The following is a 56,007-nucleotide window of genomic DNA, read 5'->3' on the forward strand; positions in this document are numbered from 1 at the left end:
GGCTGGAAACCCGCCGCAGCCCCGCCCAGGGGCCGCTGCAGCGCCTGCTGTGCTGGCTGCACGACGCCCTGCGCGCCCATGCGCCCGAGCGCCATGCCCGCGAGCTGCTGCCCGCCCACGAGCTGCTGGCCCAGCCGGGCGAGGGCGCGCCCCGCTTCCTGGCCACCGGCGACGACCCGCACTTCCGCCTGGCCGCACCGCTGGCCGCCGGCTGGTACATGCTGGAGCTGGGCCTGGAACTGCCCGTGGCCCGCGCGCAGGCCCGCATCTACCTCGACACCGGGGCCGGCGAGCGCGAGGCCGACAGCCACGGCCTGCCGCTGCGCAGCGGCCAGACGGCCAAGCGCCTGCTGTGGGTGCCAGCCCGCGCACGGCTGCGGCTGGACCCGATGACCCTGCCCGGCGCCTTCGCCCTGACGCGCTTCCACCTCAAGCGCGTCAAGCCCGATTTCGCCCGCGACCGCATGCGCCGCAAGTTGCAGGCGGCGACGGGCCGCGGCGGCCTGGCGCCCGCGCCGCTCGATCCGGCCCTGGACGATGCCGCGCTCTGGGCCGCCTACGACCGCCTCTTCGAACCCGTGGCCGAGGATGCGCTGCACTATGCCGACTGGATCGCCCGGGTCGAGCAGCCGGCCCTGCCGAGCGCCGAAGCCCAGGCCGCCGAGCGTGCCGGCTGGGCCTGGCAGCCGCGCTTTTCCATCGTCACGCCGACCTACAACACGCCCCCCGAGCTGCTGCAGGCCTGCATCGACAGCGTGCGTGCCCAGCACTACCCGCACTGGGAGCTGTGCCTGGCCGACGACGCCTCGCCCGACCCGCGCGTGCGGGCGCTGCTGCAGGCCGCGGCCGCGGCCGAGCCGCGCATCCGGCTGGTCCTGCGCGAGCGCAACGGCCACATCGTCGAGGCCAGCAACAGCGCGCTGGCCCGGGCCGGCGGCGACTTCGTCGTCCTGCTCGACCACGACGACACCCTGGCCCCGCAGGCCCTGCAGTCGGTGGCCCGCGCGCTGCAGGCCCGGCCGCAGGCGCAGATCGTCTATTCCGACGAGGACAAGCTCGACCTCCAGGGCCAGCGCTGCGAGCCGCACTTCAAGCCCGACTTCAACCCCGACCTGCTCTACGCGCAGAACTACGTCTCGCACCTGGGCGTCTACCGGCGCAGCCTGGTCGAGGCCGTCGGCGGTTTCCGCCCCGGCTTCGAGGGCAGCCAGGACCATGACCTGCTGCTGCGCTGCGTCGCTCGGCTGCAGGACCCGCGCGACGTGTTGCACGTGCCCGAGGTGCTCTACCACTGGCGCCAGGTGCCCGGCTCCACCGCCCTGCGCCACGACGCCAAGGACTACGCCTGCGAAGCCGGCCGCCGCGCCGTGCAGGCCCACCACGACGCGCTGCATCCCGGCGTGCAGGTCAGCATCGTCGGCCCCGGCCTCTACCGCAGCCTGTGGCCGCTGCCGGCCGAGTTGCCCCGCGTCAGCCTGATCGTGCCCACCCGCGACGGCCTCGACGTGCTGCGCACCTGCATCGAATCCCTCGTCGAGCGCACCGCCTACCCCAACTACGAGATCCTGGTCGTCGACAACGGCTCCGTCGAGCCCGACACCCTGGCCTACCTGGCCGCCCTCCCGCAGCGCCTGGGCGAACGCGTGCGGGTGCTGCACGACCCGCAGCCCTTCAACTACGCGGCGCTCAACAACGCCGCCGTCGCCCAGGCCCGCGGCAGCCTGATCGGCCTGATCAACAACGACGTCGAGGTCATCGGCCCCGACTGGCTGGACGAGATGGTCCGCCATGCCCTGCGGCCCGAGATCGGCTGCGTCGGGGCCAAGCTCTACTACCCCGACGACACCGTGCAGCATGCCGGCGTCATCCTCGGCATCGGCGGCGTCGCCGATCACGCGCACAAGAACTTCCCGCGGGCGGCCTCGGGCTACTTCGGCCGGCTGCGCGTCGCCCACAACGTCAGCGCGGTCACGGCGGCCGTGCTGCTGGTGCGCCGCGCGGTCTACGAGCAGGTCGGCGGCCTCGATGCCGAGCACCTGGCCGTGGCCTTCAACGACGTCGACTTCTGCCTCAAGGTCATGCAGGCCGGCTACCGCAATCTGTGGACGCCGCAGGCCGAGCTCTACCACCACGAATCCAAGACCCGCGGCGCCGACACCGCGCCGCACAAGCGCGCGCGGCTCGAACGCGAAGCCCGCTGCATGCAGGACCGCTGGGGCCCGCTGCTGCGCCGCGACCCCTTCTACAACCCCAACCTCAGCCTCAGCCGGCGCGATTTCTCGCTGGCCCTGACGGCGCATCAGGCGGCCTCCCCGCCCGTCCCTGCCCCATGAAGCTCTTCGCCTCCTCCGCGCCCAAGCCGGCGCCCGACGCTGCGCGGCCCGATGTGCAGCAGCAGCAGTTCACCGTGGCCGGCCCCTCGGGCGGCAAGCTCTGGGTGGACCGCGCCTACCGCCTCGGCGAACTGCTGATGGTGGTCGGCTGGACCACCGCCGAGCTGGAACTGGAACTGCGCAGTGAAAGCGGCCCGCTGGCCGCGCGGCGCGTCGCCGTCGCCCGGCAGGACGTGGCTAGCCACTTCGGCCGCAGCGAGGGCGAGGGCCTGGGCTTCGTGCTGGTCGCCCAGGCCGATGCCGCCCAGGCCGCGGCCGTGGCGCTGGGCTGGGAACTGCGCCGCGGCGGATCGGCCGGCCGGTCCAGGCCGCTGCGCTTCGGCACCGAGCTGCCGACCACCGAGGGCGAGCTGGCCGCACTCGGCCCGGCCCTGGGCCTGCTGGCCCTGACGCAGGAGGCGCACAGCCCCGCCTGGGTCGACCTGATCGCGCGTGCGCCCCTGTCGGCGCAGGCCTGCCGTTCGGCCCGCGGCTTCCTCGAAGGCGCAGCCGCCTGCGACACCACCCAGGACGGCATCGTCGTCGGCTGGGTCGTGCACACCCCCGGAACCGTCGTCTGGCTGGAGGACGAGACCGGCCGCAGCCACCCCCTGACCCACGCCTTCCGCCGCTTCCGTCAGGACGTGCACGACGCCGTCGGCCAGGAATTCGGTCATGCTAGCCGCGACGCCGGCTTCATCGTGCGAGCGCGCGGCCTCAAGGGCGGCAGCAAGGTCCGGCTGAAGGCTGTGGACGAGACCGGCATCCACGTGCTCAGCGAGACCAGCTGCAGCACCCTGCCGCTGGACCCGGTGGGCGCCGCGCGCTGGCTGTTCGCCGTCGGCACGCCGCTGGCCGACATGCACCGCCGCGTGCCCCAGGTCGATGAGCCGGTGCTCGGCCCGCTGATCGCCCACCGCCAGTCGGTCTGGGACGAACTGCCGCTCGAAGGCCGTGTGCTGGGCCAGCTGCCGGCCGAGCCCGCGGTCAGCGTCATCGTGCCGCTCTACGGCCGCATCGACTTCGTCGAGCACCAGCTCATCGAGTTCAGCCGCGACCCCTGGTTCCAGCAGCAGGCCGAGCTGATCTACGTGATCGACGACCCCAAGCTGCTCGACAGCTTCCCGGCCCTGGCCGAGTCCCTGCACCGGCTCTACCGCCTGCCCATGCGCTGGGTCTGGGGCAGCGTGAACCGCGGCTTCTCCGGCGCCAACAACCTGGGCGTGCGGGTGGCCCGCGCGCCGCGGCTGCTCTTCCTCAACAGCGATGCCTTCCCGCAGCAGCCCGGCTGGATCCCGCCCCTGCTGGACGTGCTGGACACCCATCCCCGCATCGGCGCCGTCGGCCCGCGCCTGACCTTTGCCGACGGCTCCATCCAGCATGCCGGCATGGAATTCATGCGGCGCGAGGAGCTGGGCGTCTGGGTCAACCACCACCCCTTCATGGGCCTGGATCCCGTGCTCGACCCGCATGCCGGCTTGACCCGCCTGCCCGCCATCACCGGCGCCTGCCTGGCCCTGCGGCGGGTCGACTTCGAGCGCATCGGTGGCTGGGACACCGGCTACCTGATCGGCGACTTCGAGGACTCCGACCTCTGCCTGAAGCTGCGCGCCCTGGGCCTGGACATCGCCTACCTGCCCGCCGTGCAGCTCACCCACCTGGAGCGGCAGAGCTTCAAGCTGCTCGGCCAGGACGAGTTCCGCACCCGCGTCGTCCTCTACAACGCCGTGCGCCACCAGACCCGCTGGGCCGGCCTGATCGACCAGCCCGTGGCCCCTGCGCCGCTCGATGCCTGACCCCACGGACCCGGAAGCCCCCATGACCGCATCCTCCGCCCAACGCATCCTGGTGATGGCCCACGCCCACCCGGACTTCAGCCTCGGCGGCGGCGAGATCGCCGCCTACACCCTCTACCAGGCCTACCGCCGCCAGCCCGGTGTCGAGGAAGCCTGGTTCCTGGCCCGCGCCGACCGCGGCCGCGGCACCAGCGGCCACATCAGCCTGCGCCGCCCCAACGAATACCTGTGGGAGCAGGCCATCCACGACTGGCACCTGATGAAGGCCGCCCACCAGGAATCGCTGAGCACCTGGTTCGCCGACCTGATCCGCGCGCTCAAGCCCACCGTCGTCCACACCCACCACTACGCCCACCTCGGGCTGGAATACCTGCGGGTCATCAAGCAGGTCGATCCGTCCATCCGCATCGTCATGACCCTGCACGAGTACATGGCCATCTGCCGCAACAACGGCCAGATGATCAAGACCGGCAGCTTCAAGCTGTGCAGCCGCGAAAGCCATGACGAATGCCGGCAGTGCTTCCCCGAGAAGACCGCCGAGGACTTCTGGCTGCGCAAGCACTACTTCACCCGGCACTTCGAGCTGGTCGACCAGTTCGTCTCGCCCTCCGAATTCCTGCGCCAGCGCTACATCGACTGGGGCCTGCCGCCCGAGAAGATCGTCGTCATCGAGAACGGCCAGTCCGACGCCGCGGCCCTGCCGCCGCGCCCGCTGGCCGAGGGCGAAGGCCGCCGGCGCTTCGGCTTCTTCGGCCAGATCAACCCCTACAAGGGCCTGGACGTGCTGTTGCAGGCCCTGAGCGAGCTGCCCAAGGCCGAGCGCAAGAAGATCGTGCTGGAAGTGCACGGCGCCAACCTCGAATGGCAGCCGGCCGAGTACCGCGAGAAGATCGAAACCCTGCGCGCGCCGCTGATCCAGCAGGGCGTGGTGCAGTGGGTGGGGCCCTACCAGCCGCACGAACTGCGCAGCCGCATGGCCGGCGTGGACTGGGTGGTCGTGCCCTCGATCTGGTGGGAGAACTCCCCCATGGTCATCCAGGAAGCCTTCACCTGCGGCCGCCCGCTGCTGGTGTCGGACATCGGTGGCATGCGCGAGAAGGTGCGCGACGGCGTGGACGGCTTCCATGTGCCGGCGGGGAATGTGCTGGCCTGGGCCGACCGCTTCCGCCGCCTGGCGGCGCAGCCGGAGGCCGACTGGAACCGGCTTGTTCAAGGCATCAAGGTGCCGATGAACCACCAAGAATCGGCAGCCATGCACCTGGACCGCGTGATCGCGACTGCGGAGACCCCATGAAACGCGTCGGCCTGATCGACAACCTGCAGGACCTGCCTGACTTCCTGGCGAATCGCTACGAGACCGCCTCCGCCGCCGACTGCATGGCGGCCACCGGGGGCAACACCGGCAACGTGGCCTTTGTGCATGCGGCCCGCAAGGTGCTGGGGCATCCGCTGCGGCGGGTGGTCTGGGGCGAGCGGCCGGCGACGGTGCGCGCCGAGGTCGATCACTTGGTGATCTGCTGCGCCAACCAGCTCGGCCCGCATGCGGACCTGGGCGAGTGGGCCGACCACCTGGAAGCCCTGGGCTTGCCGGTCACGCTGCTGGGCCTGGGCGCTCAGTCCGACGCCCTGGATCGTTTCCCCGCCTTGCCAGCCGGCACCCTGCGCTTTCTTGACGTGGTGCGCCATCACCGCGGGGACGCGGACAGCAACCTTGCCGTGCGCGGCGACTACACCCGCGATCTGCTGGCCACGCTGGGCCATGCAGCGCGCCCGATCGGCTGTCCCTCCCTACAGATCGCGCCCGGCCGCGACCTGGGTGCAGCCATCCTGCGCGGGCAGGCGCAGCGGGGCGAGATCGAGCGCGTGGCCGTCGCAGCCGGCAACCCCTGGCACGGGCCCTCGGCCTGGCTGGAAGCCCTGCTGGTCGACGTCGTCGAGCAGTACGCGGGCGACTACGTGGTCCAGCATCCCCAGGAGATGCTGGCCTTTGCCTTTGGTGAGGTCGAGGCCCTGTCCCCGGAGGCCGTCGCACGCTTCCTCGCGGTCTACGGCCCGCGCTTCGACCTTGACGGCTTGCTGGCGTGGTACCGCCGCCATGCCGTCGTGCATGTCGATGCGGCGAGCTGGCTGCGCGCCCTGCGCCGCTGCGACCTGGCCCTGGGTCCGCGCTACCACGGCGTGGCCCTGGCGGTGCAGGCCGGCCGTCCGGGCTGTGTGCTGACCATCGACGGCCGCACCGAGGAGCTTTGCCGGGGCACCGGCCTCAAGCAGCTCTCGGCCCAAGCGCTGAAGGGGCAGGGTCTCACCGCCCCGGACCTGGTGGCGCTGGCCCGCTGGACGCCCGAGGATGCCGAACGCTTCGATGCCGTCCGCCATCGCAAGGCCCGGGACCTGGCGGACTTCCTGCGTGCCAACGGCCTGCGGCCCGCCGACCACCTGTTGCGCAATGCCGGCGAGCTCTGACGCGCCGGTCCGGACCGCCGGATCCCAGCCCCTCGGCATGGCGCCGAAAGCCTCGCGCCTGCCGGACCTGGGCAGGCTGTGCGCGGCCTGGTCGCGGCTGCTGCCGTCTTGGGGAAGGCGGCGCCGGCTGCCGCCGTCCCCATGCTCCCGGTCCGTCCCGGCCGATCCCGGCGGCGCAGCCAGCCTGGTACTGAGCGAGGCGGGCGATTCCGCCAGCGCCGCCTACTTCCTGCACGATCCAGCGCTCGATGCGCGAGCGGTCGACTGGGCCACCCTGGCCGCGGGCCGGACCGACGGCGCACGGCCCTGCCGCCTCTTGATCGTGCTGCGTTACTTGCCACCCGGCCGGCAGGCGCTGCTGCGCAGCCTGCGCGAGCGCGGCGTCCGTGTCGCCTATTTCATGGACGACGACCTCATGGACCCCGAGGCCGTCGCCGAGCTGCCCGAGCCCTACCGCAGCCGGGTGCGGCGCGAGGCGCTGGGCCAGCGCCAGCGCATCGAGGCGCTGTGCGATGAGTTCTGGGTCTCGACGCCCCATCTGGCGCAGAAGTACGCCGCCTGGCAGCCCAAGCTGATCGAGCCGCGGCCGGCGCGGGCCAGTCTGCTGGCGGGGCCGCCGGTCTGGGTCTGCTACCACGGCACGGCCTCGCATCAGGCGGAGCTGGACTGGCTGCTGCCGCTGATGCAGCAGGTGCAAGCGCAGGCGCAGGGCACGCGCTTCGAGGTGTTTGGCGACCATGCGGTCTACAAGCGCTTCCGCGAGCTGCCGCGGGTGAATGTGCTGCACCCGATGAGCTGGCCGAACTACCTGGACTACACGTCCGGCGTGCGGCGCGAGATCGCGCTGGCGCCGCTGCAGCCCTCGCGCTTCAATGCCGGCCGCGGGCACACGAAATTCTTCGACTTCGCACGCATGGGCGCGGTCGGCCTGTACTCGGACCGGCCGCCCTACCGCGGCTTCGTGCGCGACGGGGTGGACGGCCTGCTGCTGCCCGACGATCCGGCCGCCTGGGTGCAGGCCATCGTCGCGCTGGCCGCCGATGCGCCGCGGCGCGAGCGCATGGCCGCCGCCGCCCGCGAGCGGGCCCTGGCCCTGGCCTGGGGCGAGGCGCTGCCGCCGCCCGCGCCCAGCGCCAAGCCCCCCGCCCTGCTGCGCGGCGTGCAGGTGCAAAGGGCGCCGCAGCCGCCGGAGTCGGTCTGGCGCTGGGCCCTGGATGCGCCGGCGCATGACCGGGTGGCGGATCTGGCGACCGGCTCGCTGACGGTGCAGGGCTGGCTGCTGCTGAAGACGGCCGGCGCGCAGCCGCCGGTGCTGCTGAGCTGGTGGGACGATGCCGTCGAGCCGAGTCGCCATGCCTTCAACGGCGACCGGCGCGACGTGATCGAGCGGGCGCTGCGCGAGCCGGTGGCCGGCCACCCGCAACTGCGCTGCGGCTTTCGCCTGAACCTGCCGCTGCCGCTAACGACGCCGGGCCAGTTGCGCCTGCGCCTCGGCTTCGAGCTGCCGGAAGGCGAGGTCTTCGAGGCGGCGGAGCTGCGTTTCCCGCCCACCTCGCAGGTGATCGAGGGCCGCGAGGGCTGGCTCTACTTGGACAACGACAGCAACCGCAGCGTCGACCAGTTCACCGGCCGCCTGCTGCTGACGGCCGACCAGCAGCAGCAGTGGCGGCAGTACCTGGCCGATGCCGCCGCGCTGGCCGCCCGGCACGCATGCCGGCATGCGCTGCTGATCGCGCCTTCGAAGGAGGAGGTGCTGCCGCAGCACCATCCGCACCGCCGTGCCCTGACCACGGTGCTGGACCAGGTGCGCGAGCTGGCCGGCCCGGACGCCCCGGTGCTGGATGCCGCGCCGCTGCTGCGCGCCCAGCCCGATCCGGCCGCCTGCTTCAAGCGCACCGACACGCACTGGACGGACCGCGGCGCGACCGTGGCCTTGCTCGCCGTGCTGGAGCGCATGGGCTACGACGGCGCGCGCCTGCGCGCCGCGCTGGCCGGGGACCGCTACAAGACCCTGGCCTATCCCGGCGACCTCGGCATCAAGCTGCTGCCACCGCAGAGCGCGCCGACCGAGTTCCTGGACGCGCCCCCGGCCGAGGACGGCGCGGTCTTCGACAATCGCTTGCCGAATATCGGCCGGGTGATCGTCTTCCGCGCCGAGGCGCCTGTGTTCGACGAGGCCCTGCTGGTCTTTGGCGCCTCCTCGGCCTATCCCATGTTGAAGTCGCTCAAGCGCCTGTTCGCGCGGACGGTCTTCGTGCACAGCGCGGCGCAGATCGATGCGGCCGTGCTCGCGCACGAGCGGCCGGCGGCCCTGCTGCTGCAATCCAACGGCCGCTTCCTCATCCAGCCGCCGACGGCGGGCTTCGACCTGCGCGCCGCCGTGGCCCACAAGCTGGGCGAGGCCGATGCCGCGCTGCGGGCGCAGATCGACGCCCTGCGCGCCGAGGCGGACGGACCCGAGCCCTACTACCGCGCCATGCTGGAGCCACGATGAGCGATGCCGACGCCCGCCCGCCGGCCGCCGACCCGGCCGGGCGGCGGCCCTCGCTGGTGCTGCCCACCCGGGGCCTGGCCCGCGTGCCGACCCTGGCGGCGCTGCTCGACGATCACGCCCTGGTGTCGCGCCCGCAGGCCGACAGCGCCGCGGTGCTGGCCTGGGGCCGCAAGCCGAGTGCGGACCGGGCCGAGGCCGTGGCCGCCCGGGCCGGCCTGCCGCTGTGGCGGGTGGAGGATGCTTTCCTGCGCTCGCTCGCTCCGGGCGCGGCGGGTGGCCCGCTGGGCCTGCTGGTCGACGACCTGGGCGTGTACTACGACGCGAGCGCGCCTTCGCGGCTGGAAACCTGCATCCTGGCCGAGGCGCCCGAAGGCGCGCCGGCCCGCGCCGCGGCCCTGCAAGCGGCCTGGTGCGCCGGCCGGGTCAGCAAGTACAACCAGGCCCGCGAGCTGCCGCCGCCGGTGGCCGGCGGCCATGTGCTGCTGGTCGACCAGACGGCCGGCGATGCCTCGATCCGCTGCGGCCTGGCCGGGCCGGCCAGCTTCGCGCGCATGCTGGAGGCGGCGCTGGACGAGCATCCCGGCCGGCCGCTGCTGCTGAAGCTGCATCCCGAAGTGGTCAGCGGCCGCAAGCGCGGCCACTTCGAGGCCGGGCTCACGCCGGGCCAGGCCGCCCGCGTGCATCTGGTGACGGCCGATGTGCATGCGCCGGCCCTGCTGGAGGCGGCCGAGGCGGTCTACACCGTCACCTCGCAAATGGGCTTCGAGGGCCTGCTCTGGGGCAAGCCGGTGCGCACCTTCGGCATGCCCTTCTATGCCGGCTGGGGCCTGACGCAGGACGAGCTGGCCGCGCCCGCGCGCCGCGCACCGCGCCCGCTGCACCGCCTGCTGCATGCCGCGCTGGTGGAGCTGGCGCGCTATGTCGATCCCGAAACCGGCATGCGCTGCCCGCCCGAGCGCCTGCTGGACTGGCTGGCCCTGCAGCGGCGCATGCGCGAGCGCTTTGCGCCCGAGCTGCATGCCATCGGCTTCTCGCGCTGGAAGAAGCCCATCGTGCGCGCCTTCCTGGGCGGCAGCACGGTGCGTTTTGCCGGGCCGCGCGCGCCCCTGCCGGCCGGCGGCACGGTGGCCGTCTGGGGCCGCAGGCCGCTGCCGGCGCGCGGCGGCCCGCCGGGCCGGGTGCTGCGGCTGGAGGATGGCTTCCTGCGCTCGGTCGGCCTGGGCGCGGACCTGGTGCGGCCGCTCTCCTGGGTGGTCGACGAGCTGGGCCTGTATTACGACGCGACCCAGCCCTCGGCGCTGGAGAAGCTGCTGGCCGGGCAGGTCTTCGACGAGGCGCTGCGCGAGCGCGCACGCCGCCTGCGCGAGCGCATCGTCGGCATGGGCCTGACCAAGTACAACGTCGGCGCCGGGGCCTGGCAACGGCCGCCCGGCGCGCGGCAGGTGGTGCTGGTGCCGGGGCAGGTCGAGTCCGATGCCTCGCTGGCCTGGGGCGCGCCCGGCCTGCGCAGCAACCTGGCCTTGCTGCGCGCCGCGCGCGAGGCCGCGCCCGAGGCCCACCTGGTCTACAAGCCGCATCCCGACGTGGTGGCGCGGCTGCGCCGCCCGGGCGCGGACGAGCATCTGGCAGCCAGCTTCTGCGACGAGGTCGTCGTCGACTGCCCGATGCACCGCCTGCTGGACGCCGTCGACGAGGTGCATGTGCTCACCTCGCTGGCCGGCTTCGAGGCCTTGCTGCGCGGCCGCAAGGTCGTCACCCACGGCCAGCCCTTCTACGCCGGCTGGGGCCTGACCGAGGACCGCCTGCCGCCCGCCCGCCGAGGCCGCCGGCTGAGCCTGGACGAGCTGGTGGCCGGCGCGCTGATCCTGTATCCAAGCTATGTGAGCTTGACGACGGGCTGTTTCACCACGCCCGAGCGCATCCTGGACGAGCTGCAAGCATGGCGCAGCCAGGGCGCCGCGCGCATGCCCTGGTGGCGGCGCGGCCTGCGCGCGCTGCTGCGGCTGCTGAAGCGCGCTTAAGCCCGCCCGGACGCGCGATTTTTGGCCGATCGGGCGGCACGGCGGCGGCGCTTAATCTGGGCGTGACTGCTGCCGAACCTCGACTCCGCCCCCTGTCCTCTGCCGAAGCCCCGGGCCGCGTCGCACCGCTGCGCGAAGCCGGCTTCCGCAGCGGCCCCGGACCCGACCGCAGCCCGGTGGTGCCGCGCTCGATGTTCAGCCTGATGCGCCACCGCCGCGTGCTGCTGCTGCAGGGGCCGATGGGGCGCTTCTTCGACAAGCTGGCATGCAGCCTGGGGGCCCATGGCATCGAGGTGCTGAAGGTGCACTTCAACGGCGGCGACCGGATGTTCTACCGCCAGCCCGGCGCCCTGGACTTCACCGGCACGGCCGAGGTCTGGCCGCTGTGGCTGGAGCGCCTGCTGCACACGCGCGGGATCGAGGCCATCGTCGTCTTCGGCCAGATGCGGCCCCTGCACCAGGCCGCGCGCCGGGTGGCCCAGACCCGGGGCTGCGCCTTCTACGTGTTCGAGGAAGGCTATCTGCGCCCGGACTTCGTCACCCTGGAACTGGACGGGGTGAATGCCTATTCCTCGCTGCCGCGCGACCCGGCCGCCTACGCCCGCCTGCCCGAATCGCGACTGGGCATCCAGCCCCTGCCCACCGGCCAGACCTTTGCCGGCGTGGCGGCCACGGCCATGGCCTACAGCCTGGCTTGCATGATCTCGAAGCTGCGCTTCTGGCACTTCAGGCCGCATCGCTCGCTGCATCCGCTGAGCGAGGGGCTGCGCTGGGTGCGATCGGGCCTGCGCAAGCAGCGCTATGCCTGGCGCGAGCGCGGCGCCCAGGCGCGGCTGTGCAGCCCGGCGCACACGGGACGCTGGTTCCTGGTGCCGCTGCAAGTGCACAACGACAGCCAGGTGCGCTTCCACTCGGCCTATGAGTCGATCGAGGATTTCATCCAGGAGCTGATGCAGTCCTTCGCCGCCCATGCGCCGGCCGGTGTCGACCTGGTCCTCAAGCAGCATCCGCTGGACCGGCCCTACAAGGACTACGGCCCGCTCATCGAGCGCCTCGCGCGCTGGCTGGGCATCGACGGCCGCGTGCATTACCTGCACGACCAGCACATGCCCACCCTGCTGCGCCATGCGCGCGGCGTGGTCACGATCAACAGCACAGCGGGCTTGCAGGCGCTCTACCACGGCACGCCGGTGATCACCCTGGGCGACTGCTTCTACAACATCCCCGGCCTGACCCATGGCGGCACGCTGCAGCAGTTCTGGCACCAGCCGCAGCCGGTCGACAGCCTGCTCTACAGCCGCTTCCGCGCGGCGATGACCGAGCAGACCCAGCTCAATGCCAGCTTCTATGCCCGCAGCCCGGGCCTGGACCGGGTGCGGCGCATGGCCCGGCCGCCTGAGGCGGCCAGCCCGCCCCGGGCCGAGGGCGGGCGGCCCATGCCCGCCGTGGTGCGACCGCTTTCGAGCGGGCCGGGCTGAGGCCTTGCCCCGCCGGGCTGCCCGGGTGGCTGGGGATGCGGCGGCTCCGCGTCCTTGATCAGAATGGGGACCCGCGCGGCCCCGGGCTCTGAACCGGCCCGACCCGCCGCGCCCGACGCAACCCAGCCCCCCGCGAGCCGCATGTCCAACCCCACCGCAGCGCAGGCCCTGCCCGACATGGCCCTCACCGGCCTTCGTGTCGTCGAGATGGGGCAGTTGATCGCCGGCCCCTTTGCCAGCAAGACCCTGGGCGATTTCGGGGCCGAGATCATCAAGATCGAGCCGCCGGGCAGCGGCGACCCGCTGCGCAACTGGCGCATGCTCAAGGACGGCACCTCCGTCTGGTGGCAGGTGCAGAGCCGCAACAAGCGCAGCCTGGCCCTGGACCTGCGCGAGGCCGAGGGCCAGGCCATCGCCCGCCGCCTGATCGCCCAGGCCGATGTGCTGATCGAGAACTTCCGCCCCGGCACGCTGGAGGGCTGGGGCCTGTCCTACGAGGAACTGGCGCGCGACAACCCCGGCCTGGTGATGCTGCGCATCAGCGGCTACGGCCAGACCGGCCCCTACCGCGACCTGCCGGGCTTCGGCGCCATCGGCGAGGCCATGGGCGGCCTGCGCCACCTCACCGGCGAGCCCGGCCGCATCCCGGTGCGCTGCGGCATCAGCATCGGCGACAGCCTGGCCGCGCTGCATGGCGTGATCGGCGTGATGATGGCCCTGCACCACCGCCAGGCGCGCGGCGGCAAGGGGCAGGTGATCGATGTGGCGCTGTCCGAAGCGGTGCTCAACATCACCGAAAGCCTGATCCCCGAGTACAGCGCCTTCGGCGCGGTGCGCGAGCCGGGCGGCTCGGCCCTGCCGGGCATCGCGCCGTCCAATGCCTACCGCTGCCGCGACGGCGTGGTGCTGGTGGCGGGCAATGGCGATTCGATCTTCCGCCGGCTGATGCAGCTCATCGGCCGCGACGATCTGGCGCAGGACCCGGCCCTGGCGCACAACGCCGGCCGCGTGGCCCGCGTCGAGGAGATCGACCAGGCCATCGAGGCCTGGACCGCCGAGCGCGCCATCGACGAGGTGCTGGCCCTGCTGGCCGAGGCCAGCGTCCCGGCCGGCCGCGTCTACACCGCCCGCGACATCGTCGAGGACGCGCATTTCCGCGCGCGCGAGATGGTCGTCGAGCAGCTCACCCGCGACGGTGACCGCCTGGCCGTGCCCGGCATCGTGCCCAAGCTGCTCGGCACGCCCGGCGGGTTGCGGCGGCCGGCGCCGGCGCTGGGCGAGGACACCGAGTCCATCCTCGGCGAGCTGGGCTTCGATGCCGCAGCCATCCAGGCCCTGCGCGACCGCAAGGTGATCGCATGAGCCCGGGATCGGTCTGGCAGGGCAGGGGCCGGCGCTTGCAGATGCAGGAGGTGGGGCCGCGCGACGGCTTGCAGGCCGAGGCGGTCTTCGTGCCGACGGCCGACAAGATCGCGCTGATCGATGCCCTTTCGGCCACCGGGGTGGCCAAGATCGAGGTGACCGCCTTCGTCTCACCCCGGGCGGTGCCGGCGCTGGCCGATGCCGAGGCGGTGATGCGTGGCATCCAACGCCAGCCCGGCGTGGTCTACAGCGCCCTGGTGCCCAATGCGCGCGGGGCCGAGCGGGCCCTGGCGGCGGGGGCCGACGAGCTGAACCTGGTGCTCTCGGCCAGCGAGAGCCACAACCTCAGCAATCTGCGCATGACGCAGGCGCAGTCCTTCCGCGCCCTGGTCGAGGTGCTGGCCCTGGCCGGGCCGGCGGGCGTGCCGGTGAATGTCTCGCTGTCGTGCAGCTTCGGCTGCCCCATGGAGGGCGAGGTCGCGGCCGAGGCCGTGCTCGCCTGGTGCGGGCGCTTCATCGACGAACTCGGCCTGCGCCGCCTGGCCCTGTGCGACACCACCGGCATGGCCCATCCCGCCCAGGTGGCCGAGCGCACGGCCGCCGTGCTGGCCCGCTGGCCGCAGACCGAGCTGACCCTGCACTTCCACAACACCCGCGGCATGGGGCTGAGCAATCTGCTGGCCGCCATCGATGCCGGGGCCAGCCGCTTCGACGCCGCGCTCGGCGGCCTGGGCGGCTGCCCTTATGCGCCCGGCGCCACGGGCAATATCTGCACCGAGGATGTAGTGCATGCCCTGGAACTGATGGGCTACGACACCGGCTGCGACCTGACCGCCTTGCTGGCTGCCGCTGCGCGCTTGCCGGCCCTGGTGGGCCATGAGCTGCCCGGCGCGGTGCTGCGGGCCGGTCGCCGCCTGGACCTGCATCCCCGGCCGGGGAGCGTCGACGCGATCTGCCAAGCCGCCCCGGGCGGTTGAGACCGCGTACGGCGGACGGCTGCCGCAGGCCCTTGCGGTGTTCAGCCGACCGAGTCCATCCAGAGGGCGAAGTCGGCCTGCATGTCCTCGAAGGCCAGCAGGGTGAAGCGCAGGGATTGACCGTCCCGCGACCAGCTCGCGCGGTGGCTGTGGATCGACCGGGTGCCGGCCCGCGCGAGTTCATGTGCCAGGGCCTGCGGGCGGCGGTCGGGCAGGCCGGCGCCGGGCTGCGCTTCCAGCAGCAGGTGCGGCAGCGAGAACCAGCGCAGATGCGGCAGGCGCTGCCAGGCGCCGAGCAGCGTCCACTCGGAGGCCGCCCCGGCCTCGCGGCCCCGGGCCACGGCTTCGAGGATCTCGGCGCGCGGCACTGGAATCCACGATTCCGGCAGCTCCAGGTGCAGGCCTAGGCCCGGCAACTCGCGGCGGGCGGCCCGGGCCGGGCGGGGCAGGCAGGGGGACAGGGCCAGGGCGGTCAGCAGGGATCGGCGATGCATGGTGCTTTATCGCCGAGCCCGGGCCACCCCGCGGGATGCGGGGTCATGCGAAGGTGGCCTGCACTTCCGCGCCGACAGGCGTTGGTGCGCCGCCGAGGCGCCTACAGATTGCAGGCCGATTGCCTACAACGCGGCCAGAAAAGACAAAGGACTTAGGCGCTTTCGCGGCTAAGTCCTTGTCTTGATTGGTGGGCCCTGAGTGACTCGAACACTCGACCTACGGATTAAGAGTCCGCTGCTCTACCAACTGAGCTAAGAGCCCGGTAAACCGGTCCACCGTGGTGGGTTGTGCAGGACTTGAACCTGCGACCAACGGATTAAAAGTCCGCTGCTCTACCGACTGAGCTAACAACCCCCTGTGTGCGATAGAGCCTACTAGTATAGGCAGCCGGGATCGCCCGGCGCAAGCTTTTTCTGCAAGCGGCTCAGGGCTTGTGCAGCAGGGCTTCGATCAGGGTGCCTGCAGCGACCATGCCGAAGCTGGCCGTCACGACCACGCTGGAGCCATAGCCGTGGCAGTTAAGGCTGCCGTCGCTGGCGCAGGCGTCTTCGGTGGCTGGGCGGCTCACGCTCTCGCGCGAGAACACGCAGCGCAGGCCCAGCGGGCCCTTGCGCGGCGCGCCGTGCTGCTGTCGAAGGCGCTGGCGCATGGCGGCCAGCAGGGGGTCGTGGCTGGTCTCGCTCAGGTCGGCCACTTCGACCTGCTGGGCCAGTCGCTTGCCGCCGGCTGCGCCGACGACGACCAGGGTGTGCCCGGCCTGCCGCGCCGCTGCGGCCAGGGCGAGCTTGGCAGCGACCTGGTCGCAGGCGTCGATCACGCCATCGACCGCATCCAGCCCGCCGATCAGCGCCGGCCAGTTGTCGGGGCTGGCAAAGTCGTCGATGCGCTGCAGGGCGCAGCCAGGGTGGATGTCGGCAAGTCGCTCGGCCAGGGCATCGACCTTGGCCTGGCCGATGCTGTACCCCAGGGCCTGCACCTGGCGGTTGATATTCGATTCGGCGACATGGTCCATGTCGACCAGCACGATCTTGGCCACGCCGCAGCGGGCCAGGGCCTCAGCCGCCCAGGAACCCACGCCGCCGAGCCCGACGACCGCGACCCGCGTGGCACGCAGCCGCATGTAGGCCGCATCGCCATAGAGCCGGCGCAGGCCGCCGAAGCGCCGCTCCAGATCGGCGTCTGAAGGTGTGAGGGCTGCGGCGGGCGTGGCGGCGTTCATGGGCGGGAGGCTTCGCGGAACGGGTCACTCGGGCCGGAGGCCCGCCCCGGTCCGCGCGCCCGCCTCACTTCAGCGTGCTGAGTCGCTCGCGCGCCGCAGTGGCGGCTTCGGACTTGGGGTAGCCGCGCACCAGCTCGTCGAGCGTGGCGCGGGCGGCCTTGTTGTCCTTCAGCTCGATCTGGCAGTTCGCCACGGCCAGCAGGGCTTCGGGCGCCCGCGGGTGGTCGGGCTGGGTCAGCACCAGGGCGCGGAAGCTCTCGATCGCGCCGGCGTACTCGCGCTTGCCGTAGAGGGCGTTGCCCAGCCAGTAGCGCACGCTGTTGAGGTAGCCGCTGTCGGGATAGCGCGACTGGAAGGCCTTCAGCGCGCTCGCGGCGGCGACGAAGTCGCCCTGGCGCAGGAGGGTCAGCGCATCGTTGTAATCGCGCGTCTCGCTGGTCTGGGCCAGGAACTCGCGGCCGTCCAGGCCGACGCGCTGCGGTTCGAGCTTGCGCAGGCGCTGGTCCAGGGTCTGGTTCTGGTCGGCCAGGCGGCGCTGCAGCTCGCCGATGTCGCGCAGGATCTGCTCGTTGTTGCCGCGCTGGGTGGCCAGCTCGGTGCGCAACTGCTCGTTCTGGGCATTGAGTTCAAGCACGCTGCGCTGAAGCTGCTTGACCAGGTCGGTCAGCTCGGTGCGCAGGCGCTCCGAGGCGGCCTGGGACGCCCGCAGGTTCTCGGCGTTCTGGTCCAGCCGGGCACGCAGGTCGATGATGGCCTTGCGGGCATCGTTATCGGCGAACAACTGGGCCTGGGCCGCACCCCCGGCCCCGAGGGCCAGCAGCAGCACGCCAAGGCGCAGTGACGAGCGGCCGCTGAACGGCACGACGGGGCGGGCGGACATCCACATGGCGATCAACGCTCGCGGATCTCGGCGCGGCGGTTCTTGGCGTAGGCCGCCTCGGTCTGGCCGGTGTCGGCCGGACGCTCCTTGCCGTAGCTGCTGGCTTCGATCTGGCTGTCGACGACGCCGCGCAGCTTCAGGGCACGCAGCACCGCCTCGGCGCGCTTCTGGCCCAGGGCCAGGTTGTATTCGCTGCCGCCACGCTCGTCGGTATGGCCTTCGATGATCACGCTGCGCTTGGTGTTGCGGGTCAGCAGCGCGGCATGGCGCTCGATCAGCGGCGCATAGCTTTCGGCCACGGCGAAGCTGTCGTAGTCGAAGTAGACAACCCGGCCGATGCGGTCGGCCTCGGCCGCGTCCTGGGCATTCAGGTCGACACCGGTCACTTGCGAGGCCGGCACGCCCGAACCCGGGGCGGCGCCCGGCGCAGCCGGCGCGGCAGGGGCTGCGGGGGCGGTGGCGCTGCGGCTTTCCACCGGCGGCTGCGTCTCGTCGAGCTTCACGCCCGAGGCGCAGCCGGCCAGCACGAGGGCCAGGGCCAGGAGGGACAGGGACAGGCCGCGGGGGGCGGCGGTCGGCGAGCGATGCATGAACAGACTCCGGCTTCGGATGAAAGGGGGGAAGGTAAGCGGGATGGACGAACAGTTTCGCCTAGCAGGAGGCGCGCCTGCCGCCCGATCCAGGAGGTCAGCGGCGGGTCAGCGGCGGAAGGGGCCCCAGACCGGCTCGCGCACGTCGAGCTGGGAAATTACCAGCCGGCCCTTGACCCGGCCGTCCAGCGTCGTCGTCATCAGCAGGTCCCGGCCGCCTTCGCGGGTGGCATAGATCAGCAGGCGGCCATTGGGCGCGAAGCTCGGGCTTTCGTCGGCGCCGTTGCTGCTCAGGTCGCGGGTGCTGTTGGTCAGCAGGTCGGTCAGCTTGAGCCGGAAGCCGCCGTCCTCACGGCCGATGTAGGCCAGCAGCTTGCCGTCCGGGCTGACCGAGGGGCTGATGTTGTAGCCGCCCGAGAAGGTCAGGCGCTCCGGGTTGCCGCCGCCGGCGGCCATGCGGTAGATCTGGGGCGAGCCGCCCCGGTCGCTGACGAAGTACAGCAGGCTGCCGTCGGCCGTCCAGTGCGCCTCGGTGTCGATGGCGATGCCGTTGGTCAGCCGTCGCGGCTCCGCCTCGCCCTTGGCCGGAATGCGGTAGAGCTGCGACACGCCGCCCAGGGTCAGCGTCACCACCAGGCTCTGGCCGTCGGGCGACCAGGTCGGTGCGCTGTTCGAGCCCTTGAAGTTCGCCACCGCGCGGCGCTGGCCGCTGGCGATGGATTGCACGTAGACGACGGCCTTGCGCTTCTCGAAGGACACATAGGCCAGCTCGCGCCCGTCGGGCGACCAGGCCGGCGAGATGATCGGCTCGCGGCTGGTCAGCGCGCTCTGCGCGCCCTCGCCGTCGGCATCGGCCACCCAGAGCTGGAAGCGGCCGCCGCCCTTGGTGACGTAGGCGATGCGGGTGGCGAACACGCCCTTCTCGCCGGTCAGCTTCTCGTAGATCGCATCGGCGATCTGGTGCGCCACCAGGCGCAGGTCGCCGGTCACCACCGCATAGCTGGCCCCGCCGGCATCGACGCCCTTGACCACGTCCCACAGCCGGTAGCGCACATCGAAGCGACCATCGGCCAGCTTGGTGATCGAGCCGCCGACCAGCGCATCGGCGCCCTTGCTGCGCCAGCCGTCCATGGCCGGCTGCGAGCCTTCGTCGAGCGCGACGCCGGCGGTGTCCAGGTTGCGGAAGAGGCCGCTGCGCTCCAGGTCGGCGCGGATGATGGCCGAGATCGGCTGCGGCGTACCGGGCTCGCCGCGGAAGGTCCCGATCGCGATCGGGATCTGGGTTTCGCCCACCCCGGAGATCTCCACCCGGAACTGCGCCTGGGCGGCCGGCAGGCCGGCGGCCAGCGGCAGGGCCAGCAAGCTGCGGCGGTTCAGGGTCGGCGTGGGATGAAAATCGTTGGGCAGGGACATGGGCAGGGTCTCGGGCCGGTCCGACCGCAAGCGGCTACGGCGGCGGCCCGACGGGGCAGATTTGGAGGCGGCATGAGGATACCAGCGCCCTCCCTCGGTGCAGCAGTCTCGGTGATGAAGGTGGGGCCGGGCTGCGATCTGCAAGGTCTGCAAGTCGCCGAGCCTGCCTCGGCAGGCCTCGCAGGCCAAGCCGGATTCACACGACGGGCCGGAGCGCGTCAGCGGATCGGCAGCTTGTTGAACAGGAGGCCAAGCCGCCGACCCGAAAAAAAACCGCCCGCGGGCGGTTTCGTTTCAGGGGCGACGACGGTCAATGACGACGACGCAGCCTGCCCAATCCGGCAAGTCCGACAAGACCCAGCCCCATCAAGGCGTAGGTGCCGGGCTCGGGAATGGGCGGCGGCGGGGCTGTCACGGTGAACTGGAAGTTGGGGCCAAAACGCCCGTTGCCGACCGAGACGATGGTGGGGGCACCGAATCCGCCAGCGTCGGCGTTGCGAGCCGAACCATTGATGGTGATTTCCGGAGCAATGGTGCGTGCGGTGGGGATGCGATATGCGTCAGCTGTGAGGGGCAGCGTGAAAGCCCCGCCGATCAGGTAGCTGCTGCCCGCCGTCAGCGCGACCGGGGTAACCGCCTCGAAGCGAAAACTACCCACCAAGGTGCTGGTGGTCTGGATGGTCGTGGACGCCAGCAACATCCCGCCCGGTGTCCACAGACCGACCTCGTGGGTCGTGCTCAGCGGGTCAAACGGGCTGTTGTCGTAGAAGCCCAGGTGAGTCACCGTAATGTCGTCATTGGCGGTGAATTGCCAGCCGACGGTTTGGTCCGTGAAACTCAAGGTTGTGAACGCGTTGCCCCCACTGATGTCCGTCACGGCCACCACCGCTTGAGCGGCTCCAGTGCTCATTAGGGCAGAAAGCAGCACGGCGGCGCCAAGCGCATGTTTCCGTGAAGCGGTGTTCAAGACATTGATCATGGGTGTCTCCTGGATGAGGCGAAGCTGCGCGCGTATCGGGCCTCGACAACAAGCCCAGGGGTCGCTCTCGCATTGCGATGAGGCGGTTCCCTACCAAACTGCACATGCCGCTCGATCTTCCAGCGGCTGGAGATCCATCGCACCCCCCGACTTGCAGGTGGGCGTACGCCGACCCACTACAGCAGCACGATGTCGTACTGCTCGGCATTCATGCCCGGCTCCGCCTGCAGCGAGATCGGCTTGCCGATGAATTCGGACAGGCCGGCCAGGTGGGGGCTTTCCTCGTCAAGCAGCATCTCCACGACGGCGGCGCTGGCGATGACGCGGAATTCGCGCGGGTTGAACTGGCGGGCTTCGCGCAGGATTTCGCGCAGGATGTCGTGGCACACGCTGCGGGCGGTCTTGATCTGGCCGCGGCCCTGGCAGGTGGGGCAGACCTCGCAGAGCTGGTGGGCCAGGCTTTCGCGGGTGCGCTTGCGGGTCAGCTCGACCAGACCGAGCTGGGTGAAGCCGCTGACCGTCGTCTTGGTGCGGTCACGCGCGAGTTGCTTCTTCAGCTCGGCCAGCACCGCATCGCGGTGCTCTTCGCGGCCCATGTCGATGAAGTCGATGATGATGATGCCGCCCAGGTTGCGCAGCCTCAGTTGGCGCGCGATGGCCTGCACCGATTCCAGATTGGTCTTGAAGATGGTCTCTTCGAAGTTGCGCGCCCCGACATAACCGCCGGTGTTGACGTCGATGGTCGTCAGCGCCTCGGTCTGGTCGATGATGAGGTAACCGCCATTCTTCAGATCGACCCGACGGGCCAGCGCGCGGGCAATCTCGTCGTCGACATTGACCAGGTCGAAGATGGGCCGCTCGCCGGTGTAATGCGCCAGGCGCTCGACCGAGCTGGGCGCGTAGCGCTGGCCGAAGGCTTGCAGGGCCTCGAACTGCATGCGCGAATCGATGCGCACCGAGTGCACCTTGTCGCTGACCAGGTCGCGCAGCACGCGCTGGGCCAGGTTCAGGTCCTCGTGCAGCAGGCTGCCCGGCGCCACCTTGAAGGCGGTCTCGCGCACCGAAGTCCACATCTTGCGCAGGTAGGCGATGTCCTCGGCCAGTTCCTCGTCGCTCGCATCCTCGGCATTGGTGCGCAGGATGAAGCCGCCCTGGCGGTCCTCGGCCGCCGTGCCGCTGGGCCAGGCCAGGGCCTGCATGCGCAGGCGCAGGGCATCGCGCTGCTCGGGCGAGCCGATCTTCTGGCTGATGCCGATGCGGTCGTCCTGCGGCAGGAAGACGAGCAGCCGGCCGGCGATGCTGATCTGCGTGGACAGGCGCGCGCCCTTGCTGCCGATCGGATCCTTGATGACCTGGACCATCAGCGACTGGCCTTCGTAGACCTGTCGCTCGATCGGCAGCGGCGGCGCGCCATGGGCCGCGCCGTCGCTGCGATGCAGGTCGGCCACATGCAGGAAGGCGGCGCGTTCCAGGCCGATCTCGATGAAGGCCGATTGCATGCCGGGCAGCACCCGGGCCACCTTGCCCATGTAGATGTTGCCGACCTGGCCGCGCTCCAGCGCGCGTTCCAGGTGAAGCTCCTGCACCGCGCCGTGCTCGACCACGGCGACGCGGGTCTCCTGGGGCGCCCAGTTGATCAGGATCTCTTGCATGGCCGCATGTTACGTGGCGGCCCGGGCCGCCGGGCGGCGTGGTTTCAGAGCTGCCAGCCAATGCCGCGCAGCAGTTGCGCGGTCTCGTGCAGCGGCAGGCCCATGACGCCGGAGTAGCTGCCTTCCAGGTGCTCGATCCAGGCCGCCGCCTGCGACTGGATGGCATAGGCGCCGGCCTTGCCCTGCGATTCGCCGCTGGCCACGTAGCGCACGATCTCGTCGGTGTCGACGGCGGCGAAGCGCACGGTCGAGGCCTGCAGCACGCAGCGCGGCGCGAAGGCGGGATGCGGCGATTCAAGCAGCGCCACCGCCGTCAGCACGCGATGGCTGCGGCCGGACAGGCGTTGCAGCATCTGCGCGGCCTCGGCATCGTCGGCCGGCTTGCCCAGCATCTGCTCGTCGAGCACCACGGTCGTGTCGGCGCACAGGATGGGCGCCGCCGGCAGGCCGCGGCGCTGCCAGCGCAGGCGGGCGGCTTCCAGCTTGGCCCGGGTCACGCGCTGCACATAGTCCTCGGCGGCCTCGCCCGGGCGGCTGGCTTCCAGGGCCTCGGCATCTTCCTCGGCATCGGGCAGCAGCAGCTCATGGCGCAGGCCGATCTGGGCCAGCAACTGGCGGCGTCGCGGGCTTTGCGAGGCCAGGTAGATCCACTCGGGACGGCTCATGGGCAGGAGGCAGGACGATGGGGCGACGCAGGGCGCCTGCGTTCAGTCCCGGTGGTAGGGATGGCCTGCGTTCAGCGAGGCGGCGCGGTAGAGCGCTTCGATCAGCAACACGCGCGCCAGGGCATGCGGCAGGGTCAGGTCCGACAGGCGCAGACGCTCCTCGGCCTCGGCCTTGAGGGCCGGGTCCAGGCCATCGGGGCCGCCCATCAGCAGGGCGACATCGCGGCCGTCGCGGGCCCATTCGCGCAGGCGTTCGGCAAGCTGGGCGGTGGTCTGGCGCTCGCCGCGTTCGTCGAGGATGACCCGGCGTGCGCCGCGCGGCAGGGCGGCGCGCAGTCGCTCGGCTTCGGCGGCCATCAGCGCCTCCACCGGCTTGCCCAGGGTGCGCGGCTCGGCCTTGACCGTCTTCAGCTCGGCCCGCCATTCGGCGGGCCAGCGCTTCCAGTAGTCCTCGCAGGCCGAGTCGGCCCAGGCCGGAAGACGCTGGCCGACGGCGACCAGCGTCAGCCTCATCCGCGTGGCTTGCGCGGGGCCGCGCCAGCGGCCGTCTTGCGGGCCGGGGCCTTGCGGGCCGGGACGGCGGCCGCGGGTGCGGCGGCCGTGGCGCTGCGGCGCGGGGCCGCCTTCTTGGCCGCCACCTTGCGGGCGACCGGGCTGCGCTCGGCCACGGCCTTCTTGGCCGGCGGCTTGCCGACGACCTTGACGACCACCGGCACCGGCTCGGCGCGGCGCACGCTGCGCTTCTTGGCGGGCACGCTGCCCGGCTTGGCGGCCATGCCGCTGCCCGGCCTGGCGGCCGGCGAACCGGCGGCGACCGTCTTGCGCGCGGCCGTCTTCTTGGCTGCTGCCTTCTTCGCCGGCGCCGGCGCAGCGGCCTTCTTGGCAGCGACCTTGCGGGCCGGCTTGTCCATGGCCTCGGCGGCCGAGCCGCTGCGGCGCGGGCGCGGCGCGGGCGCGGCCTCGATCGGCTCGCTGGCCTTGACCAGGCGGGTCTTGGCCTCGCCCAGCTTGAGCTTGACCGGCTTCTCGCCCCAGATCTCTTCGAGGTGGTAGTAGGTGCGGATTGCCGGTTGCATCACGTGCACCACGGCGGCGCCGCAGTCCACGATGATCCATTCGCCGTTGTCCTCGCCCTCGGTGCGCATCACCGCGAAGCCCTTGGACTTGACCGCGTCGCGCACGCTGGCGGCCAGCGCCTTCGTCTGCCGGTTGCTGGTGCCCGAGGCCACGATCACCCGTTCGAACAGCGGCGAGAGGTGCTCGGTGTTGAAGACCATGATGTCCTGGGCCTTCACGTCCTCGAGGCCATCGACGATGGCGCGTTGCAGTTTGCGGATGTCCATTCAGCTCCTGGGCGGTGGGGGCGGTTCTCGGGGCGCCGTGCGGGGATCGCTGCGGCCCGGGGGGGTCAAAGTCCGCGGTAAAGGCGGTGCGAGTCTATATAGTGCGCGACCGGGGCCGCCAGCAGGGCGGACCCGGCATCGCCTGAGGCGCTCAGTTCGGCCGCCGGGCGACCGGCCGCCAGGGCTGCGCGCAAGGCTGTCGAGGCGGCCGGATGCACCGGCATCGGCAGTTTGTGCAGCCGGGCCGCGGCCTGCAGCGCGGGCGGCCAGGGCAGCACCGGGCCGGCGGGCGGGCCGTTGGCCCCGGCCGGTCGCGGGGCCACGGCCAGGTGGACGGCGGCCAGGATATCGGCCGCGCCATGCCAGCTCGGGAAGTTGCGGAGCTGATCTTCGCCGATCAGCAGCCAAAGCTCGGCGCCGGGCTGTTCGGCCTGAAGCTCGCGCAGGGTATCGAGGGTGCGGCTGGGGCCGGCGCGGTCGATCTCGCGGCGGTCCAGCCGCTGGCGCGGGTCGCCCAGGCTGTCGACCAGGGCCTGCACCATGGCCACACGGTCTTCCGCCGGGGCGACGAGGTGGCCCTTCTGCCAGGGCTGGCCGGCGGGGATCCAGCGCAGCTCGTCGAGCGCCAGCACCTCGACCGCGCAGCGGGCGAGGGCGAGGTGGGCGAGATGCGGCGGGTCGAAGCTGCCGCCGAACAAGCCGATGCGGCGGGGCGCGGCTTGCAAGCCTCAGCCGCCCTGCGCCCAGTCCCGCGAGCGCAGGAAGTCGCTGTAGAGCCGGGCCTCGGGCGTACCGGCCTCGGGCTTCCAGTCGTAGCGCCAGCGCACGATCGGCGGCATCGACATCAGGATGGCCTCGGTGCGGCCGCCCGATTGCAGGCCGAACAGCGTGCCGCGGTCGAAGACCAGGTTGAACTCGACATAGCGGCCGCGGCGGTAGGCCTGGAAGTCGCGCTGCGCCTCGGTGTAGGGCAGGGCGCGGCGGCGCTGCACGATGGGCAGGTAGGCCGGGATGAAGGCATCGCCGACGCTGCGCATCATCGCGAAGCTCTGCTCAAAGCCCAGCTCGTTGAAGTCGTCGAAGAAGATGCCGCCGACGCCGCGCGGCTCGCCGCGGTGCTTCAGGAAGAAGTACTCGTCGCACCAAGCCTTGAAGCGCGGGTGCAGCCCGGCGCCGAAGGGCGCCAGGGCATCGCGGCAGACGCGGTGGAAGTGCACCGCGTCGTCCTCGACACCGTAGTAGGGCGTCATGTCCATGCCGCCACCGAACCAGGTGACGGTTTCCGTCGTGCCATCGGCCAACCGGCGGTGGGCCGCCAGCATGCGCACATTCATGTGCACGGTGGGCACATGGGGGTTGCGCGGGTGGATGACCAGGGAGACGCCCATGGCCTCGAAGGGCGCGCCGGCCAGCTCGGGCCGGTGCTGGGTGGCTGAGGGCGGCAGGGCCGGGCCGCGCACATGGCTGAAGTTGCAGCCGCCGCGCTCGAACAGGGCGCCTTCCTCGATCAGCCGCGACAGGCCGTCGCCCTGCAGGCGTTCCTCGGGTGCGCGGGTCCAGCCGTCGCGCAGGAAGCTGCCGCCGTCCTCGGCCGCCAGAGCCGCGATGATGCGGTCCTGCAGGTCGAGCAGGTAGGCGCGCACCGCGGCGGTCTCGGGCGAGGCCAGGGGCGCGGGCAGGGTGGGCGTCGGGTTCAGCGTGGAAGTGCTCATCGGGGGAAGGGCCGGAGGCCGTGGGACGTCGGGCGACGCGCTGCAGGCCGCGGCCGGTGCGCGGTCAACGCTTGATCGCGCGGTGGCCGATGTCGCGACGCAGTTGCATGCCGTCGAAGTGGATGCCGGACAGCGCCTCGTAGGCCCGCGCCTGCGCGAGCTTGGCCGAGTCGCCGAGCGCCGTCACGCAGAGCACCCGACCGCCGCTGACGATGGGATGGCCCTGCGCATCGAGCGCGGTGCCGGCGTGGAAGACCATGGCATCGTCCGACGCAGCCGGCAGACCGTGGATGCGGTCGCCCGCCCGCGGTTGCGCGGGATAGCCGGCCGCGGCCATCACCACGCCGAGCGCGAAGCGGCGATCCCATTGCAGTTCCACCTGGTCGAGCGTGCCATCGGCAGCATGCTGCAGCACATCGACCAGATCGCTCTTGAGCCGCATCAAGATCGGCTGGGTTTCCGGGTCGCCGAGCCGGCAGTTGAACTCCAGCGTCTTCACGCCGCCCTTGGCGTCGATCATCAGGCCGGCGTAGAGGAAGCCGGTGTAGGGGATGCCGTCGCGGGCCATGCCGTCGAGCGTCGGCTGGATCACCTCCTGCATCGCCCGGGCATGCACATTGGGCGTGACCACCGGGGCCGGCGAGTAGGCGCCCATGCCGCCCGTGTTGGGGCCGGTGTCGCCATCGCCCAGGCGCTTGTGGTCCTGGCTGGTGGCCAGGGCCAGCACGTGGCGCCCATCGGCCAGCACGATGAAGCTGGCTTCCTCGCCGGTCAGGAATTCCTCGATCACCACGCGTGCGCCGCCGTCGTTGTGCAGCACGCCCAGGGTGTTGGCCGAGAGCATGTCGTCGATGGCGGCATGCGCTTCCTCAAGCGTCATCGCCACGACCACGCCCTTGCCGGCGGCCAGGCCATCGGCCTTCACGACGATGGGGGCGCCCTGCGCGTCGACGTAGGCATGGGCGGCCGCCGCGTCGGTGAAGGTCTCGTAGGCCGCCGTCGGGATGGCATGGCGCTTCATGAAGGCCTTGGCGAAGGCCTTGGAGCTTTCCAGCTGCGCCGCGGCCCGGCTGGGGCCGAAGATGCGCAGGCCACGGGCGCGGAAGGCATCGACCACGCCAGCGGCCAGCGGCGCCTCGGGGCCGACCACGGTCAGGCCGATCTTCTCGGCCTCGGCGAAGTCGGCCAGGGCCGTCACGTCGCGCAGCGGCAGGTTGACGAGATTGGCGTCGAGCGCCGTGCCGCCATTGCCCGGGGCGACGAAAACCGTCTGCACCCGCTTGGATTGGGCGAGCTTCCAGGCCAGCGCGTGTTCGCGCCCGCCATTGCCGATCACCAGCACTTTCATTGGAATCCGTCCCTGTGGTGTTGCTTGGTGCGGCCCGGGGGCCGCGCGGCCCGGCGCGTCAAGCGTCGATCACCGCGTTGTGGAAGACGTCCTGGGCATCGTCCAGGTCCTCCAGCACGTCGAGCAGCTTCTGCATCCGCGCCGCGTCCTCGCCCTGCAGCTCGATGGTGTTTTCGGCCCGCATCGTGACCTCGGCCACCTCGGGCACCAGGCCGGCGGCCTGCAGCGCATCGCGCACGGCCTCGAAGTCGGCCGGGGCGGTCAGCACCTCGATGGCGCCGTCCTCGTCCGTCACCACGTCCTCGGCCCCGGCTTCCAGGGCGATTTCCATCACCTTGTCTTCCGAGGTGCCGGGCGCGAAGACCATCTGCCCGCAGTGCTTGAACTGGAAGGCCACCGAGCCCTCGGTGCCCAGGTTGCCGCCGTACTTGCTGAAGGCGTGGCGCACCTCGGCCACCGTGCGCACGCGGTTGTCGGTCATGCAGTCGACCAGGATGGCTGCGCCGCCGATGCCGTAGCCCTCGTAGCGGATCTCCTCGTAGCTCACGCCTTCGAGGTTGCCGGTGGCCTTGTCGATGTTGCGCTTGACCGTGTCGGCCGGCATGTTGGCGGCCTTGGCCTTGTCCACCGCCAAGCGCAGGCGCGGGTTGGCATTGGGGTCGCCGCCGCCCTGGCGTGCGGCGACCATGATCTCGCGGATCACCCGCGTCCAGACCTTGCCCCGCTTCTCGTCCTGCCGCCCCTTGCGGTGCTGGATGTTGGCCCACTTGGAATGTCCGGCCATGGTGTGCTCTCTGCGGTTCGTGTTCTCTTTAGGATGGCGGTGATTTTAGGCGCGGCCCCCGGGTCGCCCCGGGGCCTCCCCCTTCCGAGTCGTCTTTCCGCCATGCCCGATCCCATCCTGCTGGCCCGCCGCGAGGCCATCCGCTGCGAACTGCTGCCCGCCCTGGCCAACCGCCACGGCTTGGTCACCGGCGCCACCGGCACCGGCAAGACCATCACCCTGCAGACCCTGGCCGAGGGCTTCAGCCGCCTGGGCGTGCCCGTCTTCCTGGCCGATGTGAAGGGCGACCTGACCGGCATCAGCCAGCCCGGCCGCATCGGCGAGAAGGTGGCGGCGATCCTGGCCGAGCGCGGCCTGGACGCGCCCGCCTCGCAGGCCTGCCCGGTGACGCTGTGGGACGTGTTCGGCGAGCAGGGCCACCCGGTGCGGGCCACCGTGTCCGACATGGGCCCGCTGCTGCTGGGCCGCATGCTGGCGCTGAACGAAACCCAGCAGGGCGTGCTGCAGATCGTCTTCAAGATCGCCGACGACCACGGCCTGCTGCTGCTCGACCTGAAGGACCTGCGCGCCATGCTGCAGCACGTCGGCGAGAACGCGAAGGACTACACCACCGCCTACGGCAACATCAGCGCGGCCAGCGTCGGCGCCATCCAGCGCGGCCTGCTGGCCATCGAGGCCCAGGGCGGCGACCGCTTCTTCGGCGAGCCCATGCTCGACATCGCCGACTTCATGCAGACCGTCGACGGCCAGGGCGTGGTCAACATCCTGGCGGCCGACAAGCTGATGACCGCCCCGCGGCTCTACGCCACCTTCCTGCTGTGGCTGCTGTCCGAGCTGTTCGAGACCCTGCCGGAGGTCGGCGACCTGGACCAGCCCAAGCTCGTCTTCTTCTTCGACGAGGCCCACCTGCTCTTTGCCGATGCGCCCAAGGTGCTGGTCGAGCGCATCGAGCTGGTCGTGCGTCTGGTGCGCTCCAAAGGCGTCGGCGTGTACTTCGTCACGCAGAACCCGCTGGACCTGCCCGACAGCGTGCTCGGCCAGCTCGGCAACCGCGTGCAGCATGCCCTGCGTGCCTTCACCCCGCGCGACCAGAAGGCCGTCAAGGCCGCCGCCGAGACCATGCGCGCCAACCCCGGCCTGGACGTGGCCACCGCCATCACCGAGCTGGGCGTGGGCGAGGCCCTGCTGAGCCTGCTCGATGCCAAGGGCCGGCCTGGCATCACCGAGCGTGCCTATGTGCTGCCGCCCGGCAGCCAGATCGGCCCGGTCACGCCCGAGCAGCGCCAGGCCCTGCGGGCCGGCTCGCTGGTCGCCGGGGTCTATGAGAAGACGGTGGACCGCGAAAGCGCTTTCGAGGCCCTGAAGCAGCGCGCCGGCGCCAGCGCCGAGGCTGGCGAGCGCCTGGCCCGCGAGGCCGGACGCGCCGTGGGCGAAGCCGCCGGGGGCGCCGCCCAGGATGCCGCGGGTGCCGCAGCCGGCGGCTTGCTGGGTGGCCTGGGCGACCTGCTCTTCGGCTCCAGCGGCCCGCGCGGCGGGCGCCGCGAAGGCCTGGCCGAGATGGCGGCCAAGAGCGCCGTGCGCACCGTCGGCTCGGCGGTGGGCCGCGAAATCATCCGCGGCGTGCTCGGCGGCCTGCTGGGCGGCGGCAAGCGGCGCTGAGCCCGCGCCGGCCGGCCGCCGCCGCTTCAGCGGTGGCCGTAGCCGTGACCGTGGCCGCGGCGGTCGCCGTCGTGCCGGTCCCAGCGGTCCCAGCGATCGTCGCGGCGCTCATCCCGGCGGTCGTCGCGCCGCTCGTCGCGGCGGCCTTCGCGGTAGCCCTTGTGCCAGCCGCGGTCGTGGGCGCGATGCCAGCCGTGGTGGCGCGGCGGGCCGTCCCAGCGCGGGGCGGGGCCGTAGACCACCGCCGGGCCGGGATAGACGACCACCGGCGGCGCGCCATAGCCGTAGCCGCGCTGCGGATGGTTCGAGATCACGGTGCCGATCGGCGGCAGTTGCACGCCGATGGACCAGTGGATGTCCGATCCGGCCTGGGCGCCACCGGCGGCCAGCAGGCCGCTGCCGGCCAGGGCGAGCATGGCGGCGGCACGGCGCAGCCGGGCCATCGGGGCGGGGCGGGGAAGATTCAAGGCTTGCATGACGGGATCTCCTGCGCGGGCTGACATGCCCGTGCTGCCTCAACGCCGCCTGTCGCGCCGCCGCCGACCGCGCCCAGGTAAAGCTGTGTGAAGCGCCGCCGCGCCGGCCCGCCAGCCGCGGCCTCGGGGCCGGCTGCGCCGGGGGCGCTCGATAGAATCCGGCGCCTTGTCCCCCGGGTGGACCGGCCCCCGTGCCGGGTCTGCGGGACCCCCGCGCCGCGCCCGGCGCCTTGCCCGACCGTATCCTGCCGCCCCATGTCCGGACCGCCCGCCGACGCGCCCAAGCCCAGCCATTTCCTGCGCCAGATCATCGAGCGCGACCTTGCCAGCGGCCGCTATGCCGGCCGCCGCTTTGCCGGCCGGCCCGGCGATGCCGCCCTCCATGCCGCCGGCCCGCTGGACGCCGCGGCCATCCGCACCCGCTTCCCGCCCGAGCCCAACGGCTACCTGCATGTCGGCCATGCCAAGAGCATCTGCCTGAACTTCGGCCTGGCGCGCGACTACGGCGGCCTGTGCCACCTGCGCTTCGACGACACCAACCCCGAGAAGGAAGAGCAGGAGTACGTCGATGCCATCGACGAGGCCGTGCGCTGGCTGGGCTTCGACTGGTCCGAGCCGGACCCGGCCGGCGGCCCGCCGCGCCAGCACCGCTACTTCGCGAGCGACTACTTCGATTTCATGGTCCGCGCGGCCGAGGCCCTGATCGACGCCGGCCTGGCCTATGTCGATGAGCAGAGCGCCGAGCAGATGCGCGCCACGCGCGGCGACTTCACCACGCCCGGCAGCGACAGCCCCTTCCGCAGCCGCACGCCGGCCGAGAACCGCGCGCGCTTTGCCGAGATGCAGTCCGGCCGCCTGCCCGAGGGCGCGGCCGTGCTGCGCGCGAAGATCGATATGGCCTCGCCCAACATCAATCTGCGCGATCCGGCCATCTACCGCATCAAGCACGCCACGCACCACAACACCGGCGACCGCTGGTGCGTCTACCCCATGTACACCTTCGCGCATCCCATCGAGGACGCGCTCGAAGGCATCACCCACAGCATCTGCACCCTGGAGTTCGAGGACCAGCGCCCCTTCTACGACTGGCTGCTGGACCGGCTGGTCGAGCTGGGCCTGATCACCACCCCGCGCCCGCACCAGCACGAGTTCGCGCGCCTGAACCTGAGCTATGTCGTCACCAGCAAGCGCAAGCTCCGGCAGCTCGTCGACGAAGGCCATGTCGAGGGCTGGGACGACCCGCGCATGCCGACCCTGGTCGGCCTGCGCCGCCGCGGCCTCACGCCCGCGGCGCTGCGCCTGTTCTGCGAACGCATCGGCGTCACCAAGGACCATGCCTGGATCGAGGATGCCGCGCTCGACGCCGCCCTGCGCGAGGACCTGGAAGGCCGCGCCCCGCGCGCCATGGCCGTGCTCGACCCGCTCAAGCTCAAGCTGACGAACTGGGACGCCGTCTACGGCCCCGGCCACCTGGAGCCCTGCGAGGCCCCGGCCCATCCGCAGCGGCCCGAACTGGCGCCGCGCCGCTTCAGCCTCGGCCCCGCGCTGTGGATCGAGCGCGAGGACTTCGCCGAAGTGCCGCCCAAGGGCTACTTCCGCCTCTTCCCTGGCAACAAGGTGCGGCTGAAGTACGGCCTGGTCGTCGAATGCACCGGCTGCGAGAAGGATGCCGAGGGCCGCATCACCGCCGTCACCGCCACCGTCGTGCCCGACACCCGCAGCGGCACGCCGGGCGCGGATGCCGTCAAGGTCAAGGGCACCATCACCTGGCTGGGCGCGCAGGCGCCCGAGGCCGGCGGCGGCCTGCCGGCCGAGCTGCGCCTCTTCGAGCGCCTGTTCACCGAGGCCCAGCCCGATGCCGGCGGCCGGGACTTTCTGACCGTGCTCAACCCCGACAGCCGCCGCGTGCAGCAGGGCTATGTCGAGCCCGGCCTGGCCGCGCTGCCGCCCGAGACGCACTTTCAGTTCGAGCGCCACGGCTACTTCGTCAGCGACCGGCGCGACCATGCGCCCGGCCGGCCGGTGTTCAACCGCATCACCGGCCTGAAGGACAGCCGCGGTCGCTGACGGCTGCCGATCCCGACGTTCCGGGGGTGTTCGGGCCGGGGGTCTGCGGGCAGGATGCAGGGTTCGTCCCCGCATCCGCCTGGAGAGGCCCATGAGCACCCTCGACACCCAGCTCGTCGCCGGCCTGGCGCCCGCCTTCAAGACCCGCAATGCCGGGCTGGATGCGCTGTTCTACGACATCGGCGCGCTCACGCCCGAGGAGCAGGCCAGCGTCGGCCCCGGGGCCGACGAGGAGGGCGCGCTGATCGTCGTGCCGCCGGGCGGCAGCACCCAGCGCACCCGCCACCATCCCGACATCGCGCACTTCCTGGCCGCCGAGGGCGAGACCGTTCAGGCGCTCGTCGTGGCCGGCGTCGGCAGCTCGGCCCTGGGCACCGCCGCGCTCGCGCGCAATGTGGCCGATGCCTACGGCATCGAGGTGGCCGGCCTGGTCAGCGGCTATGGCGCGTCCGACCTGCTCAGCGAGGCCCTGGGCGGCTGGTTCTTCTACGGCGCCACCGACCGCTTCCGCCACGGCCTGCGCGAAATGAGCCGCCGCCTGGAGGCCCGCGCCACGCCGGCCCCGGCGCCGGCCACGCCGGGCGGCCGGGTCGGCGCGCGGGCGAAGCCGGCCACGCCGCTGGCCGACCTGGATGCCCTGGGCCGCCTGCTTGCGGCCGCGCCGCCGCGGCTGCGCCTGCTGGTCGGCCACAGCAAGGGCTGCCTGATGATCGACCATGCCCTGGAAAGCCATGCCGATGCGCTGCGCCGCCAGGGTCGCGAGTCGCCGCTGTTCGAGCGCCTGCATGTCGTCACCTTCGGCGCCGTCTGCGACCTGCCGCCGGTCTACCGCCACCGCCACCAGTTCCTCGGCGCGCTCGACAGCTTCGGCGGCCTGAACTCCCGGCTCGACCTGCCCTTCCAGCGCCTGCCCGGCGCCTGGCATCACCTGAACCGGCGCTGGCCGGCCCATGTGGATGTGGCGGCCTGCCTGCGCCGCGAACTGCCCGCGGTCTTCGAGCCGGCCTGAGCCGGCCTGCCCGGGGGGCGGGGCTCAGCGCGCGGCAGGCCGGGCGGCGCCGGGCTTGCGGGCCTCCTCGGTGGCCAGATCTTCCATGAAGCGCTGCAGCATCAGCCACTCCCCGCCGGGGGTGTGCAGCGAGGGTTCCATGTGCGCGACCCCGCCGCTCTGGCGGGATTGGCAGGCCAGCAGCTCCATGCGGTCGCCGAAGCGCTCGGGGCGACCGGCTTCGCGCAGGTAGGCGTCCTGCGCGCGGTAGGCGCGCCGCTCGGAGACGAGCACCGCCTCGCAGTCCTCGGCCCGCGGTGTCTTGCCGGCCTGGTCTTCCAGCGCATGGACGAGCTCATGCAGCAAGAAGGAGCGGCCCACCGCGGTGTCCAGCGCCAGCGTGTCGGCCAGCAAGATCAGCTCGCGGGCGGGATCATGGTGGGCCAGCATGCCGGCGCAGTCGGCGGGCCGTTCGGGGCAGACGCGCTCGTGCAGCTGCCGCAGGGGCAGCTGCTCGACCTGCGGCAGCGCCTGCGTGCCCCCGCCGTTCGGCAAGCCGCTGAGCGCGGCGGCCACCATCATCAACTGACTCAGAAACGCAGCGTCCATCGCGAGATCCCCGGGCTGGCTGGATTCGGGTTTCGGCACCCCGGCGCGACGTTACGGGGTCTGCGGCTCCTGCGCGCGCCGCGCAGTCGGCCGCAGGCCATTGGCCTGCGGCGCAGGTCTCAGTCCGGCAGTGCCGCGGGGGTGTCGGCGATGGCGGCGTAGAGGTCGCGCGTGGCGGCCAGCGCCGCATCGTGCACCTGCGCCGCCGCCACCACCTTGCCCTGGGCGCCGGTCAGTGCCCGGGTGGCGGTGGCGCTGGCGACGATGGTCGGCGCGTAGCCGAGGTTGAAGGCGCCGTGCGCGGTCGAGTTCACGCACATGTGGGTCATGAAGCCGGCCAGCACCAGCTGCTTCACACCCAGGGCCTTCAGGCGCTCGTCGAGGTCGGTGCCGACGAAGCTGTTCGGGTAGTGCTTGACGATCACCGGCTCGCCCGCGATCGGCGCGACCGGCTCGGCGATCGCCCCGATCTCGGCGCGGATGTCATAGGGCGTGCCGGGTCCGGCGTCGTGCTGGATGTGGATCACCGGCACGCCGGCTGCGCGGGCCCGCGCCAGCAGCCGCTGGGCTTCCTGCAGCGCCAGCTCGACGCCTTCGAGCTGCATCAGGCCCTCGCGGTAGGTGTTCTGGCAGTCGATCAGGATGAGGGCGGCTTCCGAGAGGCGGCAGGGGGTCTGACCGAGGCCGACGAGATCGCGCAGGGCAGGGGAGGGAGTGCTCATGAAGGGGCTTCCAGCAAAGGGGGGAACGGGCAGGGGCCGGCCGGGCCCGCGGGACCGGGCGCGGTCGGAGCGTGCTCCGCGATTCGAGGGCAGCCGCGGCCCGGGGCCTAGCCCGCGCCATCCCCTATGAAGTGACGTGCCTGGGTGAGCTGTCGTGAGGCGGCCACGCGCTGTGCAGCATCCCACTGGCATGATCGGGTTTCTCCCGGTTCGTGGCGCCCCCGGCGCCCGGCCGGCCCTCGGCTTTTCGATGCAGGAGTCCTCGTCCGGCGCAAGGCGCACGGCACAAACCATCCCCAGGTGTCCGCGGCGCGCAGCGCGCGCGGGTGAAACGGGAAACAGGGCGCGGCCATGCCGCCAACCTGTGCTGCCCCCGCAACGGTAAGCAAGTGCGGGTGGGCCCCGATCGGCCGTGAGGCCGGTCTGTCACTGCGGTGCCTGCACCGTGGGAAGACGGCCCATCAAGACTTGCCAGCCCGGAGACCGGCCTGAGGGATCGACGATGCGGCCCGCCCCCCCACCCGGGTGCGCGGCGGCCGCGTCCAAGGCCCATCGACCTGCGGGGATCCAGGTCCGAACCTCTGTTTCCGTCCCACCATGACCTTCTCCAAGGCTCCGGCCACCCTGGGCACCGCAGGCACCCTTGCCCTGCTCGTCCCGACCCTCGCGCTCGCCCAGGGCGCCACCCCGCTCGAACCCGTCGTCGTCAGCGCCAGCGGCTTCGAGCAGCGCATCACCGAGGCGCTGCCCCACACCACCGTGCTCGGCGAAGCCGAGATCCGCGCCAGCGGCCAGACCGACCTGCCTGGTCTGCTGCGCGGCCTGGCCGGTTTCGAGGTCGCCCAGAACGGCGGCCACGGCGCGGTCAGCACCGTCTTCCTGCGCGGTGCGGCGCGCAACCAGTCGCTGCTGCTCGTCGACGGCGTGCGCGTCGGCTCGCTGACCCTGGGCAGCGCGGCGATCGAGCAGATCCCGCTCGACCAGATCGAGCGGGTCGAGATCGTCCGCGGCAATGTCTCGGCCCTCTACGGCGCGAATGCCGTCGGCGGCGTGATCCAGGTCTTCACCAAGCAGGGCCGCCTCGGCACCCAGCCCCATGCCCTGGTCGAGGTCGGCAGCCGTGCCAGCCGGCGCATCTCGGCCGGCGTCGGCGGCAGCCTGGGCGAAGGCGGGGCCACCCGCTACAGCCTGGGCCTCTCGCACTTCCGCACCGACGGCGAGACCGCCATCGACCCGCGCCAGGCCCCGGGCGTGAACCCCGACGACGACGGTTTCCGCAACCTCGGCCTGAACGCCAGCCTCAGCCACCAGCTCGATGCCCGCCATCGCCTGGCCGCCCGCCTGCTGCTGCAGGACGGCCGCGTGCAGTACGACAACGCCTTCGCCCCCACCGACCGGGTCAACCTGCTCGACACCGCGCTGCGCAATCTCGCGCTCGACTGGGATGCGCGCTTCACGCCCGGCTGGCGCGCCAAGCTCAGCCTGGCCGCCTTCGAGGAGCAGTCTCGCGATGTGAGCCGCGGCGTGGCCGAGACCCGCTTCGACACCGAGGGCCACCAGATCGAGTGGCGCCACGAGATCGCGCTCGGCCCCGGCCAGGCCGCCGTCTCCTTCGGCACCGCGCGGCAGAAGGTCAAGAGCACGACCGGCTACGCCACCCAGCGCCGCGACACCGACCATCTGGCCCTGGCCTATTCAGCCAGCCTGGGCCCGACCCAGTGGCAGGCCGCGCTGCGGCACGACGACCATTCCGATGTCGGCAGCGCCAGCACCGGCCTGCTGGCCGCCGGCTGGCAGCTCGACGAGACCTTCAAGCTGATCAGCAGCGTGTCCAATGCCTTCAACGTGCCGACTTTCAACCAGCTCTACTTTCCCGGCTTCAGCAACCCCGACCTCAAGCCCGAGAAGGCGCGCAGCGTCGAGCTGGGCTTGCAGGCCGCGGCCGGGTCCAGCCTGGGCCGGCTCGCGCTCTTCCGCACCCGCTACCGCGACCTGATCGCCGGCTTCCCCGCGACCAACATCGCGCGGGCCGAGGTCGAGGGCCTGGAGCTCAGCGGCAGCACCGACTGGGCCGGCTGGCGCCTGCGCGCCAGCGCCACTTTCCAGCGCCCCGAGGACGACCTGGGCGAGACCCTGATCCGCCGTGCCCGCCACTTCGGCAGCGTCGAGATCGGCCGCGACACCACGCAGTGGCGCGTCAACGCCCAGCTCGTGCACGGCGGCAGCCGCAGCGACCTGGACTTCGGCAGCTTCCCCGCCGCCCGCGTCACCCTGGAACGCCACACCCTGCTCAACCTGAGCGGCGCCTGGAGGCTGGCCCCGGCGCTCTGGCTGACCGGCCGCATGCTGAATGCGGCGGACGAGCGCTACCAGACCGTGCTGAGCTACCCCTCGGCCGGTCGCGAGCTGCATGTCGGCCTTGAGTGGCGCCCCTGAGCCGGCGGGCCGGCGGCCCGGCCGCGCCCGGGCCGCCGGCCTGGCGCTGGCCGGGCTCGTCGGCCTGAGCCTGCTGCTGGGCCTGTCCTGCGGCAGCGCCGGCTGCGAGGCCGGCGCCCTGCCGCAGGCCCTGGGCTGGGCCGGCGAGGGCCCGGAGGCCGCGCTGACCCAGGCCATCGTCGAACGCCTGCGCCTGCCGCGCGTGCTGGCCGGCTTCGCGGTCGGCGGCCTGCTGGCCCTGGCCGGCGCGCTGATGCAGTTGCTGCTGCGCAATCCGCTGGCCGATCCCTATGTGCTGGGCGTCTCGGGCGGCGCCTCGCTGGGCGCGGTGCTGGCCCTGGGCTATGGCCTGGGCGGTCTGGCCCTGGGCGTGTCGGCCTGGGGCGGGGCGGCGCTCTCCCTGCTGCTCCTGCTGCTGATCGGCCGCCAGGGCCTGCGTGGCCTGGGCCTGGGCGAGGCGGCCGAGGCACCCTCGCGCCTGCTGCTCAGCGGCGTGCTGCTCGCCGCCGGCTGGCAGGCCCTGATCACCCTCAGCCTCGCGCTGGCGCCCGAGGCGCGGCTGCGCGGCATGCTGTTCTGGCTGATCGGCGAACTCTCCGGCGCCGAGCCCTGGGCGCCGGCCCTGGCCGTGCTGGCCCTGGCGACCGCGGCGGCCACCGCGCTCGGTGCGCCGCTCAAGGTCATGCTGCTGGGCGATGCCCGCGCGCAGTCGCTGGGCGTGCCGGTGCGCAAGCTGCGGCTGGCGCTCTGCCTGCTCGGCGCGGCCTGCACGGCGGTGGCCGTGACGACGGCCGGCGCGCTCGGCTTCGTCGGCCTGCTGGTGCCGCACGGCCTGCGCCTGCTGCTGGGCGCCGACCCGCGCCGCCTGCTGCCGGCCTGCGCCCTGGCCGGCGGCAGCGTCGTCGTGCTGGCCGACACCCTGGCGCGCAGCCTGCTGGCGCCCGCCCAACTGCCGGTCGGCGCGCTGCTCTCGCTGCTGGGCGTGCCGCTCTTCCTGCTGCTGCTGATGCGTGGCGAGGGCCGGCCCTCGGGCGCGGCCCCCGCGGACGAGCCGGCCCCGCCTGCGGCGGAGGCTGTGGACCCCGGGTCTGCCGGCAAGGAGTACCTCGCGCACGGCACTTTCGAAGCCGTTGAAGCCGGTGAATCCTTTGAATCCGCTGAAGCCGTCGAGGCCGTCGAGGTTGTCGACGCTGCCGCCACCCCTCGCTTGCAGGCCCGCGCGCTCGACCTCGGTCACCCCGGCCGGCCGCTGCTGCGCGGCCTGGACCTGAGCTTGCGCCCCGGCGAGCGCTGGGCCCTGCTCGGCCCCAACGGCGCCGGCAAGACCACCCTGCTGCAGGCCCTGGCCGGCCTGCGTCCGCCGCAGGCCGGTCAGCTTGAACTGGCCGGCCGGCCGCTGGCCGACTGGCCGCTGCGCGAGGCCGCCTGCCTGCGCGGCCTGCTGCCGCAGCAGCCCCTGGTGCCGGCTGGCCTGCGGGTCGACGAAGCGGTGCTGCTCGGCCGCCATCCGCACCGCGACGCGGCCGTGCGCGACACCCCTGCGGACTGGGCTGCCACGGCCGCTGCGCTGCAGCGCCTGGGCCTGGCCGCGCTGGCCGGGCGGCGCCTCGACGAGCTCTCGGGCGGCGAGCGCCAGCGCGTGGCGCTGGCCGGCCTGCTGGCGCAGGATCCGCTGCTCTGGCTGCTCGACGAGCCGCTGGCTGCCCTCGACCTGCCCCAGCAGCAGCGCCTGCTGGACCTGCTGCGCGAGCGCGCCGACGCCGGCCGCAGCCTGATGGCCAGCTTCCACGACCCCAGCCAGGCCGCCCGCTGGGCCAGCCATGCCCTGCTGCTGGCGCCCGATGGCCGCTGGCAGGCCGGCCCGGCCGAGGAGGTGCTGCGGGCCGAGACCCTGTCGGCCCTCTACGGCCATCCCCTGCGCCTGCTGGCCACGCCGCAGGGGCCGGTCTTCGTGCCGGCGTGAGAGGCGGCATGCCGCGCCCCGCTGCCCCCGCCCCCTGCGGCCCGCGGGCCGCCCGGCGATGAAGCCCGGTCCCGATCCTGCCGCGCGCCGCCGCCTGCTGGGTGGCGTGGCGGCCCTGGCCGGCCTGGCCTGGGCCGGTGCCGGACGGGCCGCCGCACCGGGTCCTGCGCCCGGTGTTGCACCGGCGGCCGGAGCCGGTGCGCGTGCGCGGGAGGAAACGGCGTCCGGCGGGGGCGTCGCCGCCGCGGCCGCCCCCGCCGGCCCGGTCGAGGTGATCGACGACCGCGGCCTGCGCCTGCGCCTGCCGCGGCCGGCGCGGCGCATCGTCAGCATCGCGCCGCATCTGGCCGAGCTGGCTTTCGCGGCCGGGGCCGGCGAGCGCCTGGTCGGCGTCAGCGCCTACAGCGAGCATCCGGCCGCCGCCCGCCGCCTGCCGCGCATCGGCGACAGCAACGGCCTGGACCTGGAACGCATCCTGGCCCTGCAGCCCGACCTGGTCCTGGCCTGGGACGGCGGCACGCCCGAGCGCCAGCTCGCCCGCCTCGATGCGCTGGGCCTGCCGGTCTTCCACGACCATCCGCGCCGCCTGGCCGACATCGCCCACAGCATCGAGCGCATCGGCCGCCTGGCCGGCTGCGCCCCGCAGGCCGAGGCGGCCGGGGCCGCCCTGCGTGCCCGGCTGGCGGCGCTGCGCGCGGCGGCGGCGGGCAAGCCGCCGGTGCGGGTCTTCTTCCAGGTCTGGCACCAGCCGCTGCTGACGGTCAGCGGCCGGCACCTGATCGACGAATTGATCGGTCTGTGCGGCGGCGTCAATGTCTTCGCCGGCCTGCGCCCGGTGGTGCCCCAGCTGGGCCTGGAGGCCGTGCTGCGCGAAGACCCCGAGCTGATGATCGCGACCGCCGAGCCCGGCCTGCCCGATCCGCTGGCGCCCTGGCGCGCCTGGCCCGGCCTGCGGGCCGTCGCCCGGGGCCAGCTGCTGCGCCTGGACGGCGGCGAGCTGGGGCAGCCGACGCCGCGCATGCTCGACACCGTCGGGCCGATCTGCGCGGCGATGGAGGCCGTGCGCGCCCGCCGCGTCGGCCGCTGAAGCTCGGCGATCCGCCCGGCCGCTGCGCCTGACCGAAGCGGGGCCGGGCGCAGCACGCCACGCCGCGCGTTGCCGCGCTGCTCAGGCCGCAGCCGCCGCGGGCCCAGGCGCCGGCTGTGGCTCCGGCCGCACGCGGAAGCAGGCCGCATAGAGCGCCGGCACCACGATCAGGCTCAGCGCCGTGGCCACCACCAGGCCGCCCATGATCGCGATCGCCATCGGCCCCCAGAACACGCTGCGGCTCAGCGGGATCATGGCCAGGATGGCGGCGGCGGCGGTCAGCACCACCGGCCGCGCGCGCCGCACGCTGGCATCGACCACGGCGGTCCAGCGGGCCGCGCCGGCCGCGATGTCGTGGTCGATCTGGTCGACCAGGATCACGGCATTGCGCATGATCATGCCGCCCAGCGCGATCACGCCCAGCAGCGCAACGAAGCCGAAGGGCGCCTGGAAGGCCAGCAGCGCCGGCACCACGCCGATCAGGCCCAGCGGCGCGGTGAGGAAGACGATGCCGACCCGCAGGAAGCTCTGCAGCTGCACCATCAGCACGCCCAGGGTGACCAGGAACATCAGCGGGAAGACGGCGAAGAGCGCGCGGTTGGACTTGTCGCTCTCCTCGCTCGCGCCGCCGATCTCCAGGCGGTAGCCGGCCGGCAGCCGCTGCACCAGCGGCTGCAGCGTGGGCCAGACGGCCGCGGTGGCCGAGGGGGCCTGCACGCCGTCGACCACGTCGGCGCGCACGGTCAGCACGGGCTCGCGGTTGCGGGTCCAGATCACCGGCTCCTCGAAGCCCGGCGTGATCGTCGCCAGTTCCGACAGCGGCAGGGCGCGGCCGTCGCGGCCGAAGAGCTGCACGTCGCCCAGCCGCTCGATCGCGCTGCGCTCGTCGGGGCTGGCGCGCACCAGCACCTCGACCAGGTCCTCGCCGCTGCGGATCGCGGTGGCCGGTGCGCCCGAGAGCACGGCCTGCAGCACGCCGGCCACGTCGGCGCTGGCCAGGCCGTGTTCGCGCAGGCGGGCCGCATCGGGCTGCACCTGCACGCTGCGGACCTGCTCGTTCCAGTCGAGCTGCACATCGCGCAGCAGCGGGCTGGCGCGCATCTGGTCGCGAACCTCGGCGGCGATGCGGCGCAGGGTGTCGGGTTCGGGGCCGATCACGCGGAACTGCACCGGAAAGCCGACCGGCGGGCCGAACTCCAGCCGCAGCACCCGGCCGCGCAGCTCGGGGAAGGCCTCGTCGGCATCGAGCAGGGCGCGCAGGCGGCCGCGCACGGCCTCGCGCTCGGCCAGGCCGGCGGTCTGGATCACGAACTGGGCATAGCCCGGGTTGGGCAGCTCGGGCGCGAGCGAGAGGAAGAAGCGCGGCGAGCCCGCGCCGACGTAGGCGGTGTAGCCCTGGATCTGCGGGTCGGCGGCCAGCACCGTCTCCATGCGCTTCACCGCGGCTTCGGTGGCGGCGAAGCTGCTGCCCTCGCGCAGTCGCAGCTCGACCAGCAGCTCGGGCCGCGAGGCGGTCGGGAAGAACTGCTGCTGCACCCGGCCCATGCCGGCCGCGGCCAGCACGAAGGCCAGCAGCGTGCCCAGCAGCACCTTGCCGCGATGCGCGACCGCCCGCTCGACGACGCGGCGCAGCGCGCGGTAGACCGGCTTGTCGTGCGGGTCGGCCCCGGCATGGCCGCTGCCGATGCGGCGCGGCAGCAGCTTCACGCCCAGGTAGGGCGTGAAGACGACGGCGACGAACCAGCTCGCGATCAGCGCCAGGCCCACCACCCAGAAGATGCCGCCCGCGTACTCGCCCGAGATCGAGCGTGCGAAGCCCACCGGCATGAAGCCGGCCACGGTCACCAGGGTGCCGGTCAGCATGGGGAAGGCGGTCGAGGTCCAGGCGAAGCTGGCGGCGCGCACGCGGTCCCAACCTTCCTCGATCTTCACCACCATCATCTCGACGGCGATGATCGCGTCGTCGACCAGCAGGCCCAGGGCGATGATCAGCGCGCCGAGCGAGATGCGGTCCAGCGCCCAGCCCAGGGCGTGCATGACGATGGCCACCAGGCCCAGCACCAGCGGCACCGAGGCCGCGACCACGATGCCGGTGCGCCAGCCGAGGAAGACGAAGCTGACCGCCAGCACGATGGCCAGGGCTTCGAGGAAGGCGCGTTCGAACTCCCACACCGAGGCGTCGACGACCTGGGGCTGGTCGGCGTACTTCTCCAGCGTCACGCCGGCCGGCAGCTCGCGCTGCAGCGTCGCCAGCCGTGCATCGAGCGCGTGGCCGAGCGCGAGGATGTTGCCCTCGCGGACCATGGTCACGCCGATCGCCAGCACCGGCTCGCCCTGGCGGCGGATGCTGAAGCTGGCCGGGTCCTCGGTGCCGCGGCGCACCGTGGCCAGGGCATCGAGCCGCAGGGTGCGCGGGCCCTCGGGGCCGCGCACCTCGATGGGCAGGGCGGCCACGTCGGCGGCATCGCGCAGCGCGCCGCCGACGCGCACGAAGACGCGGTCCGGCCCCTGCTCGGCCGCGCCGGCCGGGGCCAGCGCGTTCTGCCGCGCCAGCGCGTCCAGGATGGGCTGCGGCGTCAGGCCCAGCGCGGCGAGCTTGCGGGTCGAGAACTCGACGAAGACCTTCTCCGCCTGCCGGCCCAGGATGTCGACCTTGGCCACGCCGGGCACCGCGCGCAGGCGGCGCTTGATCTCCTCGGCCACGCGGCCCTGCTCGGGCAGGGTCAGCTCGGGCGCGCGCAGGGCCACCAGCATCGCGTAGACGTCGGTGTATTCGTCGTTGTAGAAGGGGCCGCGCACGCCCTCGGGAAACTCGTGGCGCACATCGCCGATCTTCTTGCGCGCCTGGTACCAGGCGGCTTCCAGCTCGGCCTTGGGCGTGCCGCCGTCCATCCACAGCGTCATGCCGCCGAAGCCCTGGCGCGCGAAGCTCTGGATGCGGTCGACGCCGTCCAGCTCTTGCAGCTCGCGCTCCATGCGGTTGAGCACCTGGCCGCGAAGGGTCTCGGCACTGGCGCCCGGCCAGGCGACGACCAGGGTCATGGCCGGGACATTGAAGTTCGGATCCTCCAGCCGGCCCAGGCGCTGGAAGCTGAAGACCCCGGCGATCAGCGTCGCCAGGATCATGAAGAGCACGAGGGCCGGATGGGCCACGGCCCAGGCCGAGAGGTTGAAGCGCTCGGGCGTGGCGGGCGTTGCGAGCGTGGCGGGGGCGGCGGGGGCGGCGGGGGCGGCGGCATGGCCGGCGGCGGGCACCGGCGCCTCGGGCGGGGTCTGCGGGCCTGTGCTCACGGCCGGCTCCTCGGGGCCACGGCCAGGCCGGCATCGAGCTTCTGCGCGCCGACGCTGACGATGCGCTCGCCCGGCTGCAAGCCGCGCACGCGCAGGGTCTCGCCCTCATGCGCCAGCACCTCGACCGGCCGGGCTTGCAGGCGCGCGACGGCCGGCGCCGAGGCCGAGGCCGCAGTCTCGACCACCTGCCAGACCTTGGCGCCCGCGCCGTCCTGGAGCAGCGCGCTGACGGGGATGCGCACGCTGCCCGCCTCGGCCGCCGTGCCGCCACGTTCCAGCAGCAGCTCGACGCTGCGGCCCAGGCCCAGGGCAGGGCGCTGGGCCGCCTCGCGGGCCGGCAGGGCGTAGCGCACGCGCAGGGTGCGGCCCTGGGCCGAGGCGACCGGCGATTGCTCGCGCAGCGTCAGCGGCAACGGCTGCTGGCCGTCGGCCAGCAGCCGGGCCTGCCAGGCGGCGGGGCCGCCGGGCAGCGATTCGGGCAGGTCGGCTTGCAGCTCGGTCGTCCCTTCACGGGCCAGGGCCAGCACCGGCTGGCCGAGGCTCAGAACCTGAGCCTGCTCGGCACGCAGCGCGGTGACCACGCCGTCGAAGGGTGCCAGCAGCCGGCTGTAGCCCAGGCGCTGCTGCTCCAGTTGCAGGGCCTCCTGCGCGCGGCGGGCCTGGGCGGCGGCGGCCTCGGCCCGGCTGCGCTGGCGCTCGGCATCGGCCTGGCCGATGGCGCCGTCGCGGGCCAGGCCGGCGAAGCGCTCGGCATCGGCCTCGGCCTGGCGCTGCTCGACCTCGGCGGCGCGCAGGGCCTGCTCGGCGGCCTGCACGGCGCGTTGCAGGTCGATCGGGTCCAGCTCGGCCAGCACCTGGCCGGCGCGCACGCGCTGGCCGAGCTCGACCGCGCGCAGGCGCAACTGGCCAGCGGCGCGGAAGCCCAGCTCGCTTTCCACCCGCGGCCGCAGCACGGCGCTGAAGCGGCGCTGCTCGCTGCCGTCGGCCGCCTGCACGGGGCTGACGAAGACCGGCTGCGGGCGGCTGGCGGGTGGGGCTTCGGCGCTGCAAGCGGCCAGGAGCAGGGCGCTCAGGGCCAGCCAGGCGGCCGGGCGGGGCTGGGGGACGGAGGGCATGGGGGGCTCCGGGTGAGGAAGGCGTTGGGGATTTCGGGCGGGCGCGGGCGCCGGGCCGGTGTCGGATGCGGGTCGGGCAGCCCGCCTCAGCGCCCTGCGGCGGCTGCCGGCGCCGGCCAGCCGCCGCCCAGGGCCAGGATGAGCTGCACCGTGTGCTGGGCCTCGCGGTGGCGCAGCTCGCTGAGCGCCAGCTCGGCCGCGAGCACGCCGCGCTCGGCCTCCAGCAGCGGCAGGCGGCCGGTCTGGCCGGCCTGCCACAGGGCCTGGGCATGGCCGCGCTGGGCCTGGCGGCTGCTCAGGCGGGCTTCCTGGCTGCGGCGCGCCAGGGCGTCCTGCTGGCGGACGACGAGGCTGGTTTCGACCTCCTCCAGCGCGCGCAGCACGGCGGCGCGCAGGGCCAGTTCGGCCTCGGCCGCGCGGGCATCGGCCTGGGCGATGCCGGCCTCGCGCCGGCCGCCGTCGAAGATCGGCAGGCGGAAGGCCAGGGCCACGCTGCTGAAGCGCAGCGGCGCCAGGCCGGCGCCGTTGACCGTCAGGTCCTGGCCGCCGAAGAGCGCGCTCAGGAAGAGCCGCGGCCAGCGCTGCGCCTCGGCCTCGGTGCGGCGCGCGCCGGCGGCGCGCCACTGGCGTTCGGCGGCTTGCAGATCGGGGCGGCGCAGCAGCAGTTCGGAGGGCAGGCCCGGCCCGGGCTGCGGCCCTTGCAAGGGCTGCGTGCCGGCGCCGGCCAGCTCGGGCAGGGGCTGGCTGGGCGAGCGGCCGGCCAGCACGGCCAGGCGGGCTTCGCTGGCAGCGATCAGCGTGCGCAGCGGCGGGCGCTGCGCGTCGAGGTCCAGGCGTTCGTCCTCGGCACGGCGCAGGGCCAGGGCGCTGCCTTCGCCGGCGGCTTGGCGGCGCGCTTGCAGGGCCTCGGCCTCGGCCAGCTTGTCGTGCAGGGCATCGAGCAGGGCCAGTTGCTCGCGCGCGCCGCGCCACAGCAGGTAGTGCCGGGCGGTTTCGCCCGCGACCAGCAGGCGCGCACCGTCCACCCCCAGGGCGGCGGCCTGCGCATCCAGCTCGGCGGCCTGCACGGCCGCGCGCACGCCGCCGAAGAGGTCCAGCTCCCAGCCGCTGTCCAGGCCCAGGCGCAGGGCGCGCACATCGGGCTGGCCGCGCTTGAAGGCCTCGGGCAGGCCGCTGCGTTCGTCGGACACCGAGGCCTGCGCATCCAGCCCCGGCAGCAGGCGGCTGGCCTGGGCGCTGCGGCCGGCGCGGGCCTGCTGCACACGGGCCAGGGCGATGCGCACGTCGAGGTTGCCGCCCACTGCGCTTTCGACCAGGGCGGCCAGGGCGGGGTCGCCGAAGTCGCGCCACCACGGCCCCTCGCTGAAGGCGGCAGCCGGACCGTGGCGGAAGCCGCCCTCCGGGGCCGGGGGCGCCAGCGCCTCGGGCCGCGGCGCCGCGCAGGCCGCGAGCATCAGGGCCAGCAGCAGGGGGGAAAGGCGGCGGAAGGTCGGCAGGGAGGGCATGGGCTCGGCTTCACTGGACTTGCTGGTACAGTAATCTATCCATGATTTACTGTACGGTCAAGTAATGGAAATCGACCCGGCCCCCCCGGTCAAGCGGGGTCGCCCGCGCGACCCGGAGCGCCAGCGCCGCGTGCTCGAAGCCGCGGCCGAGCACTTCCAGCGCGAGGGCTTCGCCGGCACCAGCATGGAGGCGGTGGCCGCCAGCTCGGGCGTGTCGAAGATGACGATCTACAGCTACTTCCCGAGCAAGGAGCAGTTGTTCGAGGCCTGCATCGCCGCGCGCATCGACGCCGTCTTCGCCTTCGACCGCCTGCCGCCCACCGATCTGCAGGACCCGGCCCGGCTGCTGCGCCACCTGGGCCGCAGCTTCCTGAGCCTGATGCGCGACCCCGGCGTGATCGGCATGCATCGCGCCCTGTATGCCGCGGCCGGCCAGCATCCCGGGGCCTGCGCGAGCTTCTTCGCCCAGGGCCCGCGCCGCCTGACCGACCAGCTTGCCGAGGCCCTGCGCGCCCTGCATGCGGCCGGCAGCCTGAGCGTGCCCGATGCGGCGCGCGCGGCCGACCAGTTCTATGCGCTCTTCCTCGGCCGCGACCACTGCGCGGCCCTGCTCGGCCTGCCGCTGCCTGCGGCCCGTGCCGACGAGGCGACGGTCGAGGCGAATGTGGCGATGTTCCTGCGCGCCCACGCGCCCCAGGCGCGCTGAGCCCGCTTCAGCGCATGCGCCGGGCCCGGCCGCGCGGGCTGCGGTTGCGCCAGAGCGCCAGCACCTCCATCAGGCCCCAGACCACCGCCCCCGCCAGCGCCGCCGGCTGGATGCGGGCACGTCGCGGCGCACGGGTGCGCGGGGGGGCCAGGAGGGAAGGGGGCAGGGGCTTGGACATGCCGCGATGCTCGTCGGCGGCCGTGACGCATCCGTGACAGGTGCCTGCGCGCGGGGCGCGGCGGCGGCAAGGCCCGTCCTTGTCATCGTTCGGTCACACGCCGGCCGGGGTCGGGCGATTACGCTGGTCGGCTTCCGCCGTCGCCTGCCCCACGAGTCCCCGCTTGCCTGCCCCATCGCCTGCCGCGCTGCTGCGCCTTGAGGAGCTGCTGGCCGCAGCGGGCGGCGCCGCCCGCCACCGCTTGCTGGGCTGGGTCGACGACGGCGGCGAGCGCCTGCCCCTGCATGCCATCCTGCTGGGCAATCCCGACCCGGGCCTGCCGGCCCTGGGCTTCTTCGGCGGCGTGCACGGCCTGGAGCGCATCGGCGCCGAAGCCGTCATCGCCTACCTGCACAGCCTCGTCGCCCGCCTGGGCTGGGACCGGGGCTTGCAGCACCAGCTCGACCACCTGCAACTCGTCTTCATGCCCCTTGTGAATCCGGGCGGGCTGCGGCGCGGCACCCGGGCCAATCCGCGCGGCGTGGACCTGATGCGCAATGCCCCGGTCGAGGCCCAGGGGCCGGTGCCCTTTCTCGTCGGCGGCCAGCGCTTCAGCCCGGGCCTGCCCTGGTACCGCGGCGCGGCCGGCGCGGCGATGGAGGTGGAGAGCGCCGCCCTGTGCGAACTGGTCGAGGCCGAGCTGCTTTCGCGGCCCTTCGCCCTGGCGCTGGACTGCCATTCCGGCTTCGGCTCGCGCGACCGGCTGTGGTTTCCCCATGCCCACACGCCCGAGCCCATGGCGCCGCTGCCCGAGGTGCATGCCCTGGGCCGCATCCTGGCGCAGAGCCATCCCCACCACCGCTATGTGCTGGAGCCGCAAAGCCGCCAGTACCTGGCGCATGGCGACCTGTGGGACCACCTGCTGCTGCGCGCCGCCGGGCGGCCGCCCGGCAGCTTCCTGCCGCTGACGCTGGAGATGGGATCCTGGCTGTGGGTGCGCAAGAACCCGCGCCAGCTCTTCCGCCGCGACGGGCTCTTCAATCCCATGATCGCCCACCGTCAGCAGCGGGTGCTGCGGCGGCATCTGGGCCTGTTCGATTTCCTCGCGCGGGCCACCCAGTCGCATGCCGCATGGTGCCCGCAGGGCGCGGCCCGCGAGCAGGAGCGCGCCCTGGCCCTGGCGCGCTGGTACGCGGCATGAGCCGGGCGGGATCCCCGACAAGCCCTGCGCCCGCACCCTGCTGGGTGCTGCTGCGCGGCCTGGCGCGCGAATCCGGCCACTGGGGCGACTTTCCCGAGCGCCTGCGTCAGGCCCTGCCCGGCAGCCGGGTGCTGACGCCCGACCTGCCTGGCACCGGCCTGCGCCATCGCGAGCCGGGCCCGGCCTCGATCGAGGCCCTGACCGCCGCGCTGCGCGCGGCCCTGCCGCCCGGCCTGGGGCCGCTGCATCTGCTAGGCCTGTCCCTGGGCGGCATGGTGGCGACGGCCTGGGCGCGCCGCCATCCGGAGGAGCTGGCCAGCCTCACCCTGCTCAACACCAGCCTGCGGCCCCATGCCGGCCCGACGCAGCGCCTGCGCCCTGCCGCCTGGCCCATGCTGCTGCGGCACCTGCTGGGGCCGACCGGCGACCTGTCGGCCCGCGAGGCGACGATCCTGGCCTGGACCAGCGCCCGCCATGCCGGCGACCCGGTGCTGCCGCAGGCCTGGGCGGCGCTGGCCCGCCGCCACCCTATGCGCCGCCTCACCGTGGCCCGGCAGTTGTTCGCGGCGGCCCGCTTCCATGCCCTGGCGCCGCCCTGGCCGACGCGGGCCGCGGCCGGCTCGCCCGCGCCCAAGCCCATCCGAATTGCCTGCGGTCTGCAGGATCGCCTGGTGAGCCCCGCCTGCTCGGAAGCCCTGGCTGCCGCCTGGGGCCTGCCCCTGCTGCGCCTGCCGCAGGCCGGCCACGACCTGAGCCTGGATGCCGGCGCCGAGCTGGCCGACTGGCTGGCCCGCGAGACCGCGGCCACGGCCGCGCCCGACCCGCTCAGCGGAACACGGCCAGCGCCTTCTCCAGCGCCATCGTGAAGGGCGCCTCCATCAGCGGCAGCGTGAGCGCCATGCCGATCAGGCCCACGCCCAGGGTGATGGGAAAGCCGATCGCGAAGACATTGAGCTGCTGCGCGACCCGCGCCACCACGCCCAGGGCCAGGTTGACGAAGAGCAGCATGCCCAGGATGGGCAGGGCGATCCACAGGCCGAGGCGGAAGACCTCCGCCCCCCAGGCCTGCGGCTGAAGCTGCTGCAGCACCGCCATCGGCGAGCCCGTGGCCGGGAAGAGCTGGAAGCTGTCGATCACCGCCGCGCTCAGCATCAGGTGGCCGTGCACGGTGATGAAGATCCAGGCCGCCAGCGTGCCGTAGAAGCGGCTGACGGCGGTGGACTGGCTGCCGCTCATCGGGTCGAAGAAGGCCGCGAAGTTCAGGCCCATCTGCAGGCCGACCAGCTCGCCCGCGTATTCCAGCGCGGCGAAGACGATGCGTGCGGCCAGGCCGATCGTCACGCCGACCAGTACGTTCTGCACCACCGCCTCCAGCGCCGCCGCACCATCGAGCGGTATGGCCGCGCTGGCCGGCAGCGTGGCCTGCGCGGCCAGGGCCACCAGGAAGGCCAGGCCGATCTTCAGCCGCATCGGCACGGCCTTCACGCCGATCACCGGCGCGCTGGCGAACAGCGCCAGCATGCGCAGGAAGGGCCACAGGATGGGGCCGATCCAGGCCGCGAGCTGGGCCTCGCCGATCGAGATCAAGGCCGGGGCCTCAGCCGACCACGCCGGGGATGGCCTGCAGCATGCGCTGCAGGTACTCGACCAGGCTGCTCAGCATCCACGGCCCGGCCAGGGCCAGCACCGCACAGGCCGCGACCAGCTTGGGCACGAAGGACAGGGTGGCCTCGTGCAACTGCGTGGCCGCCTGCACGATGCTGATGACCAGGCCCACGGCCAGCACGGTCAGCAGCAGCGGCGCGGCCAGGGTCAGCAGCAGCAGCAGGCCCTGCTGGCCGAAAGTGATGACTTGCTGGGGGTCCATGGCCCGGTCTCGCGGTTCAGGTGGCGAAGGAGGCGGCCAGCGAACCCAGCAGCAGGTTCCAGCCGTCGGCCAGCACGAAGAGCATCAGCTTGAAGGGCAGGGCCACCATCACGGGGCTCAGCATCATCATGCCCAGGCTCATCAGCACGCTGGCCACGATCATGTCGATGACCAGGAAGGGAATGAAGATCAGGAAGCCGATCTGGAAGGCGCTTTTCAGCTCGCTGGTGACGAAGGCCGGCACCAGCACGCGGAAGGGCGCGTCCTCGGGCTTGAGGTCCTCGGGCAGCTTGGCCAGGCGGCCGAAGAGGGCCAGGTCGCTCTGCCGCGTCTGCTTGAGCATGAAGCTGCGCATGGGGCCCTGGGCCCGGTCGATCGCTTCCTCGAAGCCGATCTGCTGCGCGGCATAGGGCTGCCAGGCCTCGCTGTAGACCTTGTCGACCGTCGGGCCCATCACGAACAGGGTCAGGAAGAGGCTCAGGCCGATCAGCACCTGGTTGGGCGGCGCCGAGGGCGTGCCCAGGGCCTGGCGCAGCAGGCTCAGCACGATGACGATGCGGGTGAAGCCCGTCATCATCAGCAGCAGGGCCGGCAGGAAGCCGAGGGCGGTGAAGAACAGCAAGGTCTGCACCGGCACCGAGTAGCTGCTGCCCCCGGCCGACTGGCCGATGATCAGCGGCAGGCCGGGGCCGGCCGTATCCTGGGCCGCAGCCAGGCCCGCCACGCAGGCCAAGCCCAGGGCGAGGGCGCCCCTGCGCAGACAGCGCATCGCATCGACAGGCATGGGATCTCCGGCTTTCAGCGACGCGGATGCAGCCGGATCACCGGGGCCTTGGGCGGCGGCGGCGGGGCCACCGCCTCGGCCGGCGGGCGGCTGAGGGTGTGCAGGGTCTGCATGCCCTGGGGGGTCACGCCAACGATGAGCCAGCGGCGCTCCTCGCCCTGGCCGACTTCCAGCGTCAGCACCTGCTGCTGCGGCCCCACCGGCAGGCGGCTGATCAGCCGCGCCGGCACGGGCCAGGCCCGGGCCGCCGTGGCCCCCAGTTGCGCCCCCAGCGGCGAGCGCTTGAGCAGCCACAGCAGCAGCGGGATGGCGAGCACCGTCAGGGCAAAACCCAGCAGCGCGGAAGGCATCGAGGACAGGTCCATGGCGTTTCAACCGCGGCTCAGGCGGCGCATGCGTTCGCTCGGCGTGACGATGTCGGTCAGCCGGATGCCGAACTTGTCATTGACGACGACCACCTCGCCCTGGGCGATCAGGTAGCCGTTGACCAGCACGTCCATCGGCTCGCCGGCCAGGGCATCAAGCTCGACCACCGAGCCCTGGGCCAGTTGCAGGATGTGCTTGATCGGGATGCGGGTGCGGCCCAGCTCCACGGTGAGCTGCACCGGGATGTCCAGGATCATGTTGATGTCGTGCCCAGCCGCCGCCACGCCCTGCGGCGTGAAGCTGGCGAAGGGCGCGGGCGCCACCGACTCGGCCTGCACCAGCTCCTGCGGCTGGGGCGGCCGGGCGGGGGCCTGCTGTTCCAGCGCGGCGGCCCATTCGGCGGCCATCGCGTCCTGTTCGGCGCCGGTGTCGGGGGGGGCGTCAGCCATGGGGGTCTCCAAGCCAGCTCAGGGCCTGGCCGGTCATGAGTTGATCGATCTTCAGCGCGTACTTGCCGCGGCTCGTGCCGTAGCTGCCCTGGAAGACGGGCACGCCGTCGACCTTGGCCTCGACATGCGGGCCGAGGTCCAGCTCGATGAAGTCGCCGGGCTTCATCGCCAGCAACTGCTCCACCGTCGCCGGGGCCTGGGCCAGCTCGACGACCAGCTCGACCTCGGCCGCCTGGATCTCGTGCGTCAGCAGCTTGACCCAGCGGCGGTCGTGCTCGGAGCTGTCGCCCTGCACGGTCGAATAGAGCGTGTCGCGGATCGGCTCCAGCGTAGCGTAGGGAATGCAGAAATGGATCATCCCGGTCGTGTCGCCCACCTCCAGCGTGAAGGAGGTCGACACCACGATCTCGCTGGGCGCGGCCACATTGGCGAACTGCGGCTGCATCTCCGAGCGCTGGTATTCCAGCTCGATCGGGTACACGCCCTGCCACGCCTTGCGGTACTCGGTGGTGATCACATCGACCAGCCGGGCGATCACCCGCAGCTCGGTGGGCGAGAAGTCGCGGCCCTCGATGCGTGCGTGGAACTTGCCCGCGCCGCCGAACAGCGCATCGATCACCGCGAAGACCAGGGTCGGGTCGCAGACGATGAGCCCGCTGCCGCGCAGCGGTCGCACGCTGACGATGTTGAAGTTCGTCGGCACGACGATCTCGCGCAGGAAGGCGCTGTACTTCTGCACCTTGATCGCGCCCACCGCCACCTCCGGCGTGCGCCGGATCATGTTGAACAGGCCGATGCGGATGTTGCGCGAGAAGCGCTCGTTGACGATCTCCATCGTCGGCATGCGCCCGCGGACGATGCGCTCCTGGCTCGCGATGTTGTAGTCGCGGATGCCACCGGTTTGCTCGGGCGTGGCATCGAGCTTCTGGCTTTCGCCGGTGATGCCCTGCAGCAGCGCATCGACTTCGTCCTGCGACAGGATCTGCTGGTTCATCTCGGCGTTCTCGCGGCGGGTCCGGCGGGCGGGCGGGGGAGGCTCACTGGATGATGAAGCTGGAGAAGTGGACTTGCTCGACCGGCACATGCACGGCCGGCTTGCGCTTCTTGCGCTTCTTGGGCGGCGGGTCGGACTCGGCAGCCTCGTCCTCCTCGTCCTCGATCTCGATGCCCAGCGGCCGCACCGATTCGCGGCGGATCTCGGCGGCCAGCTTCTCCTTGCCTTCGCGGCTCAGCAGCTCGTCGGCGGTCTTGTGGGCCAGGATCATGATCACGCCGTTGCGGATGGCCGGCATGTAGGTCTTGAGCTGCTCGGCCACCTTGGCATCGTCCACTTGCAGCGTGATGCCGATCTGGGCGTAGCGCTCGCTCTCGCGGTCGGCCAGGTTCACGACGAAGGGGTCCAGCGGCAAGAAGGTGGGCGGCACGCCGGCCTCGGCCTTCTTGGCCGGATGGGCCGGCTCGGCCTGCTCGATGGGCTCGCCGTACTCGTCCAGCTCGGGCTCGGCCTGGGGCTTGAGCAGGAAGAAGGCCGCAGCCCCGCCGCCCAGCAGCAGCACGAGCACCAGGCCCAGGATCAGGAAGAGCTTCTTCTTGCCCTTCTTGGCGGGCGGGGTGGCCGCGTCGGCGGTGGCGGCGGCTGCGGACATCGGGGGGGCTCCTTGCGGGTCGGCTTGCGGTCCGCCGGCCCCCGCCTCCGGCAGGGCTGCGACGGCGGTCCGTCATGAGGCCATTATTCGGAGCCACCCCCCCGATCCAAGGGCCGATAAGGCGCTGGAAAACGCGGCTTTCCGCACGCCCGCAGTGCGCCGCGAAGGGCGCTTCAGGCGTAGAGATCGAGCCCGCCGGGCCGGCCGTCCCAGGCCCGGGCGGCGAGGGGCGCGGGGCCGGGCGCGTCCGGCGCGGCCAGCGTGCCGGCCAGCGCGCGGCGGCGCCCCGGGGCGCCCGCCTCGGGCGGCGGCGGGGCTTCGCGGCCGTCGAAGACGCCCCCGCCGCTCAGCGTCAGGCCGCCGGCCTGCAAGCCCGCGGCCAGCGCGGGCAGGCTGGCCTCCAGGGCCTCGCGGGTGGCGGCCTGGGCGGCATGGAAGTCGATCTGCGCCAGGCTGCCGTCCAGCACGATGCGCACCGCCACGCTGCCCAGGCCCTCGGGCAGCAGGTGCAGGCGGGCTTCCTGCACGCCCTGGTCGACCCAGGTCTGCATCTGCAGGGCCAGGGCCCGGCCGAAATCGACCGCCTCGGGCGGCACGCTCAGGCGCAGGGCCGGAACGGGCTCGCTGCCCGTGGGCGGGGCGCCGGCTGCGGTGGCCGAGGGCGCGAAGCCGGCGGCCAGGGCGGGCTCGGCCGGCCGGGCTGCGGGCGCGCTGGCCTGGGCTCCGGCTTCGCTGCTCGGGCGGTCCGTGGGGGGGTTCTCCGCTTCGCGCGCGCCCGGGCCGGAGCGGTCCGCAAGCTGGGGCAGGGCATCCGGGTGTGCGGCGCCGGCCGGGGCTTGCGGCGGGGTCGATCGGGCCGGGTCCCCGGGCGGGGGTGGCAGCAGGTCCGTGCCTTGGGCGGCTTGCGGGGTCGCAGGGTCCGCAAGGGAGGCAGAGGGCTTGGAGGACACGCTCCGGTTCGCCGGGCCGGATGCACTTGCATCGCTGCCGGAGGCAGCCACCGCGCCGCCCGCTACTGCCGCGGCCCGGGCTTGCAGGCCTTCGGCGGCAGCGGGTGTGCCGGGCGGGCGGCTTTCAGGCGCGGGTGGCGGCGGCAGGCTGCCGGGCGAGCCATCGGCAGCCCTTGCGCTTGCGGACGCGGTTTCCGCATCGGCATCGGCCTCGCCCGGAGGCGCGTCGGGGATCGTGGCTTCGTCGGCAGTCCGCGCCGCTCGGGCGGTGCTTGCGGAGGGCAGGCCCGGCTTGCTCGCCGATGCCTGCGCCGTGTCCGGCCTCTCCCGCAGGCGGGCCGGGTCGGCGGCTTCGGACCGTGTCGCAGCCTCGTTCGCTCCGGCCTGTGCAGCGTTCACGGCGTCGGCAGGCGGCAGGGCCGACGCCGCCCCGGCCGCGCCGCCCGCCGGGCCGGACCGGGCAGCTTGCTGGCGGGCCTCCATCCGGCGGCTGTCGAGCGAGCGGGCCTCGATCTGCCGGGCCTCGTCCTGGCGGTCCTCGCGCTGGCGGTCTTCCTGCCGGGCTTCACCTTGGCGAAGCCGGGCCTGGGCCTCGGCAAGCTCGCCGCGGGCCTGGCCCAGCCAGGGGCCGAAACCCGGACCGGCCGGGGCGGCAGGCTCAGGGCCTGAGCCTCGGGCCATACGGCCTGCGGCCGGGCCGGTCGGGGGGATGCTGGAGATCGCGCTCATGCTGACCTGGTCCCGTCTTCTCAGTGCAGGCCCGGCGCGGCGCCGTCGCCCTGCAGGCGGTTCCAGGCGCTGCGGCTGGCGAATTCGTCGCTCTGCTTCTGCTCGCGACGGAGCTGGATGTCGGCCGCCTGCTGCGCGCGGCGTTCGAGCAGCTTGTCGACCGAGGCCAGCCGCAGCTCCAGGCCCACCAGCAGGGCGCGGCTGCGCTCGCAGCGCTTGCGCGCCTGCTCGATCGCGCCCTGCTGCTGCACCAGGGCCTCGTCGACCCGGCCGACGAAGTGGTGCAGGTGGCGAAGCTGGTCGGGCGAGGTGGCCTGGCCCTCGGCCGCGCCGAAGCGCTTGAGCGTGTCGCCGCGAAAGCCGTCGAGCTGCTCGGACTGGCGCAGCGCGCCCTGCAGTTGCTGCTCGGCCCGGCGAAGCTGGGCCAGGGCCTGGTCGCGCTCCTCGCGCAGCCGGGCGGCGAGGGTGTCGAGGGCATCGGGGCGGGCGGGCATGGCGGCTCCAGGGCGGCGGGCGAATGGGGGATGGCTCAGCGGCTGGCGGCCAGGTGCTGCAGGGCGCCGATGCTGTCGGCCAGCGGCGCGCCGGCCTGCATGTCCTGTTGCAGCAGCGCGCGCATCGGCTCGGCCTGCTTGACGGCAAGGTCCAGCTCGGCATCGTGGCCGGGCTGGTAGGCGCCGAGCTGGATCAGGTCGCGCGCCTTCGACAGCCGCGACCAGCGCTGGCGAAACACACGCGCCGCCTCCAGATGCGCCTTGCCCGCCACGTTGTGCATGACCCGCGAGGCCGAGCGCTCGATGTCGATGGCCGGGTAGTGGCCGCCCTCGGCCAGCTCGCGGCTCAGGACGATGTGGCCGTCGAGGATGGCGCGGGCGGCGTCGGCGATCGGGTCCTGCTGGTCGTCGCCTTCGCTGAGCACCGTGTAGAAGGCGGTGATCGAGCCACCGCCCGGCAGGCCGTTGCCGCTGCGCTCGACCAGGCCTGGCAGCTTGGCGAAGCAGCTCGGCGGATAGCCCTTGGTGGCGGGCGGCTCGCCGATGGCCAGGGCGATCTCGCGCTGCGCCATGGCGTAGCGGGTCAGGCTGTCCATCAGCAGCAGCACATGGCGGCCCTGGTCGCGGAAGTGCTCGGCGATCGCGGTGGCATAGGTGGCACCCTGCATGCGCAGCAGGGGCGGCGCATCGGCCGGCG

General features: G+C 72.9%; 49 protein-coding genes, 2 tRNA genes and 1 riboswitch (2 of these 52 only partly in view). Of the genes, 18 read left to right on the forward strand and 33 right to left on the reverse strand.

Annotated features, from left to right (window positions below):
* From JI742_RS05910 to JI742_RS05950, 9 genes are all read left to right on the forward strand, one after another.
* Window positions 1–2,333, forward strand: the 3' portion of a protein-coding gene (locus tag JI742_RS05910) for a glycosyltransferase family 2 protein (protein ID WP_236676805.1). 730 nt of this gene lie to the left of the window's left edge; only the last 2,333 of its 3,063 coding nucleotides appear in the window; its start codon lies off the left edge, out of view; its stop codon occupies window positions 2,331–2,333.
* A complete protein-coding gene (locus tag JI742_RS05915; protein WP_201824717.1) occupies window positions 2,330–4,168 on the forward strand; it encodes a glycosyltransferase family 2 protein in 1,839 nt (612 codons plus the stop codon). Before JI742_RS05910 ends, JI742_RS05915 begins: the two co-directional genes overlap by 4 nt.
* A gap of 22 nt (window positions 4,169–4,190) precedes the next feature.
* A complete protein-coding gene (locus JI742_RS05920) occupies window positions 4,191–5,462 on the forward strand; it encodes a glycosyltransferase family 4 protein (protein ID WP_201824718.1) in 1,272 nt (423 codons plus the stop codon).
* Window positions 5,459–6,631 carry a polysaccharide pyruvyl transferase family protein gene (locus tag JI742_RS05925; RefSeq protein WP_201824719.1) on the forward strand — a complete coding sequence of 391 codons (1,173 nt, stop codon included), beginning with the start codon at window positions 5,459–5,461 and terminating at the stop codon, window positions 6,629–6,631. Before JI742_RS05920 ends, JI742_RS05925 begins: the two co-directional genes overlap by 4 nt.
* A gap of 37 nt (window positions 6,632–6,668) precedes the next feature.
* Window positions 6,669–9,125: an alginate O-acetyltransferase AlgX-related protein gene (locus tag JI742_RS05930; RefSeq protein ID WP_201824720.1), complete on the forward strand. Its 2,457-nt coding sequence runs from the start codon at window positions 6,669–6,671 to the stop codon at window positions 9,123–9,125.
* On the forward strand, window positions 9,122–11,146 hold the full coding sequence (locus tag JI742_RS05935; protein WP_201824721.1) for a capsule polysaccharide biogenesis protein: 2,025 nt from the start codon (window positions 9,122–9,124) through the stop codon (window positions 11,144–11,146). Before JI742_RS05930 ends, JI742_RS05935 begins: the two co-directional genes overlap by 4 nt.
* A 62-nt stretch (window positions 11,147–11,208) precedes the next feature.
* Window positions 11,209–12,624 carry a capsule polysaccharide biogenesis protein gene (locus JI742_RS05940; protein WP_201824722.1) on the forward strand — a complete coding sequence of 472 codons (1,416 nt, stop codon included), beginning with the start codon at window positions 11,209–11,211 and terminating at the stop codon, window positions 12,622–12,624.
* A gap of 141 nt (window positions 12,625–12,765) precedes the next feature.
* Window positions 12,766–13,986: a CaiB/BaiF CoA transferase family protein gene (locus JI742_RS05945; protein WP_201824724.1), complete on the forward strand. Its 1,221-nt coding sequence runs from the start codon at window positions 12,766–12,768 to the stop codon at window positions 13,984–13,986.
* On the forward strand, window positions 13,983–14,963 hold the full coding sequence (locus tag JI742_RS05950) for a hydroxymethylglutaryl-CoA lyase (protein WP_201824726.1): 981 nt from the start codon (window positions 13,983–13,985) through the stop codon (window positions 14,961–14,963). Before JI742_RS05945 ends, JI742_RS05950 begins: the two co-directional genes overlap by 4 nt.
* Before the next feature lie 41 nt (window positions 14,964–15,004).
* On the opposite strand, the gene JI742_RS05955 is transcribed toward JI742_RS05950, so the two are convergent.
* From JI742_RS05955 to JI742_RS06030, 16 genes are all read right to left on the reverse strand, one after another.
* Complete coding sequence (locus JI742_RS05955; RefSeq protein ID WP_201824728.1) at window positions 15,005–15,457, reverse strand: hypothetical protein; 453 nt, start codon at window positions 15,455–15,457, stop codon at window positions 15,005–15,007.
* A gap of 186 nt (window positions 15,458–15,643) precedes the next feature.
* Window positions 15,644–15,719: transfer RNA gene (locus tag JI742_RS05960), tRNA-Lys, on the reverse strand.
* A 17-nt stretch (window positions 15,720–15,736) separates the two neighbouring features.
* A tRNA-Lys gene (locus JI742_RS05965) sits at window positions 15,737–15,812 on the reverse strand.
* Between the two features lie 70 nt (window positions 15,813–15,882).
* Window positions 15,883–16,677 (reverse strand): tRNA threonylcarbamoyladenosine dehydratase, encoded by a 795-nt coding sequence (locus JI742_RS05970; RefSeq protein WP_201824729.1) that lies wholly within the window; start codon window positions 16,675–16,677, stop codon window positions 15,883–15,885.
* Window positions 16,678–16,741: 64 nt separating this feature from the next.
* On the reverse strand, window positions 16,742–17,557 hold the full coding sequence (ybgF, locus tag JI742_RS05975) for a tol-pal system protein YbgF (protein WP_201824730.1): 816 nt from the start codon (window positions 17,555–17,557) through the stop codon (window positions 16,742–16,744).
* Between the two features lie 11 nt (window positions 17,558–17,568).
* Window positions 17,569–18,147, reverse strand: a complete 579-nt coding sequence (pal, locus tag JI742_RS05980; protein ID WP_201824731.1) for a peptidoglycan-associated lipoprotein Pal — start codon at window positions 18,145–18,147, stop codon at window positions 17,569–17,571.
* A 108-nt stretch (window positions 18,148–18,255) separates the two neighbouring features.
* A complete protein-coding gene (gene tolB, locus JI742_RS05985) occupies window positions 18,256–19,560 on the reverse strand; it encodes a Tol-Pal system beta propeller repeat protein TolB (RefSeq protein WP_201824732.1) in 1,305 nt (434 codons plus the stop codon).
* A gap of 310 nt (window positions 19,561–19,870) precedes the next feature.
* Window positions 19,871–20,539: a DUF4082 domain-containing protein gene (locus JI742_RS05990; RefSeq protein WP_201824733.1), complete on the reverse strand. Its 669-nt coding sequence runs from the start codon at window positions 20,537–20,539 to the stop codon at window positions 19,871–19,873.
* A gap of 176 nt (window positions 20,540–20,715) precedes the next feature.
* The gene (gene rng / locus JI742_RS05995) at window positions 20,716–22,191 is read right to left on the reverse strand and encodes a ribonuclease G (RefSeq protein ID WP_201824734.1); all 1,476 of its coding nucleotides are present in this window, start codon (window positions 22,189–22,191) and stop codon (window positions 20,716–20,718) included.
* 44 nt (window positions 22,192–22,235) lie between these two features.
* Window positions 22,236–22,856: a Maf family protein gene (locus tag JI742_RS06000; protein WP_201824735.1), complete on the reverse strand. Its 621-nt coding sequence runs from the start codon at window positions 22,854–22,856 to the stop codon at window positions 22,236–22,238.
* 42 nt (window positions 22,857–22,898) lie between these two features.
* Window positions 22,899–23,369 (reverse strand): 23S rRNA (pseudouridine(1915)-N(3))-methyltransferase RlmH, encoded by a 471-nt coding sequence (gene rlmH / locus JI742_RS06005; RefSeq protein WP_201824736.1) that lies wholly within the window; start codon window positions 23,367–23,369, stop codon window positions 22,899–22,901.
* Complete coding sequence (rsfS, locus tag JI742_RS06010; protein ID WP_201824737.1) at window positions 23,366–24,199, reverse strand: ribosome silencing factor; 834 nt, start codon at window positions 24,197–24,199, stop codon at window positions 23,366–23,368. The genes rlmH and rsfS overlap by 4 nt, the downstream gene beginning before the upstream one ends.
* 65 nt (window positions 24,200–24,264) lie before the next feature.
* Window positions 24,265–24,924 (reverse strand): nicotinate (nicotinamide) nucleotide adenylyltransferase, encoded by a 660-nt coding sequence (gene nadD / locus JI742_RS06015; protein WP_201824738.1) that lies wholly within the window; start codon window positions 24,922–24,924, stop codon window positions 24,265–24,267.
* 3 nt (window positions 24,925–24,927) lie between these two features.
* Window positions 24,928–25,911: an oxygen-dependent coproporphyrinogen oxidase gene (hemF, locus tag JI742_RS06020; protein WP_201824739.1), complete on the reverse strand. Its 984-nt coding sequence runs from the start codon at window positions 25,909–25,911 to the stop codon at window positions 24,928–24,930.
* Window positions 25,912–25,975: 64 nt separating this feature from the next.
* Window positions 25,976–27,259 (reverse strand): phosphoribosylamine--glycine ligase, encoded by a 1,284-nt coding sequence (gene purD / locus JI742_RS06025; protein WP_201824740.1) that lies wholly within the window; start codon window positions 27,257–27,259, stop codon window positions 25,976–25,978.
* 58 nt (window positions 27,260–27,317) lie between these two features.
* Entirely contained in the window at window positions 27,318–28,043 is a 726-nt protein-coding gene (locus JI742_RS06030) for a YebC/PmpR family DNA-binding transcriptional regulator (protein WP_182660641.1), read from the reverse strand.
* Window positions 28,044–28,145: 102 nt separating this feature from the next.
* Here JI742_RS06030 and JI742_RS06035 point away from each other — a divergent pair, with 102 nt between their 5' ends.
* Window positions 28,146–29,702, forward strand: a complete 1,557-nt coding sequence (locus tag JI742_RS06035) for a helicase HerA-like domain-containing protein (RefSeq protein WP_201824742.1) — start codon at window positions 28,146–28,148, stop codon at window positions 29,700–29,702.
* Window positions 29,703–29,728: 26 nt separating this feature from the next.
* Here JI742_RS06035 and JI742_RS06040 read toward each other — a convergent pair whose 3' ends face one another.
* Window positions 29,729–30,145, reverse strand: a complete 417-nt coding sequence (locus JI742_RS06040; protein ID WP_236676806.1) for a hypothetical protein — start codon at window positions 30,143–30,145, stop codon at window positions 29,729–29,731.
* Window positions 30,146–30,433: 288 nt separating this feature from the next.
* Between JI742_RS06040 and JI742_RS06045 the strand changes: the two genes are divergently transcribed.
* Both JI742_RS06045 and JI742_RS06050 read left to right on the forward strand, forming a co-directional pair.
* On the forward strand, window positions 30,434–32,245 hold the full coding sequence (locus JI742_RS06045) for a glutamine--tRNA ligase/YqeY domain fusion protein (protein ID WP_201824747.1): 1,812 nt from the start codon (window positions 30,434–30,436) through the stop codon (window positions 32,243–32,245).
* Window positions 32,246–32,336: 91 nt separating this feature from the next.
* On the forward strand, window positions 32,337–33,254 hold the full coding sequence (locus tag JI742_RS06050) for a hypothetical protein (protein WP_201824749.1): 918 nt from the start codon (window positions 32,337–32,339) through the stop codon (window positions 33,252–33,254).
* A 24-nt stretch (window positions 33,255–33,278) separates the two neighbouring features.
* Here the strand turns inward: JI742_RS06050 and JI742_RS06055 are convergent, their stop codons facing one another.
* Window positions 33,279–33,842 (reverse strand): hypothetical protein, encoded by a 564-nt coding sequence (locus JI742_RS06055; protein ID WP_201824751.1) that lies wholly within the window; start codon window positions 33,840–33,842, stop codon window positions 33,279–33,281.
* A 119-nt stretch (window positions 33,843–33,961) separates the two neighbouring features.
* Window positions 33,962–34,564, reverse strand: a complete 603-nt coding sequence (locus tag JI742_RS06060) for a cysteine hydrolase family protein (RefSeq protein ID WP_201824753.1) — start codon at window positions 34,562–34,564, stop codon at window positions 33,962–33,964.
* Window positions 34,565–34,848: 284 nt separating this feature from the next.
* A riboswitch (cobalamin riboswitch) is annotated at window positions 34,849–35,068 on the forward strand.
* Between the two features lie 93 nt (window positions 35,069–35,161).
* Between JI742_RS06060 and JI742_RS06065 the strand changes: the two genes are divergently transcribed.
* Genes JI742_RS06065 through JI742_RS06075 form a run of 3 tightly spaced genes read left to right on the forward strand, consistent with a single transcriptional unit; the run spans window position 35,162 to window position 40,050 of the window.
* On the forward strand, window positions 35,162–37,000 hold the full coding sequence (locus JI742_RS06065) for a TonB-dependent receptor plug domain-containing protein (protein ID WP_201824754.1): 1,839 nt from the start codon (window positions 35,162–35,164) through the stop codon (window positions 36,998–37,000).
* Complete coding sequence (locus JI742_RS06070) at window positions 36,984–38,963, forward strand: iron chelate uptake ABC transporter family permease subunit (RefSeq protein ID WP_236676807.1); 1,980 nt, start codon at window positions 36,984–36,986, stop codon at window positions 38,961–38,963. The genes JI742_RS06065 and JI742_RS06070 overlap by 17 nt, the downstream gene beginning before the upstream one ends.
* A 58-nt stretch (window positions 38,964–39,021) precedes the next feature.
* A complete protein-coding gene (locus JI742_RS06075; RefSeq protein ID WP_201824756.1) occupies window positions 39,022–40,050 on the forward strand; it encodes a cobalamin-binding protein in 1,029 nt (342 codons plus the stop codon).
* 81 nt (window positions 40,051–40,131) lie between these two features.
* On the opposite strand, the gene JI742_RS06080 is transcribed toward JI742_RS06075, so the two are convergent.
* The 3 genes from JI742_RS06080 to JI742_RS06090 all read right to left on the reverse strand — a co-directional run bounded on the left by JI742_RS06080 (window position 40,132) and on the right by JI742_RS06090 (window position 45,961).
* Complete coding sequence (locus JI742_RS06080; RefSeq protein WP_350309634.1) at window positions 40,132–43,341, reverse strand: efflux RND transporter permease subunit; 3,210 nt, start codon at window positions 43,339–43,341, stop codon at window positions 40,132–40,134.
* Window positions 43,338–44,456 (reverse strand): efflux RND transporter periplasmic adaptor subunit, encoded by a 1,119-nt coding sequence (locus JI742_RS06085; RefSeq protein WP_201824757.1) that lies wholly within the window; start codon window positions 44,454–44,456, stop codon window positions 43,338–43,340. Before JI742_RS06085 ends, JI742_RS06080 begins: the two co-directional genes overlap by 4 nt.
* 86 nt (window positions 44,457–44,542) lie before the next feature.
* Window positions 44,543–45,961, reverse strand: coding sequence for an efflux transporter outer membrane subunit (locus JI742_RS06090; RefSeq protein WP_201824758.1), 1,419 nt, complete (start codon window positions 45,959–45,961; stop codon window positions 44,543–44,545).
* 64 nt (window positions 45,962–46,025) lie between these two features.
* Here JI742_RS06090 and JI742_RS06095 point away from each other — a divergent pair, with 64 nt between their 5' ends.
* Window positions 46,026–46,667, forward strand: a complete 642-nt coding sequence (locus JI742_RS06095; protein ID WP_201824759.1) for a TetR/AcrR family transcriptional regulator — start codon at window positions 46,026–46,028, stop codon at window positions 46,665–46,667.
* A gap of 7 nt (window positions 46,668–46,674) precedes the next feature.
* Here JI742_RS06095 and JI742_RS06100 read toward each other — a convergent pair whose 3' ends face one another.
* Entirely contained in the window at window positions 46,675–46,845 is a 171-nt protein-coding gene (locus JI742_RS06100; protein ID WP_201824761.1) for a hypothetical protein, read from the reverse strand.
* A 163-nt stretch (window positions 46,846–47,008) separates the two neighbouring features.
* Here JI742_RS06100 and JI742_RS06105 point away from each other — a divergent pair, with 163 nt between their 5' ends.
* Both JI742_RS06105 and JI742_RS06110 read left to right on the forward strand, forming a co-directional pair.
* Window positions 47,009–48,025: a M14 family zinc carboxypeptidase gene (locus tag JI742_RS06105; RefSeq protein ID WP_201824763.1), complete on the forward strand. Its 1,017-nt coding sequence runs from the start codon at window positions 47,009–47,011 to the stop codon at window positions 48,023–48,025.
* A 44-nt stretch (window positions 48,026–48,069) separates the two neighbouring features.
* Window positions 48,070–48,891: an alpha/beta fold hydrolase gene (locus tag JI742_RS06110; protein WP_201824765.1), complete on the forward strand. Its 822-nt coding sequence runs from the start codon at window positions 48,070–48,072 to the stop codon at window positions 48,889–48,891.
* On the opposite strand, the gene fliR is transcribed toward JI742_RS06110, so the two are convergent.
* From fliR to fliI, 10 genes are all read right to left on the reverse strand, one after another.
* Window positions 48,851–49,612 (reverse strand): flagellar biosynthetic protein FliR, encoded by a 762-nt coding sequence (gene fliR, locus JI742_RS06115; RefSeq protein WP_201824768.1) that lies wholly within the window; start codon window positions 49,610–49,612, stop codon window positions 48,851–48,853. The two genes, JI742_RS06110 and fliR, sit on opposite strands and share 41 nt — an antisense overlap.
* A 10-nt stretch (window positions 49,613–49,622) precedes the next feature.
* Window positions 49,623–49,892, reverse strand: a complete 270-nt coding sequence (fliQ, locus tag JI742_RS06120; protein WP_201824770.1) for a flagellar biosynthesis protein FliQ — start codon at window positions 49,890–49,892, stop codon at window positions 49,623–49,625.
* Window positions 49,893–49,908: 16 nt separating this feature from the next.
* Window positions 49,909–50,661 carry a flagellar type III secretion system pore protein FliP gene (fliP, locus tag JI742_RS06125; protein ID WP_201826437.1) on the reverse strand — a complete coding sequence of 251 codons (753 nt, stop codon included), beginning with the start codon at window positions 50,659–50,661 and terminating at the stop codon, window positions 49,909–49,911.
* Window positions 50,662–50,690: 29 nt separating this feature from the next.
* The gene (locus JI742_RS06130) at window positions 50,691–51,041 is read right to left on the reverse strand and encodes a flagellar biosynthetic protein FliO (RefSeq protein ID WP_201824771.1); all 351 of its coding nucleotides are present in this window, start codon (window positions 51,039–51,041) and stop codon (window positions 50,691–50,693) included.
* Between the two features lie 6 nt (window positions 51,042–51,047).
* Window positions 51,048–51,491, reverse strand: a complete 444-nt coding sequence (gene fliN, locus JI742_RS06135) for a flagellar motor switch protein FliN (RefSeq protein ID WP_201824772.1) — start codon at window positions 51,489–51,491, stop codon at window positions 51,048–51,050.
* The gene (gene fliM, locus JI742_RS06140) at window positions 51,484–52,485 is read right to left on the reverse strand and encodes a flagellar motor switch protein FliM (protein WP_201824773.1); all 1,002 of its coding nucleotides are present in this window, start codon (window positions 52,483–52,485) and stop codon (window positions 51,484–51,486) included. Before fliM ends, fliN begins: the two co-directional genes overlap by 8 nt.
* Window positions 52,486–52,528: 43 nt before the next feature.
* Complete coding sequence (locus JI742_RS06145) at window positions 52,529–53,137, reverse strand: flagellar basal body-associated FliL family protein (RefSeq protein WP_201824774.1); 609 nt, start codon at window positions 53,135–53,137, stop codon at window positions 52,529–52,531.
* 173 nt (window positions 53,138–53,310) lie between these two features.
* The gene (locus JI742_RS06150) at window positions 53,311–54,816 is read right to left on the reverse strand and encodes a flagellar hook-length control protein FliK (RefSeq protein WP_201824775.1); all 1,506 of its coding nucleotides are present in this window, start codon (window positions 54,814–54,816) and stop codon (window positions 53,311–53,313) included.
* A gap of 20 nt (window positions 54,817–54,836) precedes the next feature.
* On the reverse strand, window positions 54,837–55,310 hold the full coding sequence (gene fliJ / locus JI742_RS06155) for a flagellar export protein FliJ (RefSeq protein WP_201824776.1): 474 nt from the start codon (window positions 55,308–55,310) through the stop codon (window positions 54,837–54,839).
* A 35-nt stretch (window positions 55,311–55,345) separates the two neighbouring features.
* Window positions 55,346–56,007: the final stretch of a flagellar protein export ATPase FliI gene (gene fliI, locus JI742_RS06160; protein ID WP_201824778.1), read on the reverse strand. The gene runs 799 nt beyond the window's last position; only the last 662 of its 1,461 coding nucleotides appear in the window; its start codon lies off the right edge, out of view; the stop codon is at window positions 55,346–55,348.

Source organism: Piscinibacter lacus, assembly GCF_016735685.1.
Lineage (GTDB): Bacteria > Pseudomonadota > Gammaproteobacteria > Burkholderiales > Burkholderiaceae_C > Aquariibacter > Aquariibacter lacus.

Bases quoted from the DNA above. Each gene is read 5' to 3' on its own strand.
- JI742_RS06040 (WP_236676806.1), bottom strand. From the start codon at position 30,145: ATGGCCCGGCTGCGCCGTGCCGCCGCCATGCTCGCCCTGGCCGGCAGC.
- JI742_RS06150 (WP_201824775.1), bottom strand. From the start codon at position 54,816: ATGAGCGCGATCTCCAGCATCCCCCCGACCGGCCCGGCCGCAGGCCGT.
- JI742_RS06075 (WP_201824756.1), top strand. From the start codon at position 39,022: ATGAAGCCCGGTCCCGATCCTGCCGCGCGCCGCCGCCTGCTGGGTGGC.
- rsfS (WP_201824737.1), bottom strand. From the start codon at position 24,199: ATGGACATCCGCAAACTGCAACGCGCCATCGTCGATGGCCTCGAGGAC.
- JI742_RS06030 (WP_182660641.1), bottom strand. From the start codon at position 28,043: ATGGCCGGACATTCCAAGTGGGCCAACATCCAGCACCGCAAGGGGCGG.
- JI742_RS06050 (WP_201824749.1), top strand. From the start codon at position 32,337: ATGAGCACCCTCGACACCCAGCTCGTCGCCGGCCTGGCGCCCGCCTTC.
- JI742_RS06100 (WP_201824761.1), bottom strand. From the start codon at position 46,845: ATGTCCAAGCCCCTGCCCCCTTCCCTCCTGGCCCCCCCGCGCACCCGT.
- rlmH (WP_201824736.1), bottom strand. From the start codon at position 23,369: ATGAGGCTGACGCTGGTCGCCGTCGGCCAGCGTCTTCCGGCCTGGGCC.
- JI742_RS05970 (WP_201824729.1), bottom strand. From the start codon at position 16,677: ATGAACGCCGCCACGCCCGCCGCAGCCCTCACACCTTCAGACGCCGAT.
- JI742_RS06130 (WP_201824771.1), bottom strand. From the start codon at position 51,041: ATGGACCTGTCCTCGATGCCTTCCGCGCTGCTGGGTTTTGCCCTGACG.
- JI742_RS05920 (WP_201824718.1), top strand. From the start codon at position 4,191: ATGACCGCATCCTCCGCCCAACGCATCCTGGTGATGGCCCACGCCCAC.
- JI742_RS05925 (WP_201824719.1), top strand. From the start codon at position 5,459: ATGAAACGCGTCGGCCTGATCGACAACCTGCAGGACCTGCCTGACTTC.
- JI742_RS06145 (WP_201824774.1), bottom strand. From the start codon at position 53,137: ATGTCCGCAGCCGCCGCCACCGCCGACGCGGCCACCCCGCCCGCCAAG.
- JI742_RS05930 (WP_201824720.1), top strand. From the start codon at position 6,669: ATGGCGCCGAAAGCCTCGCGCCTGCCGGACCTGGGCAGGCTGTGCGCG.
- JI742_RS05955 (WP_201824728.1), bottom strand. From the start codon at position 15,457: ATGCATCGCCGATCCCTGCTGACCGCCCTGGCCCTGTCCCCCTGCCTG.
- ybgF (WP_201824730.1), bottom strand. From the start codon at position 17,557: ATGTCCGCCCGCCCCGTCGTGCCGTTCAGCGGCCGCTCGTCACTGCGC.
- JI742_RS05935 (WP_201824721.1), top strand. From the start codon at position 9,122: ATGAGCGATGCCGACGCCCGCCCGCCGGCCGCCGACCCGGCCGGGCGG.
- JI742_RS06060 (WP_201824753.1), bottom strand. From the start codon at position 34,564: ATGAGCACTCCCTCCCCTGCCCTGCGCGATCTCGTCGGCCTCGGTCAG.
- tolB (WP_201824732.1), bottom strand. From the start codon at position 19,560: ATGTCCCTGCCCAACGATTTTCATCCCACGCCGACCCTGAACCGCCGC.
- hemF (WP_201824739.1), bottom strand. From the start codon at position 25,911: ATGAGCACTTCCACGCTGAACCCGACGCCCACCCTGCCCGCGCCCCTG.
- purD (WP_201824740.1), bottom strand. From the start codon at position 27,259: ATGAAAGTGCTGGTGATCGGCAATGGCGGGCGCGAACACGCGCTGGCC.
- JI742_RS06035 (WP_201824742.1), top strand. From the start codon at position 28,146: ATGCCCGATCCCATCCTGCTGGCCCGCCGCGAGGCCATCCGCTGCGAA.
- JI742_RS06095 (WP_201824759.1), top strand. From the start codon at position 46,026: ATGGAAATCGACCCGGCCCCCCCGGTCAAGCGGGGTCGCCCGCGCGAC.
- fliQ (WP_201824770.1), bottom strand. From the start codon at position 49,892: ATGGACCCCCAGCAAGTCATCACTTTCGGCCAGCAGGGCCTGCTGCTG.
- JI742_RS05915 (WP_201824717.1), top strand. From the start codon at position 2,330: ATGAAGCTCTTCGCCTCCTCCGCGCCCAAGCCGGCGCCCGACGCTGCG.
- JI742_RS06055 (WP_201824751.1), bottom strand. From the start codon at position 33,842: ATGGACGCTGCGTTTCTGAGTCAGTTGATGATGGTGGCCGCCGCGCTC.
- JI742_RS06065 (WP_201824754.1), top strand. From the start codon at position 35,162: ATGACCTTCTCCAAGGCTCCGGCCACCCTGGGCACCGCAGGCACCCTT.
- JI742_RS06090 (WP_201824758.1), bottom strand. From the start codon at position 45,961: ATGCCCTCCCTGCCGACCTTCCGCCGCCTTTCCCCCCTGCTGCTGGCC.
- fliP (WP_201826437.1), bottom strand. From the start codon at position 50,661: ATGCGCTGTCTGCGCAGGGGCGCCCTCGCCCTGGGCTTGGCCTGCGTG.
- JI742_RS05945 (WP_201824724.1), top strand. From the start codon at position 12,766: ATGTCCAACCCCACCGCAGCGCAGGCCCTGCCCGACATGGCCCTCACC.
- fliN (WP_201824772.1), bottom strand. From the start codon at position 51,491: ATGGCTGACGCCCCCCCCGACACCGGCGCCGAACAGGACGCGATGGCC.
- JI742_RS06045 (WP_201824747.1), top strand. From the start codon at position 30,434: ATGTCCGGACCGCCCGCCGACGCGCCCAAGCCCAGCCATTTCCTGCGC.
- fliJ (WP_201824776.1), bottom strand. From the start codon at position 55,310: ATGCCCGCCCGCCCCGATGCCCTCGACACCCTCGCCGCCCGGCTGCGC.
- JI742_RS06000 (WP_201824735.1), bottom strand. From the start codon at position 22,856: ATGAGCCGTCCCGAGTGGATCTACCTGGCCTCGCAAAGCCCGCGACGC.
- JI742_RS06085 (WP_201824757.1), bottom strand. From the start codon at position 44,456: ATGCCCTCCGTCCCCCAGCCCCGCCCGGCCGCCTGGCTGGCCCTGAGC.
- JI742_RS05950 (WP_201824726.1), top strand. From the start codon at position 13,983: ATGAGCCCGGGATCGGTCTGGCAGGGCAGGGGCCGGCGCTTGCAGATG.
- pal (WP_201824731.1), bottom strand. From the start codon at position 18,147: ATGCATCGCTCGCCGACCGCCGCCCCCCGCGGCCTGTCCCTGTCCCTC.
- rng (WP_201824734.1), bottom strand. From the start codon at position 22,191: ATGCAAGAGATCCTGATCAACTGGGCGCCCCAGGAGACCCGCGTCGCC.
- JI742_RS05990 (WP_201824733.1), bottom strand. From the start codon at position 20,539: ATGATCAATGTCTTGAACACCGCTTCACGGAAACATGCGCTTGGCGCC.
- fliM (WP_201824773.1), bottom strand. From the start codon at position 52,485: ATGAACCAGCAGATCCTGTCGCAGGACGAAGTCGATGCGCTGCTGCAG.